The organism is Mesorhizobium sp. P2_H9, assembly GCF_056403215.1.
The window spans coordinates 339,322-395,429 of the sequence record NZ_JBFUFX010000002.1; the positions used below are offsets into that span (position 1 = coordinate 339,322).

Genomic DNA, 56,108 nt, shown 5'->3' on the forward strand with positions numbered 1-56,108 from the left:
CGCAGACCTACTCCTGCCAGGGCGAGGCGGATCAGTGGCGCTGCGCGGCGAGCGCTAAGATGAGCAACTTTTCCTGCGACATCACGCAGAAGGAGATCTTCCTCAAGCGCGGCGCCAACGGCACGATGATGCTGGCCAACCCCAACAGCAGCCTGGCCATTGTCGATCTGTGTTCGAAGGCGGCTGAGGGCAAGACCGTATCCGACGACAAGGTCTATCGGCTGGAGCCGATGCCGCAGTCGGCTTGTTCTCCATGAGGTCCGACGCTTCGTCATCCTATGGCGGAGCAAGGAGCGAAGCGACGCGGCGCAGACCATAGGATGACGAAGTTGAGAGGCCTCGGCCAATCTCCAACGCCGTGCCAACCGCCTCACGCGAACGGCACGGCCGTCGTGCCCTTGGGCAGCTTTGCCTCTTCCTCCGGCTCGACATGGATGATAACGCGCACCGACGGGATTTCGACCTTGAGCGCGTCCTCGATGCGGTCGCAGATGACGTGACTTTCGCCAACCGTCATATCGGCATCGACGACCATGTGGAATTCGATGAAGGTGGCGCGGCCGGCGATGCGGGTCTTCAGGTCATGGACCTCCAGCGCACCCTTCGAATTGGCCGAGATGATGTCGCGGATGTGCATGTGCTCCTGGGTATCGACGGCACGGTCCATCAAGCCATTGAGCGAATCGCCGGTAAGCTTCCAGCCCTGGTAGAGGATGTTGAGTGCAACCAACCCTGCAAGTAGCGGATCGAGCACATGCCAGCCCGTCACGACAGCGGCGACAAGACCGACGATCACACCGACCGAAGTGACGACGTCGGTCATAATGTGATGGCCGTCGGCCTCCAGTGCCGGCGATCTCTCGGCGCGGCCGTTGCGGATCAGGATCCATGCCCATATCGCGTTGATGGCGGCTGCACCGCCGTTGATCGCCAAGCCCTGCCACGGCTGCTCAAGCGCTGTCGGATGGGGCAATGATTGCCACACCTTGGCAATGATCAGCAGCGCTGCCACCACGATCAGCACGCCCTCGAGCACGGCCGAAAAATATTCGGCCTTGTGATGACCGAAGGGATGATCCTGGTCGGCCGGCTTGTGGGAGATCTGGATCGCCCATAGCGCGGCGGCAGCGCTGATGACGTTGACGATCGACTCCAGCGCGTCGGAATAGAGCGCGACGGAACCCGTGACGTACCAGGCGGCGAGCTTGAGGCCGAGCACGACAAAGGCGACGACGATCGACCAGAAGGCGAGGCTGGCGACCTTGCGCTTGGCGGCGGCTTTGGCCGCGATCGCCGTCATGTTCTCCGTTTCGGCCATCTCGCCCTAGGCTGCCTTTTCCTTAGCCTTGCGCGGCAGATGCGCAACGATGTTCTCGATGATGCGCATGCCGGCATTGTGGCCGAGCGTCATGATCGACTCGGGGTGGAACTGCACGGCGGCGATCGGCTCCTTGCGATGCTCGAAGGCCATGATGACACCGTCCTCGGTCTCGGCGGTGACGATGAAATCGTCGGGCAGCCGCACCGGATCGGCGAAGATCGAGTGGTAGCGGCCGACGGTTACTTCCTTGGGCAGGCCGGAGAAGATGATGCCGGGCTTCGATACGCGGATGCGCGAAGGCTTGCCGTGCATCGGCACGTGCAGCTGCCTGAGTTCGCCACCATAGGCCTCGGCCAGCGCCTGCAGCCCGAGGCAGACGCCGAAGATCGGCAGGTCGCGGGCACGCGCCTTCTTGATGGTGGCGGCGCAGTCGAAGTCCTTCGGCGTGCCAGGCCCGGGCGATAGCACGACAAGGTCCGGTTTCAGCCTGTCGAACACCTCCTCCGGCACTGGCGTGCGCACGGTCGAGACATTGGCGCCGGTCTGGCGGAAATAGTTGGCCAGCGTGTGGACAAAGGAGTCCTCGTGGTCGACCAGCAGGATGTTGACGCCGTCGCCAACGCGCGCGGTGGTGCGTTCGGTACCGGCTGCATTGCCCGACTTGGCGTCGCGGATGGCGGAGAGCATGGCGGATGCCTTCAATTCGGTTTCGGCTTCTTCTTCCTCGGGAATGCTGTCGAAGAGCAGCGTGGCGCCGGCGCGCACCTCGGCGATGCCGTCTTTGATGCGGATGGTGCGCAAGGTCAGGCCGGTGTTCATGTCACCATTGAAGTTGACCATGCCGATTGCCCCGCCATACCAGGCGCGCGGGCTCTTCTCGTTCTGTTCGATGAAACGCATGGCCCATAATTTCGGCGCGCCCGTGACGGTGACCGCCCAGGCGTGCGACAGGAAGGCATCGAAAGCGTCCATGCCTTCGCGCAGCCGTCCCTCGATATGGTCGACTGTGTGGATCAGGCGCGAATACATCTCGATCTGGCGGCGGCCGATGACGCGCACCGAGCCCGGCTCGCAGACCCGCGACTTGTCGTTGCGGTCGACGTCCGAGCACATGGTAAGTTCGGATTCGTCCTTCTTCGAATTGAGCAGTTTCAGGATCTGCTCGCTATCGGAAATGGCGTCGTCGCCGCGCTTGATGGTGCCTGAAATGGGGCAGGTCTCGACACGGCGCCCATTGACGCGCACGAACATTTCCGGCGAGGCGCCGATCAGGTACTCGCCTTCGCCGAGATTGATGAAGAAGGAATAGGGCGAGGGGTTGATGGTCTTGAGCTTGCGCGAAATTTCCGACGGCTGCGTCTCGCAACGCTCGTAGAACATCTGGCCGGGCACCACCTCGAACAGGTCGCCGCGCTTGAAACTGTCCATCGCCTTGCGCACCAGATTGGCATATTCGCCGGGCTCGTGGTCGCCGCGCGGCGGGATGCGGTCGGGGGTTTTGAACGGCTCGACGATCTCGTCGCGCGGCAGGTTTTCGGTCGAAAATCCGTCGCCGGAATAGTCGTAGCGGTCGGTCCAGGCCTTGGTCGAATAATGGTCGACGACCAGGATCTCGTCGGGCAGGAACAGCACGAGGTCGCGCTGGCTCTGCTTGCGCTCGAGCTTGTAGTCGACCGGATCGAACTGGAAGGCGAGGTCGTAGCCGAAGGCGCCGTAGAGGCCGAGATTGGCGTCTTCCGCCGTCTTGAACAGAGCGGTGATGGCGCGCAGGACCGTAAACACCGAAGGGACGCGGCTGCGCTCTTCCTCGGTGAAGACACGGCCGGGCTTGGCGACGTCGAGGCGGATCAGTTTTTTCGACGTCTCGGCGATCGTCACCTCGGCCAAGCCGGCCAGCGCCTTGCCGATCACCGGCAACAGCACCTCGCCGCGGCTGTTCAGCGCCTCGATGCGCATGGCGCGGCCGCGCGCCGAGATCACCAGCGGCGGATCGATGATGGCGGTGTCCCAGCGCGTGTAGCGGCCGGGATATTCGTAATTCGAGGAAAACACCGCACCCCGGCGCGAATTCAACCCGTCGACATAGGTGTCGATTGCGCCCTCATAGGGCCGGTCGTGGCGCTCGCGGGTGATGGTGACGCCACCCGCGGTGACGAAGCTTTCCGCCCCGTTTTCCAGAACTTTCATCGTCATTGCCGTCTCCATCAGCGTCTTTGGGGCAACGGACCCGGGAATGGCTTGAAAAAACAAATGGCCGCCCGGACATTCCGTTGCGGCCACCCTCTATTTTCACGCACACGCGTTCGAACAGGCCGCTGTCAGCGAGCCCACCACCAAATGGTCTTGATCGAGCGCATGTTCATGGCGAAATCCATAGCCGCGAAAGGCCCGATGCGCAACAGGTTTGAAAAGTCTGTTGGTGGCTGCCGCTTCGACGCCTCATGGCACATCGCCAAGGCCGGCAGTCCCACCTACTCTGGAGATCCAACAGCAGGAAGATGTGAGAGACACCAATGACCGAGCAAATCGACCGCGCGCGGGCGTTCCACGCCCTTCACGTCAAGGGAAACCCAGTCGTTCTCTACAACGCATGGGATCCGGGCAGTGCCAAGATCGTCGAGAAAGCAGGGGCCAAGGCCATTGCTACGGGAAGTTGGCCGGTCGCGGCCGCCTTCGGATTTGCCGACGGCGAGAAAATCCCGCTGGAGCTGGCGCTCGAAAACATCAAGCGCGTCGTTGCGGCCGTCGACCTGCCGGTGACTATGGATCTCGAGGGCGGCTATGGCGTCGCTCCGGAAACCGTCGCTCGCACCGTGACGCTCGCCTTGCAGGCCGGCGCCATCGGTTTCAATTTCGAGGATCAGATCGTCGGCGGCAGCGGCCTGCACGACATCGCGGTGCAGGTGAAACGCATCGAGGCGGCAGCAGCGGCTGTAAAAGCCTCCGGCATACCGGCATTCATCAACGCACGAACCGACCTCTTCCTCAAAGCGAAGCCGGACACGCATGACAAGGCTTTGGTCGACCAGGCCATCGAGCGGGCGCAGGCTTATGAGAAGGCTGGAGCGCACGGTTTCTTCGCAGCGGGTCTTGGTGACGAGGGTCTGATCGAGACGCTCTGCGCGTCGATCAGTCTGCCGGTCAACATCATTGCGCTGGCGCATGTACCGCCACGGCAGCGCCTGGCGGAACTGGGCGTTGCCCGCGTCAGCCACGGCCCTGTGCCTTACCGGCAGATGGCCGAATGGCTGGAGGCGAAGGCGCGACAGGCTATTTCTGGTTAGTACTACTGCATTGGACAGCCAGTTGGGAAAGGGCATAAGCCCCCGACTTCGTCATCCCTGGGCGAAGCAGGAGCGAAGCTCCGTCGCGGAGCCCCTGGGATCCATGCCGCGACCTTCGCCTTGGAGTGCAGCGGAGCACAATTCTCGATCGCTGCGCCGCTCAGATGTAACGGCATGGATTCTAGGGTCTGCGCTGCGTCGCTTCGCTCCTTGCTCCGCCCTAGAATGACGAAGCTATCGGCGCTTCGGCAACTACCAAGCAAATGCTTCCTTAATCCTCCAGCGTGCCCGACCTTGCGTCGGCGCTCTTCTTGTCCCCGACCAGCTTCAGCAGGTCTTCGCCGGCGCGGATGATGCGTCGCGAGCGCCGGGTCAGGATGATGCCGGCTTGCGGGGCGAAAACCTCGGTGCGGCCGCCGGCTTCGCCTGGCGTATGGACGATGGTGGCGAGGCGCGCACCCTTGGCGACGCGATCGCCGGGCTTCACGTCGTAGAGGATGGCGCCGCCGCGCGGCGCAGGCATCATGTCGATGTTTTCGAGCGGTGCCGCGACGCCGGTGAACGGATCGGGCGCGGGCAGGGCCGGGTCGGTGATCACGCCGCGCGCCACCAGCAGGCGATAGAGCCCTTCGGCATCGGCGCCGGCCAGGGCGCCATCGACATCGAGCATGCCGCGATATTCGACCGTGGTGGTGACGCGCCGGTCGAAGCGCGCCACATCGGCGGGGACGTTCTGATAGGGCATGATCGAGGCACCCTCAAAAGTGCCGTCGGTGTCTTCGTGCCACAGCATGACCGCATCGACGCCCATGGCGGCGGCACAATCGGCCATCGCCGGCCATAGGCTGGTGTGGACGTAGAGATAGGCCAGGCCCTCGTCGTCGCAATGCAGGTCGAGCACGATGTCGTGGCCGAGCGAAAGCTGCAGCAGCCGCGTCTTCAGCTGCTGGTCTGCCGTGCCATGTGTGGTGTCCGGCAAGAGCGAGGTGTCGGGCGCGGCCAGCAGCGGAAAGCCGCGGTTGAAGTTGGTTCGGGTGCCGAGGTGAAAACGGCCCTGGTGCTCGCCGAAATGGTATTGCGCGCGGCCGATCGGGTTGGCCCACGGCACGATGGTGATCGAACCCTTGATGCGGCCTTCAGCCTCGGCCTTGGCCAGCATCGGCATCAGCGCATCGATGGCAACCACGCCCGGCAGTTCGCCGGCATGAAGTGCTGCCTGCAGATAGGCTGAAGGGGCAGCCTTATCCGCGCCCGCGAAGCGGAACACCGGAAATTCGTAGGAAACGCCTTCAGTGTCCCCGGTGATGCGCTCGATCGATTTCTGCATGGGATGTCTCCGAAAATGAGCCGAAGACATGCATCTTTGTCGTTACGCTGTCGATTGGTCCAGCGACCGGCGCGATGGGCGCAAGCTACTCGGCCGGGGCCTGAAGGGCCGCAACGGGTGCTGACCGGTCGAGCGCCTGCGACAGCACGGCGATTGCGACCGCCAACAAAGCGAGTGCCGAGCCGACAAAGGGCAGATTGGCGTAGGACACGCCCCAGGACAGCGCGATGCCGCCGATCCAGGCGCCGCTGGCATTGCCGACATTGAAGGCGCCCTGGTTCAGCGTGGCGGCAAGGTTCGGCGCCTCGGCTGCGGCTTCGACGACGCGGATCTGCAGCGGCGGCACGACGACGAAGACGAGCAGGCCCCACAGGAAGACAATTGCGATGGCGACCACGGCAATTGTGCCGAATTGGGCGAAGCCGAGCAACAGCAGCGCCAGCATCAAGAGCGTGCCGATCACCGTCGGCATCAGCTTCCAGTCGGCCAGCCTCCCGCCGATGATGTTGCCGATGGTCATGCCGCCGCCGAACAGCAGCAGCACCCAGGTTACGGCAGATGTCGAAAGGCCGGATACGTCGATGAGATAGGGCTTTATGTAGGTGAAGACGGCGAACAGGCTGGCCGATGCCGTTGCCGAGATCAGCATGGCGAGCCAGACCTGCAGCTTGCCCAGCACCCTGACTTCACCGAGCAGGCCGCCACTGCTTGGTTCAGTGACATCGGATGGCACCAGCCAGGCGATTGCCGCGACCGAAATGAGGCCGATGCCGACCACGGCGAGGAAAGTGGCACGCCAGCCGAAGGCTTCGCCAAGCGCGGTGCCGGCCGGCACGCCCAGAATGTTGGAAAGCGTCAGTCCGGCAAACATCAGCGCCATGGCGCTGGCTCGTTTGTTGCGCGGCACCAGGCTGGCGGCGACAACCGAACCGATGCCGAAGAAGGCGCCATGGCCGAGGGCGGTGAAGACGCGCGCCGCCATCAGCGTCCAGTAGCCGGGTGCGATGGCGCAGAACAGATTGCCGATCATGAACATCGTCGTCAGACCGATCAGCACCGGCTTGCGCCGCAGGCGCGCGGTGGCCACCGCGACGATAGGGGCGCCGAAGACGACGCCGAGCGCATAACCGGTGACCAAAAGGCCGGCCGAGGGGATCGAAACGCCGAGATCGGCGGCGACCTCGGGCAGAAGCCCCATGATGACGAATTCGGTGGTGCCGATGCAGAAGGACGCAATGGCAAGCGCTAGGATCGGCAAGGGCATGGAGCGTCCGGAATGAATCGGTTCAAAGCCGAGACTGTCTGGATATGTGTGCCGCGCGCAATCGCCATTGTTGCAATGCAGCATTGCAGAAAGCGGAGGGCTCGCGGAAAGCGCCGCATCAACGGCAGGGAGCTTCGAAGGCGGTTCTATGCGAGCGGCTTCAAGTCCTGGGCGATGGTGGGCAGAAGCTCCGAAACATTGGGGTGGATGTGGGTTGCCCGCGCCAGCGTGTCGATCGGCGCCTTAGCGTACATCAGGTCGAGCACGCAGTGCACCGCCTCGTCGCCGCCGGGGCCAAGCACCGAGCAGCCGAGGATTTCCCTGGTGTCGGCATCGACCAGGATCTTCATGAAGCCTTGCGTCTCGCCCTTTTCGACAGCACGGCCGACCCGGGTCATCGGCCGCTGGCCGACCAAGGCGCGGCGGCCGGATTTTTTCACCCCTGCCTCGGTCATGCCGCAGCGACCGAGCGGTGGGTCGATGTAGAGCGCATAGGCCTCGATGCGGTCACTTACCTTGCGCGGGTCGTTGTCGAGCAGGTTGGCGGCGACGATCTCGTAGTCATTGTAGGAGGTGTGGGTGAAGGCGCCTTTGCCGTTGCAATCGCCCATCGCCCAGATGCCGGGCACCGTGGTGCGCAACTGGTCGTCGACGGTGACGAAGCCGCGCCGGTCGACCTCGACACCAGCCTTGTCCAGGCCGAGATCATCGGTGTTGGGCGTGCGGCCCAGCGCCAGCAGCACATGCGAGCCGACCGCCGGTGGCTTGCCGGCGGAGAAAGTCACGGCGATATCGTCGCCCTGCTTGGCAAAGCCGATGTCGTCGGCGCCGAGATGGACCGCAATGCCTTCGTTTTCGAGGATCGACAGGATGGCGGCGGAGACATCCTCGTCCTCGCGGCCGGTGAGCCGCGGGCTCTTTTCGATGACGGTCACATCGGAGCCGAAGCGGCGGAACATCTGCGCGAATTCGAGCGCGATGTAGCTGCCGCCGACGACGACGAGATGGCGTGGCAGTACATCGAGATCCATCATCGACGAATTGGTCAGATAGGAAATGTCATTGATGCCGGGCAGGTCGGGCACCGAGGCGCGGCCTCCGGTGTTGAGGAACATGCGCTCGGCGGTCAGCAGATCCTCGCCGACCCGCACGGTGTTGGCGGATTCGAAACGCGCATGGCCGCGATAGAGCGTGCATTTGTCCATGCCGGCGATCCAGGTCTCCAGCCCGATGCGTGCATCGTTCGACACCTTGTCCTTGCGCGCCTTGATCGCCTTGAAATTGACGCCGACCGGGCCGCCGAGCGTCACGCCAAAATCGGCGGCGCGCCGCGCCAGATGCGCGGCATAGGCGCTGGCCACCATGGTCTTGGTCGGCATGCAGCCGGTGTTGACGCAGGTGCCGCCGACCAGCTTGCGCTCGATCAGCGCCACGCTCATGCCGGCCGCGTTCAGCCGGGCGGCAAGCGATGGGCCGGCCTGTCCGGCGCCGATGATGATGGCATCGTATGTCTTGGCGTCTGAGGCTTGGGCCGTCATACCACCGCCGCCACGATCAGCAGACCGCCGACGATTGCCACCGCGTCTTCGATGAGCGCGGCAGGCAGGTCCTTGCCGAAGCTTGCTGCCAGCCGGCCGCGCACCTCGGCGCCGCCATACGTGCCGATCACCGCGCCGATGACACCGGCGATCAGGCCGCCGATGGTGGCGCCGCCGGTCGCGCCGATCACCGCACCGGTGAAGGCGCCCATGATGATGCGGGTGCCAAACTGCTGCGGCACTTTTCTGCTCGGCGTCGACGGCAGCTGGTCGGTGATAAGCTCGACGATGGCCAGGATGGTGAAGATGCCGACAGCGGCCCAGTGGCCCATGAAGCTGGCCCAGGTACCGGCGAGCGGCAGCCAGCCGAGATAAGCGCCCCAGGCCACAGCGGCGGGTGCGGTCATGGCGCGCAGGCCGGCGATGACGCCGATCAGAAGTGCAAGAAGGTACAGCATATCGATCCCTTCGATGGCAGGCGCGGGACAGGTCCGCGAAGGCAAGCTAGCATAGGTCCGGCGTTTGACCACAGCAGGTGCTGGCGCTTCTTGCACCAGGGCGCGTTGTACTTTGGTAAAACAGTCAAGCACGAGGAAAGAGACGGGAGGCGCTGTCATGGCTGAAAGCGAACGCACAAAGATGGCGGCGGGCGGATGGTACACATGCCTCGATGCCGAGCTGGAGGCGCTCCGCGTCAGCGCGCGCGATGCGGTGTTCGAGCACAATTCGCTGCCGCCTCGCCAACGTGGCAACATCGGACCGGCGCTGAAATCGCTGCTTGGCGCTGCGGGTGAGGGCGCCCGGATCGAAGCGCCGTTTCACTGCGCCTACGGTTTCAACATTTTTCTCGGCGAGGCCACCTTTCTCAATGCCGGCTGCACCATCCTCGACACGGCGACGGTCCGCATCGGCAAGGGAACGCTGCTCGGCCCCAATGTGCAGATCTATTGTGCCGAGCATCACAAGGAGGCCGCCGGGCGGCAGGCGGGCCTGGAGATCGCAAGAGCGGTCGAGATCGGCGACAACGCCTGGATCGGCGGCAGCGCCATCATTCTCGGCGGCGTCAGCATCGGCGAGGGCGCCATCGTCGGAGCGGGCGCGGTGGTGACGCGCGACGTGCCGGCAAACACCACGGTCGTCGGCAATCCGGCGCGGCCGGTCAAGCGGAGCTGACCATCCAGTGGGATCAGCGCGAAGTGATGTGCTCGTCCTGATCGACACGCTTTGAGAATTCGCGCCGGTACTGCGCCGGCGAGGTCCTCAGCCGCGCCGAAAAATGCTGGCGCAGCGAGGTGGCACTGCCGAAGCCGGCCTCGAAGGCGATGGTGTCCATCGATTTTTCCGTGGCTTCCAGCAGGCGCTGCGCCAGTGCGACGCGCTGGTCGGTCAGCCAGTCGCCGAAACTGGTGCCGATCGTTTTCTGAAAGCGGCGCGTGAACGTCCGGCGGGTGAGGCCGGCGGCATCGGCCACCTTGTCCAGGCTGTGCGTATCACCGAGCGTTCCGCGCACGGCGTCGAGGGCCTGTGTGAAGCGGTCTGCGTTTTCGGCTTTGGCAATGGGACGCTCGATGAACTGCGCCTGTCCGCCCTGCCGATGCGGAGACAGGACGATCTGCCGCGCGAGGCGTAGTGCCGCCTCCACGCCGTAGCGGGCGCGCACGAGGTGGAGGCAACAGTCGAGCCCGGCGGCGACACCGGCGGAGGTCATGACATCGCCCTCGTCGATGTAGAGCACGTCAGCGTTGACGACGATGTCGGGATAGAGCGCCTGCAATTGTTCGGTATAGGCCCAGTGCGTGGCGGCGCGCCGCCCTGAAAGTAGGCCGGTCGCGGCGATGGCGAAGGTGCCGAGGCACAGCCCGACAAGCAACGCGCCGTTTTGGTGCGCCCGACGCAGCGCCTCGGTCAGAAATGCGGGCGGCGGATCGTCCAGATCCCGCCAGCTTGGCACGATCACAATGTCCGCGCCGTCGAGGCTGCCCAATCCATGCGGCGCGGTCACGGTCAACCCGGCTTCGGTCCTCACCGGCCCTGCTTCGAGCGCGCAGATGCGGAAGTCGAAGCGCGGCAGACCGAGCGCCGTGCGGTCCTCGCCGAAGACCAGACATGGCACGGAGAGGTGGAACGGGCTGATGCCATCGAAGGCGATGGCGGCAACAATCGGATCGGCCATGGGAACACCATTGAGGGTCAAACCGAAATGTCCCAATTCTTTCGAACAATGTCAATTGGGACACTTTCGACTGTTTGGTGACGCATCTATTTTCGGCCCATCGCATTCAAGCCGGAAGGAAAACACCATGTCTGACCCAGTCAAAACCGCGCCGCGCCGCGCTCTCATCGTCGTCGACGTCCAGAACGACTATGATGGCGGCAATCTCGCCATCAAGCATCCGCCGTTCCGCGACAGCGTCGTCAACGTAGCACGTGCCATGGACGCGGCGGCAGCGGCCGACGTGAAGGTGGTGGTCATCAAGCAGCTGGCGCCCGAGACATCGCTGGTTTTCGCCAAGGGCAGCCATGGCGCCGAACTGCATCCCGAAATCGCCAGACGCAGTCGAGACCACTATGTCGAAAAGACCTTGCCGAGCGCCTTCACCGGCACCGACCTTGAAGACTGGCTTCGCGCCAACGCCATCGATACGATCACAGTCGTCGGCTACATGACGCACAACTGCGATCTGTCGACCATCATCCACGCCGTGCATATGGGCTTTGCCGTCGAGTTCCTGTCCGACGCCACCGGCTCGCTGCCCTATGCCAACAGCGCCGGCTATGCCTCGGCCGAAGAGATCCACCGCGTGGTGACCATCATCCTGCAGTCGCGCTTCGCGGCAGTGCTCAAGACCGCCGAATGGATCGAATGCCTGAAGACCGGCGCGCTGCCCGAACGTGACACGATCTATGCCTCCAACCAGCGCGCGCTGGCGCGCAACGCCGCGTAGGCAAATAGCCTCGAATTGAGAGGGGCGCCGCAAGCTGCGGCGCCCCTTGGCGTTTCCTGGTCACGAATACCTTGGGCGGGGCCGTGGCCCGTTTGGAAGTCTTTTTCGCTGGGCTCATTCGCTTTCGGGATGATGGACGGCCAAACGCAAGAATTCGGATCGTGCTCTATTTCAGAACCTGGCGAGAACTGAAGAACGGAGTGAAGTCTTTCACAGACGAGAGCCTCTCTCTGCGGAACGGTCATGCTTGATCAGGGAGTGTGGTCGGTGGACTTTCCCGGGAGAAACAAGTGAAAGCGCGAGTTGCAAGAACTGCAGTCGTTCTCGCCTTGGCCGGTGCTTCGGCACTCCTGCCGTGGCCCGCTTTCGCCCAGGTCCCTCCGCACCGGCCGGGGACGATTTGCATCACTCCATCGTTCTGGTGCTGGGCGCAGCCGCCTGGCCCGCCCGGATATCCGTGCGGGTGCCCGTCGCAATACGGCTATGTGCCGGGCTATCTAGGGTAGTCGTCAGGCGGGGGATTTCACGATGACGATGACACCGGCCGACCCTCTCGTTTCGGGACTCATAGCGGACGCCAAGCTGGTCGCCAGCTACGGCCGCTACGGCGTGTTCAAGGACAGTTCCCTGTTTGCGGCTATCGGCAATGCCGAAAAGCTCAACGATGCGACGGCCAGCCAGCCTGAGGTCGTCAATCTTCAGACGGTGTTCAACGATTGTTCCGGCACGGTGCCATTTGCCACCCTGGCGGCCCTGAGATCGGGCTGGTCGCCCGGGGACATGTCGCGCAGGACTGCGCTTGCGACATACTTTCTCGTGGCTCTTTCTGTGCTTTTCATGGTTGTAACCGGAAGATTGACGTACATTTACAACAAGGGAATCGCGATAAACTCCGAACTCATAGAAATCGACAACAATGATTTCAGCGCACGGTTCGGACAGGCGATACGCCAGGTTTGGGCGACGAAGAAACAACTGAGCTCGGCATCGTCCGAGCAGGCTTCGATCACGGACCTGACGCTCCTGAAGGACGCCTACTACAACTCGGAAGATAACCTTCACGCTCTCGACCAGCGCTTTTCCTCCCTGGTGAGAAGAGCGCAAGGGTTCATGACTGAGGACGCGCAATTCCCGATCTGGGGAATGCAATGGATGTACTGCGAGCTCTATTCGACATCCACGGCCGATAGCGAAGCGGCGGGCCAGGCACAATTCTCCCAGCAGGGTGCGATTAACCAGTTCTGTGACCAGGCGCTGGGGGTGAGTAAAGCCACGCGTCCAGACAAGATCAAGGAGCTCCCCAACCAGCCGGATACCTATTGCGCGCAGATAAACACCGACAAGAAAAACCCGAACAATACTGAAGGCGCGTCTTCTGAAAAAGTGACGGACGTGAATGCCGATTTCGACGAGGCAACGCGCAGCCTGCAGTGCGACGGCGTGATCACGATCGCGCCGAACTCGATCTACACGCTGACCGCGCAGATAAAGACGCTGGGCGAGGTTCTCAGCCCATATGCCTTGTGGATACTCCCGGCCTTCTACGGCGCGCTCGGAGCCATCATGTTTCACATGCGGATGATCCTCAATCCGCTGCTGCCCAATCCGCCGCTGTCGCGGTTGATCCACAGGATCGCGCTGGGAGCGCTGGCCGGCATGGTGCTTGCCTGGTTCGTGACGCCGGGCAGCAAGCTTGGAGACGAGGTTTCGGGGATTGGCTTTAGCCTGTTCACCTTCGCCTTCCTGTTCGGTTTCAGCCTCGACATCTTCTTCACCATCCTCGACCAGTTCGTCAGCATGTCGGTCGCCGGGATCAAGAAGGTCGGGTCCTCAACAGTGGCGTGAGAAGCCCGGCAAGCAAAAAGGGCGCCGCGGCAGTACGGCGCCCTTTTTCATTGCAGTCCGGATGCGCTCTTAGAACAACCCCTCGATCTGGCCGATCTCGTTCAAGAAGATCTTTTCCGAGGACGGCACCTTGGGCAGGCCGGGCATGGTCATGAYCTCRCCGCAGATGATGACGACGAAGCCGGCACCTGCCGAAAGCCTGACCTCGCGCACCGGTACGGTGTGGCCGGTCGGCGCGCCGCGCAGGTTCGGATCGGTCGAGAAGGAATATTGCGTCTTGGCCATGCACACCGGCAGGTGGCCGTAGCCGGCCTGCTCCCAGGCGTGCAACTGGTCACGCACCGACTTGTCGGCGATCGCTTCCGAGCCGCGATAGATGCGCTGGACGATGGTGTTGATCTTCTCGAACAGCGGCATGGCATCGGGATAGAGCGGCGCGAACTGCGACGCCCCGGATTCCGCCAGTGCCACCACCTTGTTGGCGAGTTCCTCGATGCCGGCCGAGCCCTTGGCCCAGTGCTTGCACAGAATGGCCTCTTCACCCATCGAGGCGACGTAGTCCTTCATCGTCTGGATCTCGGCGTCGGTGTCGGAATAGAAGTGGTTGATGGCAACCACCGCCGGCACGCCGAACTGGCGGATGTTCTCGATGTGGCGGCCGAGGTTGGCACAGCCCTTCTTCACCGCCTCGATGTTTTCCTTGCCAAGGTCTTCCTTCTTGACGCCGCCATTCATCTTCATGGCGCGCACGGTGGCGACGATGACCGCCGCCGCCGGCTTGAGGCCAGCCTTGCGGCACTTGATGTCGAAGAATTTTTCGGCACCGAGATCGGCGCCGAAGCCGGCTTCGGTGACGACGTAATCAGCGAGCTTCAGCGCCGTCGTGGTGGCGACGACCGAGTTGCAGCCATGCGCGATGTTGGCGAACGGGCCGCCATGCACGAAGGCCGGGTTGTTTTCCAGCGTCTGCACCAAATTGGGCTGCATTGCGTCCTTCAGCAAAACGGCCATGGCGCCGTCGGCCTTGAGGTCGCGGGCATAGACCGCCGACTTGTCGCGGCGATAGGCGACGATGATGTCGCCGAGGCGCTTTTCCAGGTCCTTGAGGTCGGTGGCCAGGCACAGGATGGCCATGACTTCCGAGGCGACGGTGATGTCGAAGCCGCCTTCGCGCGGAAAGCCGTTGGCGACGCCGCCGAGCGAGCAGATCATCTCGCGCAGCGCGCGGTCGTTCATGTCCATGACGCGGCGCCAGACGACGCGGCGGGTGTCGATGCCGAGCTCGTTGCCCCAGTAGATGTGGTTGTCGATCAGCGCCGAAAGCAGATTATGCGCGGTGGTGATGGCGTGGAAATCGCCGGTGAAGTGGAGGTTCATGTCCTCCATCGGAACGACCTGCGCGTAGCCGCCGCCGGCGGCACCGCCCTTGACGCCGAAATTCGGACCGAGCGAGGCCTCGCGGATGCAGACGATCGCCTTCTTGCCGATGCGGTTGAGACCGTCGCCGAGGCCGACCGTGGTGGTTGTCTTGCCTTCGCCGGCCGGCGTCGGGTTGATGGCGGTGACCAGGATCAGCCTGCCGTCCTTGTTGCCCTTCACAGACTTGATGAACTCGGCTGATATTTTCGCCTTGTCGTGGCCGTAGGGCAGAAGGTGCTCGGTTGGGATGCCGATCTTGGCGCCGATCTCCTGAATCTGCTTTTTCTTGGCGCCGCGGGCGATCTCGATGTCGGACTTCACTTCGGCCATGACGGCTTTCCTCTGGATTGGACGATGGAGGGGACGGGTTTGGTGGCTATGGTCGTCGCAGGCAATTCGAAACGGCCGTTAGGCGCGCGGGCATGTTCTAACCCTGTCGCTGCCGTGGCGTCAACTTGCATGCAACTATGTTTCCTATGAAGAAAAATGCTCCAGCTGCCGGCAGGACCTGTCATGGATCCTTTTTGCGCCGGTTGCCGCGCCGTATAGAAGCCAGAGCGGGCGCTGTTCCGCCGTCTCAAAACAGCCGCACAATGCACGGATTGCGACAGAGGCGCGGCGCAAATTCGCCATCGCCGTGCCTAAAGCGAAATGCGCTTTAGGATTTATTCTTATGCATGTCGTTATCCCAAAACCGGGACCACTTTTGGCGACATGCATCGAGCGGATAGCGCTACTGGGTCAGTACGTTGCTGATCTCGACCATATTGGAGCGGACCCTAAGCACGTAGAAGCCCATCGTCGTCAGATGCGTCGGCATGATCCAGCCGTCCTCGCGGCCATTGGCGATGATAAAGGGCTGGATGCGCAGCGCCGAGACGAACTGCGAGTCCATGGTGTCCCACAGATTGCCGAGATGCTTTTCCTTGATCACGTCCTCGAAGTCGGCCTGGGCGCCCTTCATCAGCCCGTAATAGGCATAGAGTTGGCCATAGGCGAACCAGAAGCGGTCGTCGGCACGGAAGTCGAACCAGCCATTGTTGTGATTTTCGGCGCGTTCCTTGAGGATCGCCGAGGTTGAGCCGATATCGGATGAGATGCGGTCGATATACTGTTTCAGATTGTCGGCGCGGGCGTCGAATGTCGCCTGGCAGCTGGCCAGCCGGGCGTTGAAAGAGCGCAGCTTGTTCACCGCATCGCGGTAGTAGCTCGGCGTCGGGGTCTTCGGGCCGAAAGGGTTCAGGCCGAAATACCAGGTTTCCTCGTCGAACTGCAGATTGCCGCGCGCGTCCTGCAGATCGGCGTCGATCTGCGAGGTGGTGCGGACGCGGCCAAGATTGTCGGCCAGTTCGGTTGCCGTGCGCCGCACCGCCTGGTTGACGCCGCGCTGGAACGAAGCCTTGTTGTCCATCCAAGGCGTGTGATCCCAGTCGACGCCGAACAGGCCGAGCTTGTAGAGGATCATCGACGAGATCCAGGCGTTCTGGTTCACGTTGAAGTCGGTGAGGTCGGCCGCCACCTGGGCGATGCCCGAGTTTCCGCAGGTCTTGGCGGTGGCAGTGCCGGCGCCTGCTGCAACCTGCTCGCCAGCGGAAATATTACGGTTCTCGAAGGTGTATTTGTCGACGTAGTTGGGGTCGAACTTGTTCCACCACTGGGTGGCGTAGAAGAAATTGGCATAGAGACCGATCAGCACCAGAAGCGCCACGCCGACCACCGCCTTCAGAATCCAGCCGCGCTGCGTGTACCACTGCCCGGCCCATAGGAACGGCCACAGGATCGCACCGATCAGCAGGCCGATGCCACGACCAATCCACTGGAAAATGCGGGTGAAGAAATTCACGATCGGATCAAGCATGGCTCTCGTTCACCCCTCAGTCAGTCAGGCCATAAAGGCGCGTGCGAAACGCCACCTTGTCTTTCAAATATGTGGTTTTCAGAACGTCCACAACATGCGATCGCCAGGCGTCGCTGTAGCCGTCATAGTCCCTGTAGAAGCCCGGCTTGTTGAACACGTAGCGCGAGACGAAGTCCTGCGGCACGAAATCCGAGATCAGCTGGTTGGTCAGCCAGGCATCGGGATGGTCGGGCTTGGCCCGGATCACCAGGAAGCGCTGCTGCGGAAACACGTCGTCGATCTTGAGATGGCCAAGCTGGGAAATCTCGCGCTTGGCGGCGTTGAGGAAGGGGAAATTGCCGTCCCTGGTGATCAAGTCGGCATGGCCGTGGATCCAGGTCTGCAGCCAGACCTTGTCGACGTCGGTCAGATTGCGGTCGGGCTCGGAGTCGCGGATCAGGGCGCGCACCACCATTTCGGCGCGGTGCTCGAGATAGCCGGAGGTTTCGATCCACGAGGCGCGCGGCAGCTCGATGCGGCCGGTCGAGGCGAGGAACTTGAACACCTTGTCGGCATCGCTGATCGAGATGTAACTCACCTGCCATGGCCGTGAGCGGCGGAAGCCGGGTGCGGCCGGATCGCTGATCACGGTCGTCATATCAGGGTCGACGAAGACGTAGAGGCCGCCGAAGTGGCTGGTCCAGTAAGCGTTGTGGCGAAAGATCACCTGATCGGGGACCAGCGCGTTCTCGCGGATGTCGCCGCAGATCTTGGCCAACTCCACCATGCGGGTGAGCATGGTGCTGTCGCGCCAGGCGTCGGGTTCCTGCTTCAGCCTGTCGACCAGCTTGCCGAGCTCGGCGGCCTTGCCCAGCACGTCCTCCGCCGACAGCACCTTGAACTCGACCTGGCTGATCGACAACAGGTCCTCGATGTCGTTGACCTTGGGGACAGAATCCTCGATCTCGCCGTATATGACGTCCTTGATGGTCAGCGCATCGATGGCGCGCTGGTTCTTCGACATGAACTCGAACATCAGCTGCGAGGTGTTCGAAAAGGCGGTGTGGACCACCGGCAGGTCGATCTGCGACGGCGTCAGGATGATGAAGCGGCGGTTGACCTCGTCGGGATCGAGATAGTCGTAATCGCCGCATTCCTCGGCCACCTCAGGCGAAAAGCCGGTGCGATCGATCTGGAAGCTCTTCAGCCTGGTGGCTTTGAGCCCGAAGGCCACCATCGCCTTGTTGTAGCGCTGGATCAGATGCGGTTCGTCTACCGTCAGCAGCCGGCCGTAGATCAGCTCATTGTCGCGCAGCAGGTCGGGTTTCTTGGCAGGGTGGGTCATCTACCCTTCTCCCCGTTCACGGGGAGAAGGTGCCCGAAGGGCGGATGAGGGGCGCGGACTTCCCTTCTCCCCTTGTGGGAGAAGGTGGATCGGCGCGTAGCGCCGAGACGGTTGAGGGGTGTTGGAAGGATCGCCATCCTTGCCAAGCTGGAACACCCCTCATCCGTCGCCTTCGGCGACACCTTCTCCCACAAGGGGAGAAGGGGACGGCGGCGCATTTCACGCATTCCACAAACCCTTCTTCTTCATCTCCTCGATCTCGCGCACCGCGCGGTCGCGCAGGCGGGTGTCGCGGATCATCTTGGTCACCGCGGCATCGTCGGACTTGTCGGAATAGCGGAACTCCGAGTCGGCGTAGCGGTTGACCTCCTGCATGACCATGTCCATCGAGAACGGCCCGCGCAGTTCCTCGATCATCGCCTTCTTGTCGTCGTAGCCCTTGTGCATGAAGGCTTCCGGCTTCTCGAACCACTCATCCGGCAGTTCGATGTCCATGGCGCGCATCTTGATGGCGTCGGTGACGTTCTTGATGGCGCGGCCAGTGAAGCGCGGCTCGGCATCCTTGATCATGTGCAGATAGGTGCCGATATCGGCCATCGATTTCGGCGCGCCACTTTCCTTCATGTAGCGCTCATAGACCTTGATCAGCCCGTCTTCCTGCGGCTTTTCATGCTCCTCATAGGCTTCCGTCACCGCGCGCTGGATTTCCTGCGCGGCATAGAGCTTGTGGTCGCCAAGCGGGATCCTGTGGTTCTTTCCCGCCAGCAGGACAAAGATATCGATGTAGTCGTCGCGACTCTGCGGCCCGTCGACCAGCCAGCGGGCGCCAGCGCGCTGGCGCAGCGCATCGTCGACATTTTCGGGGTAGTTGGAAAACATGCCGAACGCGCAGTTGCCGCGCACCACGGTGCCGGCGCCGGCAAAGGCGTCCATCAAGACGCCGGTGATTTCCTGCTGGCCGGCCGAGGCGCGGTCGTCGGAGCGTCTGGCCGCCACCTGGTCGATGTCGTCGATGGTGCCGAAGCCGATGACGCGCGGGTTCAAGACATTGTTGATGAACTGGCGGCAGTTCTGGCCGGACTTGCCCTGATAGGAGGAGATCTGGTCGACGCCGAAATTTTCGTAGGCGAAGGGATAGCCGGCAACCTGGCAGTAATTGTTGACGAGGCCGGCGATCATCTGGATCAGCGTCGTCTTGCCGGTACCGGGCGCGCCGTCGCCGATGAAGGTGAACAGGAAGCCGCCGAGCTCGACGAACGGGTTCAGCTCGCGCTCGAAATCATAGGCCATCAGCATCTTGGCGAGCTTCACCGACTGGTATTTGGCGATGTGGTTGCCGACGACCTCTTCCGGGGTCTTGAAGGTCATCACCAGCGGTTTCGAGCGCTTGCCCGGCGCGACGTCAAAACCGTCGAGGGTGAAATCGTCGGCGTCGATGCGGATATGCGCGTTCTCGAACGGACCGATGCCGTCGAAGCGACCCTTGCGCGCCAAGAGCCCGTCGATGGCGACACGGGCAAAGGCGCGCGCCCGGGTCATCAGATCGGCATCGTCCTTCGAGCCAGCAATCGCCTTGTCGAGACCAGCCACGATCGACTTCACCGCGTCCTGCGGCGTGTCGAACAGGAAGTCCGGCTCGGGGATGTCGTTCGGCGCCTCGCCGTCGCTGTCGACCAGCTGGAACAGATAGGAGGCCAGGCTGAAGGCGGAAATGTAAGCCGAGGCTGACAGAAGCTTCTTGAAGGTGGTGGCTTCGTCGCCTTCGAGCGGGGCGCGGGTGTTCTTGGCCTGCAGGCTTTCGAGGTCCGAGCCTTCGGCGAAGACATCGGCAATGGCCAGCGCAATCGCCAGACCACGCCGAGCACGAAACAACAGCGTGTGCTGCGGGATGGTCATCAATTGATCGTCGGGATGAACGGCGGCGACTGTCTTCGACAGTTCGACCTCGCGCGTGCGCCGTACCGAACCGACCGAGACAGTCGAGACGAAGCGGCGATTTGTGCCGGCAAGTGCGGTGCCGGATTCGCGGGACGGGTCTTCGAGAACGACCACACGGGTGATGAAGCTCTGCGCCGTGGCGCGGTGCTTTTCGATTGCGGCTTCCGAAATCGTGGTCAGGCCGGTGTCCATGAAGGATGCTCCGCGGTTTGACGGTCAGACGTCGCTGATGACCTGTCCGTTGGACAGGATGTGGACCTTGTAGCCAGAAAAGATCTTTTGTGCCTCGCCGGCGGCGTAGAGCGCCTGATAGGCTTCATGAGGGATCAGCGCATGGTTCTCATAGCTCGACACGCCCTGGCGCGCGGCCTCCAGATCGTCGGTGTTGATGAAGAATTCCTGCGTCGTCTTTTCGCTTGAGAACAGGCCCTTGCGGCCAGGCTTTTCGCCTTTCGAATAGACTTCCTGGATGGTCCAGGTCAGCAGCCAGGCGTTTTCCGGTTTGCGCACCTTGGCCAGCACTTCCGTGACCGTCGAGTTGTTGTCGGTAATGCCCGAGGAATAGAAGGGACCGAGCACGACGCGGCGCAACTGCTTGGGGTGCAGCGGCTCGAAATCCTTGTCGAGATTGACCGCGATGGTCGCCGGCGACAGCGTGTAGGCGGAGTTCTTCTCGGTGAAATCGTCGAAACGGTGGGCAAGCTCGGGATTGAGCAAGCCGTCGACGGGCAGCGGAATGTCGACCTTCTCGTTGAGCTTGCCGCTGCTGTCGACAAGCTGGCGGATCATGTCTTCGGAAGAATCCTCCACCGTCACCATGTAAACCAGCGGCAGGTTGGCGCTGCCGTCGAAAGTGGCCCAGTGGACGAGATAATAGGGCCGTCCCGTCTTCGGATTGACCGAAACCTTTGCCGTTTGCGCCAGCGAGAACGGGCCGAAGGTCTGCTCGCTCTTGACGTCCTCGAGATAGAGCCGCTCGGCCATCGACTTCTGCAGCGCTTCGGGGAATTCCTTGTGGCGCAGGATGAAGTCGGCCATCTCCTCGCGTAACTCGCCGGCCAGCGGGATGTTGGCGAGGCGGCTGTCGGCCTGGCGGCGGTCATTTTCCAGTTCGAGCAGGTTCTGAAAGACCGGAAAACCGCTTTCGGCGCGCGAAATGCGGAACGTGTCCATGAAGCCCAGCCGGTTGCGCCAGCAGGTAAAGGACTTGTCCAGCCGGGCAATATATTCGGCGACGATCTTGGCGACGATGCCGTGCCGGTAGAGCGGCGAGCGGTCGTCGCGCATGAACACTTCAAGGCCGCTGAGTGCAGCCGTGATCGCCGAAAAATAGCGGGCCGCCGCTTCGTTTTCGGGGGTCATGCTTGTGCTCTTGGGATGGCCATGGACGCGAGCGGTGGCTGCACCCTTACGACTGCACGTAGTTTGCCGAATTGTGCTTCTTCATTACCTCGTCGAAGCGGCGGGCGAAGGCATCGTCGGCGAGCTTCTTGCGGCGCTGGATGTCGGCGCTGCCGACCATGTTCTTCTCGTGCATTTCCAGGAGATCGCCGATGTGCTTCTGCGAGGCGGCACCAATGCCGGCCATGGTCTCTTCGGCGGCGTTGTCGACCTGGCTGCCCAGCGTGTTGATCTTGTGGGCGACATCCTGCTGGGCCGCGGTCTTCAGTGAATCTTCCAGCGCCTTGTAGAGCACGATGCGCTGCTCGGTATCGATGGTCAGCTTGTTGATTAGCGTCGACTGCGCGGCGATCTGGTTGTTGAGCGAATCGACGAAGGTCTGGAACATCGAGGTGTAGCGTTCCAGCGTCTGGCTCTCGGCCAGCAGTTCCTGCTCCTTGGCCTGCTTTTCATTGTATTCGGTGGCCAGTTTCGAGCGCTCGCCCTCAAGCTGCGTGCGCTCCTTCTGGCTGGTCGACGCCGCGATCTTATTCTCGATGTCGAGCAGCAGCGGATTGACCTCTTCGATGCGTTTCTGCACGGCTTCGAGGTTGGCCATGGTCACCTTGCGGCGCTCGATCACCTGCGACAAGCTGGCCTCGGAGGTCTTGTAGCGCTGGTCGAGGATCTCCTTTTGCGCCTTGAGGATGCCGACGATGGTGTCGGACTTGACCAGAAGTTCCTGCAGATTGCCGGCCAGCGACATGTTGCGCACGCGATCGGTGCGCATGCGCTGCTTGCTCTGGTCGGAGAAGATGCCGACGAGATTTTCCCAGCCGGTGTAATTCTTCATGCTCTCGAATTCGGCGCCGAAGACGTTGGTGGCGTCCTCCAGCCCGATAATCAGGTCGGCGATGTTGCCTTCCATGACCTTCTGCTGCTTCAGCACATCCTCGATGCGGGCGTTTTCGATGTCGAAATTGGCGTCGCCGATCTTCTTGTCGGCGGTCGCCAGCGTATCAAGCACGGTGCCGGACTGCTCGATCTTGGTGCGCATGTCCTGCACGACCTGCTTGGTCTTGGCAATTTCGGCATCGAAATTCTGCAATGTCGCCATTGGGGCCTCCCGCTTCGGCATCAGTTTCGTGTCGGCGCGAATATATGTGGGGCATCCGGGGAATGAAAGACGCAAGACAAGAGAGGGCACGAAAACAAAAGAATTCGCTCCACTCTTGAAACACAATGGAACCGTGATCATGCCATGACTGGCGGATCGACGCGCTGCCATTGGCCTGTGGGTGGATCTGGCGGCCCCGACGGATTTCTTGCTCGTGCTCTGCGCCTGCATTGCCGACTTCAAGCCGGCCGCGTTTTCGGGCGTCAGGCCGACGGGCGCGAGAAAAGCCGCCGCCACCACCGGCGGGAACGCTTTTGCGCCGCGCGGACCTCGCCGTGTTTCTCAAAGGGAATGCCATATTTGCCGCAGTGCAAACAGCTGAAGTCATGGCCGCAGAGGTCTTCCCAGCATTGAACGTCCCTGGTCAGCGCGAGGCCGATGCGCTCCAGATGAAGGTTGCGCGAGCTCTTGATCAGGATCAGCTCATCGGGGCGTTGCGTGGCCTTGATATGATCGGCGGCTTTGCGCACCGAGTGCATTTCGTGGAATCGGCCGCTGTTGCGGTCCTCATCGGAGGGCGCCGCGCGATGTGCATGCTCACCGACAAAAATGGTCTCCTGGGCGACGGCTTGTGCGTCCCGGTATGCCTTGCGGTAGGCTTTGCTGGCCTTGCCGGCATAGTCGGCGATATGACCGAGCACCACGCGCTTGTGGGGCATCTGGGCGCGATCCAGGGCGGCGAAGGCCAATCCGAGGGAATGGAGCGGCGCCTTTGCCGTGTCGATCAGGAAGGTCGGCCCGTGCGGGACCTCGAGCACGCCGCAGCGGTTGAACAGGGGCTCGAAACGCGCAACCCCTTCGCTGATGCGCTCTGGATCGAGGCCCAGTTCGATGGCACTCGCTACGGCCGCCGCTACCGGCAGCCAGAAGTGCTCGGCGATGAAGCGCGTATGCAGGTAAAGGGAGCCGCCGGGCCAAATCAGACGCATTGTCAGCCGCTGCGGGAAGGCGGCGTGGATGTCGGTGGCGCGGTAATGGGCCTCGTCCCCGCGCCCGAAGGTTACGACGCGCGCCGCGCTTGCTGCTGCCATCGCCATGACACGCGCGTCATCGGCATTGAGCATGGCCAGGCCCTCGGGCGGAAGCGACTGGACCAGCGCCTGCTTTTCGGTAGCAACGGCATCGGCGCCCCGAAAGATGGATCTGTGTTCGTCGGCAACCAAGGTGACGACCGCGACGTGCGGCTTGAGCAGCGATGCCATCGCTCCCACACGGCTTTTGCCGCCAGCGGCCACCTCCACCACTGCGTAGTCGGCGTCACGTGGCAGACGTCGGAGCCCTTTGACAAGGGGTTTGAACGTGTTGCCATGGGTCTGCTTATGGACGCGTCCTTGCGAGTCGAGGATAAAAGCAAGAAGTTCCGCCGTCGTCGTCTTGGCCGAACTCCCTGTAATGCCGATCACCATGGCCTTGCTACGCCGTCGCCGCCAGCGAGCGAGTTCGACATGAGAGAACTTCCTGATGGAGCGAACGGCCGTTCGCGTCCTTCCTGCCCGGTCCAGGCCGAGCATCAGCGCCGCCCGCTCGGCAAAAATGTGCATGAAATGATGCCCTCCGGTTCGACACCGTGGGCACTCTGTGCGTCGGCGGCGGCGCATGCAACCCCTTGCATGTCCCGTGCGAGGCGCTGCCGCCGCTATGGTTCAGGGCTTCGGGTCGGCCTTTAGATAGGCGATGACATTGGCGATGTCGTCATCGTTGCTCAGGCCGCCAAACGCCATCCTGTTGCCGGGCACCTTGAGCTTGGGAGCCCTTAGATATTCGATGAGATTGGCCTCGTCCCAGACAAGGCCGGCGGCACCGGCGCTTTTCATCGCTTCCGAGTAGTGGCCGAGGAAGCTTTCGGCGGTGCCTGCGGTGCGGCCAACAACACCCAGAAGATGCGGGCCGACCTTGTCGCGGTCGGTCGCCGCTTCGTGGCAGGCCATGCACCTGACGAAGACCTTCTTGCCGAGCGCGGCGTCGCCATCCGCATGCGCGGCAAGGACGCCGCCAAGAAGAAATGCTGCGGCAGACGAAACGGCTCGAAACATGGCTGACCCCGACGAGTTCTGGCTGGAGCGCAAAATAGGACCGAGGCCTTAACAAACGCTGCATCTGGCCGGTGCGCCAGCATTTCCGCCTGCTGCCGGATCGCCATTTCGATCGCCGCCATCAGGCCTTGATGAAGCCGATGAAATCGTCGGGCGCGGCGCGGCCCATTTCTTCTTCCCAATGGCGGCGGCAGAGCGAGATATAGACGTCCTTGCCGATCGCCACCTGCTCGCCTTGTCTGGCCACCTTGCCGTCAGGGCCGAGACGCACGACCATCGTCGCCTTGCGGCCGCAGCGGCAGATGGTGCGCACTTCGCGCAGGTCGTCGGCGATGGCCAGCAGCGCGCGCGAACCGGAAAACAGCTTGCCCTGGAAATCGGTGCGCAGGCCGTAGCACATGACCGGGATGTTCAGCCGGTCGGCAATGCGGGCGAGCTGCCACACCTGCTCCTCTTCGAGGAACTGCGCCTCGTCGACGAAGACGCAATGAACTGTCGTGTGATCGTGATGCTCGGCGACGCGGGCGAACAGGTCGTCGCCATCGCGAAACATCTCGGCTTCGGTCTCGAGGCCGATGCGCGACGAGATCAGCCCGTTATCGCCCTTTCTGTAATGGCCGGCGACGAACAGCATCGTCGTCATGCCGCGCTCGCGGTAATTGTAGGACGCCTGCAGCAGCATCGTCGTCTTGCCGGCGTTCATCGTCGCGTAGTGGAAGTAAAGCTTGGCCATGCCATCCTTCAAGGTCTGTTTGGATTCAGGTGATGCCGGCCTGCAAATGGCTGATACCTGCGCTTCCGGTGCACGTACTTCAAGTGCGCTCCGCTCCGGCTCTCGGTATCAGCCATTTTCGGCTCGGCCTGACCTGAATCTAAACAGACCTTAAGCCGAGTTGTCGCCGCGTGGGGAGGGGACGCCAGTGCCATTCCCCCGAAAAAGCCCCCTTGCGCGACAAAAGCGTCAGCCGTGTCGCTGATTGGCCAGTCTGCGCCGTTGATCGTGATTGCCATGGCGCTTGAAACCACACCAGAATGGTGTTTGGCTGACGAAACAAGGCGGGCAGAGAAACCGTAACTACGCTTCGCCAAAGAATCACAATGGGAGACTACCAATGTCGCGTATGAACACCTTCGTCGCCGGCCTCGGTCTGGCGACTTTCCTGTCCACAAGCGCTGCCCTTGCCGGCGATCCGGAGAGCTGCAAGGCGGTGCGCCTTTCCGATGTCGGCTGGACCGATATCCAGGCGACGACCGGCATCGCTTCGGTGCTGCTCACCGCGCTCGGCTACGAGCCGCAGACGATCCAGCTTTCGGTGCCGGTGACCATGGCGTCGCTGAAGAACAAGGATCTCGACGTCTTCCTCGGCAACTGGATGCCGTCGATGACCAACGACATCAAGGACTACACCGCCGACGGTTCGGTCGAGACGATCAGCACAAACCTGACGGGCGCCGGTTACGGCATCGTCGTGCCGACCTATGTCGCTGACGCCGGCGTCAAGACGCTGACCGATATCGGCAAGTTCAAGGACAAGTTCAACGGCAAGATCTACGGCATCGAGGCCGGCAATGACGGCAACCGCATTATCCTCGACATGATCAAGAACCCGAAGGACAATCTCGAAGGCTTCGAACTGGTCGAGTCCTCGGAAGCCGGCATGCTGACGCAGGCCGAGCAGTCGATGAAGAACAATGAGTGGATCGCCTTCCTCGGCTGGACGCCGCATCCGGTGATGGGCGCCATGAAGATCACCTATCTCGACGGCATGGGCGACAGTGGCTTCGGCGCGGCCACCGTCTATACCAATGTGCGCAAGGGCTACACCACCGAGTGCCCGAATGCCGGCAAGTTCATCGCCAACCTGAAGTTCAATCTCGACATGGAAGGCGAGATGATGGACGCGATCCTGAAAGGCGGCGACGCCAACACGGTCGCAGCCGACTGGCTGAAGAAGCACGCGGACGCGGTCGCTCCGTGGATCGCCGGCGTGACCACCTTCGACGGTGGCGACGCGGCAGCGGCGGTCAAGACGGCGCTCGGGAGCTGAGCCGACTGAATTCGGCAAGGCCGAACCAGGAAGGGCAGTCACTGTAGAAAGGGCTGCCCTTTTTCATATCCTGTGACAAGATGACCGTCCGGCAAGGACGGCGACTGCCAAAGAGGGGTAAGATGGATCCGATTTCGAAATTCCTGGTCAGCTACAAGATCCCCATAGGCGCCTGGGGCAAGGCCTTCTTTGGCTTCCTCACCGACAATTTCGACACCATCTTCAGGGCCTTCTCCAACGGCCTCAATTTCCTGCTCGACGGCATTGTCGACGGACTTCTGCTGGTGCCGCCCGTCATCCTCATCGCGCTGATTGCGGTGCTCGCCTATTTCCTGCAGCGCTCCAGGGGCCTGGCCGTTGCCGTCTTCATCGGACTGCTGTTCATCCTCAACCAGAACCTGTGGAAGCAGACGGTGGAGACGCTGGTTCTGGTGGTTGCCGCCGCCGCCGCCTCGATGGCGATCGGCGTGCCGCTCGGCATCTGGGCCGCGCACAAGCCGAAGGTCTACCGCATCATGCTGCCGGTGCTCGACCTGATGCAGACGCTGCCGACCTTCGTCTACCTGATCCCGGTGCTGACCTTGTTCGGGCTCGGCAACGCGCCCGGCCTCATCGTCACCATCATCTTCGTCATCCCGACCTCGGTTCGCCTCACCCATCTTGGCGTCACCTCGGTGCCGAAATCGATCGTCGAGGCCGGCCAGGCGTTCGGCGCCACCAAGCAGCAATTGCTGTGGAAGGTCGAGTTGCCGTCAGCATTGCCGACCATCATGGCAGGCCTCACCCAGTCGATCATGCTATCGCTGTCGATGGTGGTGTTCGCGGCGCTGATCGGCGCCGGCGGCCTTGGCACCGAGATCAACCGGGCGCTCGGTTCGCGCAGGATCGACCTCGGGCTTGAGGCCGGCCTCGCCATCGTCGTACTCGCCATCGTACTCGACCGAATGACGCGTATTGGCGTTGGAGGCAAGAAATGACCGTCGCCGTTGACTTCAGAAATGTCGATATCGTCTTCGGCTCGGATCAAGCCGGTTCGCTGGCGCTGATCGACGGTGGTGCCACCCGCGCCGAAATCCTCGAAAAGACCGGCAATGTGCTGGGCTGCGCCGGCGCCAGCCTGACCGTGCATGAGGGCGAGATTTCCGTCCTGATGGGCCTGTCCGGTTCGGGCAAGTCGACGCTGCTCAGGGCCGTCAACCGGCTCAACGTCGTTTCGCGCGGCCAGGTTCTGGTCAAGGACGGCGACGGCACGGTCGACGTCGTCACCTGCGATGAGGTGACGCTGAGACGGCTGCGGCAGAAGCAGGTCGCCATGGTGTTCCAGCAGTTCGGTCTGTTGCCGTGGCGCACGGTCGAGGAAAACGTCGGCCTCGGCCTCGAGCTCGCCGGCATGCCGGAAGCCGAGCGCAAGCAGCGCGTCAAAAAGCAGCTGGAGCTGGTCCACCTCGACCAGTGGGCGAAGAAATATGCCCACGAGCTTTCCGGCGGCATGCAGCAGCGCGTCGGTCTGGCGCGCGCCTTTGCTACCGAGGCGCCGATCCTGTTGATGGACGAGCCGTTCTCGGCGCTCGATCCGCTGATCCGGACCAAACTGCAGGACGAGCTCTTGCAGCTGCAGGCGGAGCTGAAGAAGACCATCATCTTCGTCAGCCACGATCTTGAGGAAGCGCTGAAGATCGGCACCCACATCACCATCATGGAGGGTGGACGCATCGTGCAGACCGGCGCGCCGGAAGACATCGTGCTGCGCCCGGCCAACGATTACGTCCGCGACTTCATCGCCAATGTTAACCCATTGTCGGTGCTGACGGCCTGGAACGTGATGCGCGACCGCCGCGACCTCGAAGAGGGCAAGGATGGCTGGGTGTGGCTCGACCGGCGCAAGACGACGCGCTTCAAGATCGACGAGCACGGGCTGGTGGCGGCGGCCGAGCGCGACGGCAAGCCAGCGGTGTGGGTGTCCTGCGCCGATGTCGAGGCGCAGCCGGAGGAGACGGCGCAGGTGTTCTGGGCCAATCCGGGGACGTCGCTTAAGACCGTGATGCTGGCCATGCACCGTTCGCAGACAGCACCGGTGGCGCTGTTCGACGACCAGTCGCGTTTCGTCGGCGCAATCGGGATCAGGGACGTGCTGAGCGCGGTGTTGCGGCGGTAGCTTGCCGCCAACGCTTGCCAAAAATCGATTCCGATTTTTCGGGCCGATGCGCTAGGATAGCGTCGCAGCCGCGTGGGCGGTTGCGCCTGCCATGGGCATGAGAATGCAGCGGGGCGTGTGGCAAGAATGATCTTCCGTCAGCTCTTCGATTCCGTTTCGGGCACCTATTCCTACCTGCTCGCCAGCCGCCTGGGTGGCGAAGCGCTGATCATCGATCCGGTGCTGGAGAAGGTCGACCGCTACCTCCAGCTGGTGCGCGAACTCGACCTCAAGCTGGTCAAGGCGGTGGATACGCATCTGCACGCCGATCACATTACCGGCCTCGGCGCGTTGCGCGACAAGACCCAGTGCGTGACAGTGATGGGCGAGCAGACCAAGGCGGACGTGGTCTCGATGCGGTTGTCCGACGGCGACAAACTCGGCATTGAGGGGCTGTCGCTCGACGTCATCTATACGCCTGGCCACACCGATGATTCCTACAGTTTCATCTTGCCGGATCGGGTGTTCACCGGCGACACGCTGCTGATCCGTGGCACCGGCCGCACCGATTTCCAGAATGGCGATCCGCGCCAGCAATATGAATCGATCTTCGGCCGCCTGCTCAAGCTTCCCAACGAGACGCTGATCTATCCGGCACATGACTACAAGGGCGAGACCGTCTCGACCATCGGCGAGGAAAAGGCCTTCAACCCGCGCCTGCAGGTGAAGTCGATGGACGAGTACGTCGAGATCATGAACAACCTGAAGCTGGCGAATCCGAAGATGATGGATGTCGCGGTGCCGGCCAACATGAAGGTCGGGCTGCATCAGGAAGAGATTGCGCGGCGCGGCTGGGCGGTCAGCGCCGAGCAGGCATTCGCGCTGGTGGGAAAGCCTGATATCGCGCTGATCGATCTGCGCGAGCATTCCGAACGCGAGCGGCACGGCGTCATCCCGGGGGCGATACATCTGCCCTATACCAGGTTGCAGGAGAACATTGCGGCGGGCGGTATGCTGCATGAACTCGCGAGATCAACCAGCAAGCAGCTGCTGTTTTATTGCGCCTTCGGCGAACGCTCGGCCATGGCGGTTCAGGCCGCGCAGGACGCCGGGATTGCCGGCGCCCGCCACATCCATGGCGGCATTGCCGCCTGGACAAAAGCAAGCGGCCCGCTGGTGCATTAGCGACACCGCCTCTTTGGCTGATCAGTTCAATCCGATACGTTTGGCGGCCAGCTTGAACAGGGCTGTGGCATCGGGCTCGAAGCGGAAAGTGCCGATGAAGTCGTCGGCACGATAGTCCGGAAGCGTCTTGCGGATGGTGGCGGCGAAGGTGCGCGCCTCGTCGAGCCGTCCCGCCAGCGCCAGGCAATGGGCGGCGATCGCCAGGATGATGGCATGGGCATTGGGCCGGGCCGCCGCTTTCAACGCCCAGTCAGCCGCCTCCTCGAACTGGCCGAGGCGGACATGGGCCATGGCGCGCGCGCCCAGCATGCCGAACAGCAGCGGGTCGAAGGGGCTGAGATGCCGCGAATGGTCGGATGAGCCGATCGCGGCCTTCGGGTCGCCCGACTGGGAATGCACGAAGGATAGCGCGTAGTGGCCGAGCGCGAAGTTGGGGCTCAAATCCACGGCTCTTTCCAGCTCGATCAAAGAGCCGTCATGCTCGCCGCGCAGCCACAGGGCGCGGCCCATGGCCCAGTGGGCGGCCGGATTGTGATCGTCGACCAGAAGACTTTGCCCGGCGCTCTCGAAAGCCATGGCGCTTTCCTGATCGCGGTCGCCCCAGCGCTGAAAGGCATTTTGCCAATGGGTGAAGGACAGGCCAGCATAGGCGCGGGCGAAGGTCGGGTCCAGCTTCAAGGCGATATCGAAGAAATGCCGGGCCTGTTCGTTTTCCGTGCGGGTGAAACGGTACATATGCCAGAGACCGCGATGATAGGCTTCCCAGGCATTCAGCGAGTTGGGCGCTTTCAGCATGGCGCGGTTGCGCTCGACCGTCTCGACCTCGGCCGAGATCGACGAGACGATGCTGTTGCCGATATCGTCGAGGACGGCAAAAATATCGTCCGGCTTGCGCTCGAACGTCTCGGCCCAGACGATCCTGGCCGTACGCACCTCGACGAGTTCGACCGTAACGACAATGCGGTCTGCCTGGCTGCGCACGGTGCCAGTGGCAACATAGTCGACGTTTAGCCTGCGCCCGGCCTCTTCCGGCGCGATGTTGTCCTCGGCCAACGCAAAGACCGATCCGCGGGCGATAACGAAGAAATCCCTGAGCTTTGCCAGGCGGGTGATGATGTCATGGGTCAGGCCGTCGGCCAGTCCGCCGCGAACGTCAGCAATGCCGGCATCTTCGACAAACGGCATCACGGCGAGCGAAGCCTTTCGCGATGCGGCGGCGTCCGGATCCGCAAGCAGGATCGGTGGCTGATGGGCGGACGCCGGATCGGCCGGATGCGCTGCCAGCGCGGTGCCCGGCTGCCTGTCGCGGATGGTTCGCCATGCCTCGCGCACAGGCGCGAAATCCAGCTCTTCTGAACGGAACAGCTGGGCCGCTGATACAAGATGGTCTTCGCAAGCGCCAAACTGGCCGTGCCGCGCAAGCCTGGTCAGAAGTGCGATATGGGCGCGGCCGTCGAACGGCGCGAGTTCCAGCCATTTTTCGATATGGGCAGAGACGTCGTCGCCGTCCCCCGGGAGATTGTTGACGAGGTGTTCCAGAATGGCGGCGTGGCAGGAGCTGAAGCGGCGACGCTGCGCGGTCAGCCAGTTGTTGAAAAGCGGGCTGCGGTCAATCTCCAGCCCGTCGAGAAAATCGCCTGCGAACAATCCGGACAGGGCTTGCAGCCGCTCCAGATCGAGCTTTTCAATGCCTTCGGCGGTTGCCGAGGCGATCTCGGCGGCATCGACGAAAACGTCGCTCAGATCAAGCGCGATCGTGTCGCCCGCGGTTTCGATCCTTCGGCGGTCCGGTTGGTCGAGAGCGGCCCGCAGCTTGCTGAGGCACCAGCGAAGCTCGCCTCTGGGGTCATTTGGAACGTCCCACAGCAATTCGCATAGCTTGCCACGTCCGACCGGGTGGGGCGCCAGCGCCAGATAGGCTAGCAGCGCGCGCAGCTTGCGCGATGCCGGCAAAGCCACCGGGATGCCGTCGCGCGCAATCGCCAGCGGCCCAAACAGGCGCACGCCAAGGCCTCGACGACTGCTGGCCAGGTTCGATTCCACGCCCGTTTCCACGCCTGCTCCCACGTTGACCCGCCGGCCCTTGCTTTATCACCGAACGACGAAGTGCACTCGGCCTGCAATCTTGCGCGCCGGATGTGGAGTTTACCACATTATGGCACGGCGAGAACCTGTACTGCGGCAAGGTGTCGAAACCTCGCCGCCCAACCCGCCGGTTTGTAACCGGCTCGTGATCACAACGATAACAGACGAGGAGTTCTTCCATGTTGCACCAGCAGAAAATCAGAACCACGGCCGGCCGCGGCCGCCTGTTCGACAGCATTCTCGACACGGTCGGCGATACGCCGGTGATCCGGGTCAACAATCTCGGCCCCGACCATGCGACGATCTATGTGAAGGCCGAGTTCTTCAATCCGGCAGCATCGGTCAAGGACCGGCTGGCGCTCAACATCATCGAGGAGGGCGAGCGCAGCGGCACGCTGAAGCCGGGCCAGACCATCGTCGAGGCGACCAGCGGCAACACCGGCATCGGCCTTGCCATGGTCTGCGCGCAAAAGGGCTATCCGTTGGTGGTGACGATGGCTGACAGCTTTTCCATCGAACGCCGCAAGCTGATGCGCATGCTGGGCGCCAAGGTGGTGCTGACGCCGCGGGCGCAGAAGGGTTTTGGCATGTACAAGAAGGCGGTCGAGCTGGCCGAGGCCAATGGCTGGTTCCTGGCCCGCCAGTTCGAAACCAAGGCCAATGCCGCCATCCATGAAGCGACGACGGCGCGCGAGATCATGAACGATTTCGCCGGATCGCGGCTCGACTGCTTCGTCACCGGCTATGGAACCGGCGGCACCGTCGTCGGCGTGGCGCGCGTGCTGCGCCGCGAGCGGCCGGAGACCCGCATCGTGCTGACCGAACCGGCCAACGCCCAGCTTGTCGGCAGCGGCAAGGCGCAGGAGCGCGGCGTTGGTGGCGCGCCGAGCGCCAGCCACCCGGCCTTCGAGCCGCACCCGATCCAGGGCTGGACACCGGATTTCATCCCCAACGTGCTGCAGGAGGCGATCGACGCCAGCCTCTATGATGAGGTGATGCCGATCGCCGGGCCCGAGGGCATGAAATGGGCGAAGGCGCTGGCGCAGAAAGAGGGCATTTTCACCGGCATTTCCGGCGGCTCCACCTTTGCCGTGGCGCGCCAGATCGCCGAAAAATCGCCGGACGGTTCGGTCATCCTGTGCATGCTCCCCGACACCGGCGAGCGCTACATGACGACGCCGCTGTTCGATGGCATTGAGGCTGAGATGGACGCCGACGAGATTGCGCTTTCGCAGTCGACGCCCGGCTGCCAGTTCCCGGCGTGACGGCGGCATATCGGGAGCGACCGGCATGGATACGACGTCTGGATTCTCCGCCACGACCGGCGAGGAAACGCTTGACCCCCGCGACTGGGCCGATGTGCAGGTCCTGTCGCATCGGATCGTTGACGATGCTGTCGCTTACCTGCGCGACGTCAGAGAGCGGCCGGTGTGGCGGGAGATGCCTGGAGATGTGACGGACTTCTTCACAGCACCCTTGCCGCAATCGCCAACGCCGCTCGCGGACGTCTATGGCGATGTGGTGGACAAGGTGATGCCCTATCCGATGGGCAACATCCATCCGAGGTTCTGGTCCTGGTATATGGGGTCGAGCAATTTCACCGGGGCGCTTGGCGATTTCCTGGCGGCGATCCAGGGCTCCAATCTCGGCGGCGGCAACCATGCCGCCGCGCTAATGGACAGCCAGGTGGTCGACTGGTGCAAGCAGATGCTGGGCTTGCCGGCTTCGGCCAGCGGTACGCTGGTCAGCGGCGGCTCGATGGCCAACATTATCGGGCTGACCGTGGCGCGCAACACCAAGGCCGGCATCGACGTGCGCGAGCACGGCGTTGCCGCCATCGAGAAGCCGCTGCGCTACTATGGCTCCGACCAGCTGCATTCCTGCCACCGCAAGGCGATGGAGGCGCTTGGCCTCGGCAATCGGGCGCTGCGCCGTATCCCGACGGATGCCGGGCTGCGGATCGATATCGCCGCCTTGCGGGCGGCGATATCGGAAGATCGTGCGGCCGGGTTCAAGCCGGCCTGCATCATCGGCAATGCCGGCACGGTGAACACCGGCGCGATTGACGATCTGCAGGCGCTTGCCAAGCTGGCACATGAGGAAGACGCCTGGTTTCATGTCGACGGCTGCATCGGTGCGTTGATCGCCATCGCGCCGGAAAATGCTCACCGCGTCGCGGGTATCGAATGGGCCGATTCGGTCGCGCTCGATCCGCACAAATGGCTGCACGCGCCGTTCGAGGCCGGCTGCGCCCTGGTCAGGGACGCCTCGGCGCATCGCAAGACCTTTGCGGTGACGCCGGAATATCTGGAATCGACGCCGCGCGGCCTCGCATCGGGGCAATGGCTGCATGATTACGGTCTGCAGACCACGCGCGGGTTCCGTGCGCTCAAAGTGTGGATGGCGCTGCGGGAGCATGGCGTCGAAAAATTCGGCCGGCTGATCGACCAGAATATTGCGCAGGGGCACTATCTCGCCGGGTTGATCGAGGCCGAACCGCTGCTGGAACTGACGGCGCCGACCAGCATCAACATCGTCTGTTTTCGCTACCGACCCGATGGCATGACCGAAGAGGCATTGAAGGCGCTGAACACCGAGATCATGCTGCGGCTGCAGGAAGAGGGGACCGCCGCGATTTCCGACACGACGGTGCAAGGCCAGCATTGTCTCAGGGTGGCGATCAACAACCACCGCACCCGGCTTGAGGATCTGGAGCTTTTGGTGCGCGAAACGGTCCGCCTTGGCAAGGAGCTCATGGCGGGGGTGGACTGACCCTTTGCCGCAGCGGGCGGCTCCTCAGCCGCCGGCCGCCGATGCTTTGACGGGCGCTTCGTTGTCGTCCGGCGCCTCTGCTGCGAGAAGCGACGCACCCGGAAGGTAAAGCAGGATAGGGCGGATTTCGTAGACGGCGGTGGGATTGGCGCGCCTGAGATCACGCGCGACTTCTAGCGCCGCCTCGCGCGTGGCGCAGTCGATGACGTAGAGGCCCAGCAATTGCTCCTTGGTCTCGGCAAACGGGCCGTCGATGACGATGCCCTCTCCCGGGCCGCGCAGCGTGAAGGCGTCGGCCGTGGCGCCGAGCCTGGCGGCCGGCCCGAGGATACCGTCGCGGGTCAACCGGTCATTGACCTTGAGCAGGTCGGTCATCAGCGCCGCATCCTCCTGCGGCGTCCAGGACTGGACGGTCTGTTCGACGTGATAGGCCAGGATTGCATAGAACATGCGGCGGTCTCCTCCTGCATTGCCGACGGCACTATCGTAAGGAAGGATCGGCCGATCCAGCCCCGAGGCCCTTTTGGGCCGAGGTCTGCTGACTCAAGCTGCCAATGGCAAGCGCAATTCCGTCTGCAGGCCACCGCCGGGATGGTTGGACAGGTTGACCTCGCCGCCGGCGCCGCGGGCAATGTTGCGGGCGATGGTCAAGCCAAGGCCAAGGCCGCCGGTCTGGCGGTTGCGCGACTGTTCGATCCGCACGAAGGAGCCGAATACCGCGTCGAGCTGGGCTTGCGGTATGCCCGGCCCCTCGTCGCGAATGGTCAGCGTGATGATCTTCTCCGACTGCCGCAGGCTGAGATGCGCCTTCTTGCCGTAGGTCACGGCATTCTGGACAAGATTGGTGACGCAGCGCCTGAGCGCGACCGGCCGCGCGATGCAGATCAGGTCCCGCGACCTCGTCTCGTCATTGTCGAACGAGGCGTCGTCGAAACCGTCGGCGACCGACTCCACCAGCGACCAGAAGTCGATGCGTTCGGTCTTCTCCTCGGTCACCTCGAATTTGGCGAAATCGATGACGGAGCTGGCAATGCTCTCGATGTCAGCGAGGTCGTGCGCCAGCGCCTCGCGCGCCGTCGATTTCCTGAGCAGTTCGAGGCGCAGCCGCATCCGGGTCAGCGGCGTGCGCAAATCGTGCGCGAGCGCCGCCGCGAGGTGTTCTCGATCCTCGACATAGTCGCGCAGCCGGACCTGCATGCCATTGATGGCCTTGGCCGCGGCACGGATTTCGCGGCTGCCGGTTTCGGCGATCGGCGGGCTCTTCAGATCGTTGCCGATCCGCTTCACCGCGGTTTCCATCATCCGGTAGGGCGCGGTCAGCCGGCGCAGCGACCAGATCGACATGATCACCACCAGCCCGGCGATCAGGGAGTAGAGCGGCAGGCTGTCGAAGCTCAGTATCGGCCCGACCGGGGTGTTCGGCTCGGTGAAGTTCAACCATTGGCCGTCGGCGAAACGGACCGATGCCGTCAGCTTGTCGCTCTGGGCGAAATCGGCCGCCAGCACCAGCAGATCGCGCTCGACCTGGCCGATGTCGGGACCCGCAACCGTCCGTCCTGGGACGTCGGCTTCGTGGGTAGCCGGATCGCGCCGGACCCGTGCATCGGTGATGCCGAATTTCGACAGCCGTCCAACCAGTATGTCTTCCAGTTCGGCCAGTTCGTCATCGCCGGCTATCGACGAGGTGACCGCGGGCGTGTCCGAAACGGTGAGCGCGTAGGTGGCGTTGAACAGACCGGACGCCGTGATCTTGCGCTGCTCGGGCGTCGCGGTATGCATCAATTGCACCAGCGAGAAGGCGCGATCGTTGAGCCGGTAGAGATCGACCTCGTCATTGGCGGCGGCACGGTCGCGCGAGACGATGTAGAGGGTCGCGACCTGGCTGATCAGCAGGCCGGCGATGACGATGAGCAGCACCCAGACGGGCAGGGTTTGCGGCAGGAAGCGTCTCATTCGGACGTCGTCTCGGGCAGGAACTGATAGCCGCCGCTGCGCACGGTGAGGATCAGTTTCGGCGTCTTTGGATCGTCTTCCATCTTGCGCCTGAGACGGCTGACCAGAATGTCGATGCTGCGGTCGAAGGAATAGTCGCTGTCGCCGCCGGAGAGCTCGATCAGCTGGTCGCGGGTCAGCACGCGCTGCGCGCTCTTGACGAAGGTCTGCAGCAGGTTGAACTCCGCCATCGTCAGTTCGACCCGGACATCGCCGGGCGCGATCAGCCGGCGGCGCGAGCAGTCCATCGTCCAGCCGGCGAAATGATAGATCTGCCTGGTGCTGGACCGCCGCGGCTCGGCGGCGCCGTTGCGCCTCAGCACGGCGCGGATGCGGGCCAGCAGCTCGCGCGGGTCGAAGGGCTTCGGCACGTAGTCGTCGGCGCCCATCTCCAGGCCAACCACGCGGTCGGTCGTCTCGGTGACCGCAGTCAGCATGATGATTGGGGTCGAATACTGGGCGCGAAGGTCGCGGCACAATTCCAGACCGCTCTTGCCGGGCAGCATGACGTCGAGGACGATGAGGTCGACCTGTGTCCGCCGCAGGATGGCCTCCATCTCGACGCCATCGGCGGCGACCGTCGTACGCAGTCCCCGCTTCTGGAAGAATTCCTGCAGCAGGTCGCGGATACCCTTATCGTCGTCGACGATCAGTATGTGTGCGTCGGATTTCACGGGGATCCTGTCATCGTTGGTGGCCAAGCCTGCGTTGCGGCTTCACCCTCACGATAGAATTCTGGCCACATGTTGGCCAGCGGCCATCATGGGCTCCAGAGCCGATTTCGCAGAAACAATCCAGAAACAAAATTCTACAGTCTGGAAAAACTCGCGAAAAAAAACAAGGGCATAAGTGGTGTCGTGGCGGTCAGGTCATCGGCTGCGACGCTAGCTCCGGGGTTTACGGATAATCCAATGCAAAGGTTCTCGATCAGCTTGATGGGTGCGTTGCTCGGCATTTCGCTCGTCACGGCCGCGGTCGAACAATCGGACGCAAAGGTTGCAATCACCCGAAGCGAGCGTTGCAGCAGTCTCAGCCACCAATTTGATGAAGCCCTCGAAACCCATGCCACGGCAACGCAGGTCACCGCGGCAAAGGCACTTCAGAGAAAGGGCAACCGGTTCTGCGCCAACAAGAAACAGGCACAGGGTATCCGGATGCTCGCCAACGCTTTGAAGCTGCTTGGAGTGACACCGATCGACCCGGTTCAGTGACACTCAAAAACCGACCCGCACAAAAAAGGAAACGAAGCCATGAACAAGTCCCTCCTCTCCGCTCTCGGTCTCGCCGTCGCTCTCGCCTTCTCAATGCCGGCTCTCGGCAACGCCGCCGCCACCACGACCGCTGCTCCGGCTGCTGCCACGACGACTGCTCCGGCCACCGCTGCGCCTGCCAAGGTTGCTCCGAAGAAGGTCACTGCCAAGAAGCCCGTCAAGGTCTGCAAGGTGACCGAGAAGCACAAGTGCCCGGTCAAGAAGGCCCCCAAGAAGGTTGCTCCGAAGAAGATCTGATCCAGGTCTGCGTAGCAAACTCGAGATGTAACAAGGTCGCTTCAGTCGAGATTCGGCTGGAGCGGCCTTGCCGTATCGGACAAGCGATTTTCACGTTTTTTCGATCTGTTGGTTGCCCGTAACTTTAACCCGATCGCAATGCCGGCCCGGTAAAGACAATCCGCATGAAGACGCGGCTTTCGTCCATTCTGCGTTCAATGGTCATCGGCGGCCTTGTGGTCTGCGGGGTGGCCAAGGTTTTGATCCTGCTCACCGCGAGCCCTGTGCCGGATCCGGCAAGCGGGCGAACCGAGCCATCGCTGTTTGCGCCGGCAATATCCAGCGACTGGGACTACATCACACCGTGGCAGACCTGGGTGCTCATCGTCCTGACGGGCGCGGTGTTGATCTGCTTTGTCGCCTGGCCATTCGTCGCATGGATGGAGCGCCGGATGGATGCGTCCGCAACGCCACCGCGACAAATCCCGCCGCGCCGCATGTTCGGCCGCCATGGCCGTTGAACGGCTGGCGACAATTCCCACATAGACCTATGGATTGCGAATAGCCGCCCGGAGACCGGTAGGCGACCGGATCAAAATGGACGATCGCTTTGGCTCATGTCAAAATGAGAGCCACAACTCGCTGAAATTGCCGGTTCCCATGCCTGAAATCACCACAAAACCCAGTGTCCAGGTCAAGCCGCAAACTGAGCGGCCGAAGCTCTACAAGGTCATCCTCGTCAATGACGATTTCACGCCGCGCGAATTCGTGGTGACGGTGCTGAAGGGCGAATTCAAGCTCAGCGAAGACCAGGCGCATCGGGTGATGATCACCGCGCACCGGCGCGGCGTCTGTGTCGTCGCGGTCTTCACCAGGGACGTCGCTGAAACCAAGGCGACGCGCGCGACCGACGCCGGCAAGGCCAAGGGCTATCCCTTGATGTTCACGACGGAGCCGGAGGAGTAGAGCAGGGGCTGCGTCTTCTCCCCGTCACTATACGGGGAGAAATGTCCGGCAGGACAATGAGGGCGCCGCCGGAGGGTGACAATAGTTCGGATGGGTATGCGTAGAGCATTGCTAATCACGTCAATTCAGCGCTGCCCCTCATCCGCCTGCCGGCACCTTCTCTCCGTATAGTGACGGGGAGAAGGGAGCTACCTTCCCTCGCGGTACCACATCGAGCCCATCGCCAGAAGCAGCAGGCCGAGGCCGAGGAAGCCGCCGAACAGCGGCACGCGCGAGACGGCCTTCAGCACGCTGTCGTCGGTGGTGCGCAGCCCGATCCAGTCGCTGCCGGTGGCAGCACCCGAGGAGCGAACCGGCACGATCGAGGGCAACGCCACATCGTTGGCAAAGCCGCCAAGAGCGGAGGATTGAGCCAGCCGGCGTACACTGCCACCGGTGGCCTCGGCCGGCGCTTTCAGCCGGCCTTCCGTAGAGATGACGTCGGAGAATTCCGGCGCGTTGACCGGACCGACATGGGCAAGCGCGGTCAGGTCGCCATTGCCGATCTGGTAGAGGCCGATCTCGCTGGTCTGGATGCTGCCCAGGAAAACGCCGGGTTCGGATTTTTCGAGCCTGACGATCAGCGCTTTGCCCGATGGCGTGATGACCTGCGCCGGGCCGGGGTCGTCGCTCATTGTCTGGCGGCGGACTTCCAACACCATGCCGCGGCCTTCGGCGGTCAACCGCTCTTCCTCGAGCTCGGGCTCCTTCATCAGCCAGTGGGCGATGCGCCGGTAGAGCTGGACGTGCGGGCCGCCACCCTCGAAACCGCGCGCCCACAGCCAACCCTGGTCGGACAACAGCATGCCGACACGGCCTTCGCCCTTGTGGTCGAGCAGCAGCAGCGGCCGATTGTCGGCGCCCTTCATCACCACCTCGCCCTCGGGATTCTGCACGCCGATGGTGCGGAACCAACGGCTCCAGTGCGGCGGTTCGGTCGCCGAGCCGTCGAGCCCGCGCGTCACCGGATGGCGCTGGCCGAGATCGGTGAGGCGCGGGTAGAAGGCCTTGTCGATGACTTCACCGGTCGGCATCGCCGGCAGCGCCGACATCAGCGGCGTGCGGGCGATCGAGCTTTCGCCGGCATATTCGGGGCCTGCCGCTATCAGCAGTGCGCCGCCCTTTTCGACATATTCGGAGATGTAGTCGTAGTAGAGGATCGGCAGCACATCGCGGTGCTGATAGCGGTCGAAGATGATCAGGTCGAAATCCTTGATCTTCTCGACGAACAGTTCGCGCGTCGGGAAGGCGATCAGCGACAATTCGTTGATCGGCGTGCCGTCCTGCTTTTCCGGCGGCCGCAAAATGGTGAAATGGACAAGATCGACCGAGGCGTCGGATTTCAGCAGGTTGCGCCAGGTGCGCTCGCCGGCATGCGGTTCGCCGGAGACCAGCAGCACGCGCAAATTCTCGCGGATGCCGTCGATCAGCGCGATGGCGCGGTTGTTGGCATCGGTCAGTTCACCTGGCTCGCGGTCGATGGAGAGCTCGACGATGTTGCGGCCGGCGCCCGGAATGGTCACCTGCAACGGCATCGCCTGGCCGATGGTCGCCTCTTCGACCGCGACCTGCTCGCCATTGACCGAGACGCGGACATCGACCGGGCCGGTTTCGTTGTCGGTGGCAATGACGCGGTAGGTCATATCGAGCGGCTTGCCGACCAGGCCGAAGCGCGGCGCGTTCTCGAAACGTATGCGGCGATCCTTTTCGTGGTCGTTGCCGGTGATCAGCGCGTGCAGCGGGGCATTGAAATCGGGGGCTCCGGCCGGAGCGTCATGCACCTCGCCATCGGTGATCATGATGGCGCCGCCGATGCGCGATGGCGGCACGTCGCGGAAAGCATTTTCGAGGGCGCCGAAAAGCCGAGTGTCGGTGCGCTCCTCGGCGGCTTCGGACTTGCCGGCCTCGACGACGCGGACGTCGAACTGCTTGAAGCGGCCAAGACGCTGCACAAGTCCGGCAAGGGCATCGTCGGTCTGCTTGGTGCGCTCGCCAATGTCCTGGCTCTGGCTGCGGTCGACGATGACTGCGACAACGCTCTTCAGCGCCTCGCGCTCCTCACTGAGGAACACCGGGTTGAGCAGAGCGGCGCCCAATGCCAGCAGGGCGGCGAAGCGGAAGATCGCACCGCGCTGGCGAAACCACAGGCCGACCAGCGCCAGCAATATCAACGGCACCAGCACGATGGCGAGCAGCGGCCAGGAGATGAGCGGTTCGAAGGAGAGGGACCAGTTCATGGCCTACTGCCCCAGCCGTTCGAGCAGAACCGGGACGTGCACCTGGTCGGATTTGTAGTTGCCGGTCAGCATGTACATCATGATGTTGACGCCGGCGCGCAGCGCGTAGATGCGCTGCATCGGATCCGACGGCACGGTCGGCAGCAGCGGGTCGCCATTCTCGTCGACCGCCCAGGCGCCGGCGAAATCATTGGCGGTGATCATGATCGGCGAGACGCCGTCGCCGACGCGCACCGGCCGGTTTTCGGTGTTGCTGGCTTCGAGCGACGCCTCGACCCAGAGCGGGCTGCCGCTGAAGCGCCCGGGAAATTCCGGCAGGATGAAGAAGGATTTGGTCAGCACGTGGTCGGACGGCACCGGCTCCAGTGGTGGCACGTTGAGATTGCCAAGGATGTCGCGCAGCCGCTCCGTCGCCGGGCTGGTCGAATCGGCGCCGATGCCATTGGCGAACTGGTCGCGTGTATCGAACAGAACCGTGCCGCCTTGCTGCATATAGGCGTCGATGCGGGCGATGGCCGCTTCGGTAGGCATCGGGGCGGTGGGGTCTATCGGCCAGTAGATCAGCGGGTAGAAGGACAGTTCGTCCTTGGCGATATCGACCCCGGCGGGCGCTCCCGGTTCGAGCGCGGTCTTCTCGATGAGGAAGCGGGTCAGGCCTTCGAGGCCGGCGCGGCTGATCGAATCGACACCGGGCTCACCGGTCAGCACATAGGCGATACGGGTCTTGGAAATGTCCTCGATCGCTGCGGCGTCGCCGGGCTTGGCATCGTCGGCGCGGGCGATGTCGGCATGGCCGAACAGTGCGCCGAGCGCAATCAGAAGGGCGGCCGCGGTCGCAGCCGCGCGGGCGCGGCGGGGCCGGCGCCACAACAGGCCGCCCATCCAGAACACTGCCAGAGTGTCGAGCACCATCAGCACCAGGGCCGCGGTGACCAGCGGGCCCTTCAGATTGCGCGACTCGTCGAAGGCGTACGGGATGGTGGTGACCGGCACCGTGAATTGCGGGCGCACCAGCGGCGCAAAAGTGCTGCCGGCATCGAGCAGATTGTGGGCGAAGACGCCGGCCTCGGAGCCGTAGAGGCCGGGCGGGTTCTCGAAGGTTACCGGCAGCGGGCTGGCACCGGGCACCAGCGGCCTCGCATCAGGCGTCGGCGGCACCAAAGTGCCGTCGGCCGATATCATGCGGTAGGGCGCCAGCGAGGTGGCGGCGGCTTCGGCGTTGGCGACTGCAGCACCCTGGTTGCGTGACAGCTGCACGATGCGGCGCAGCATCTCGACGAAACTGCCTGAGATCGGCAGGTTCGACCACGTCGCTTCGGGCGTGACATGGAACAGCACCAGCGTGCCCTTGCCCTTCTTCAGCCCGGTCACCAACGGCGTGCCATCGGCAAGCGTGGCCCAGGTGCGCTCGACGATATCGGGCGTCGGCTCGGCCAGTACCTGCCTTGTGACGGTGACTTCGGCGGGCGGAGCGAGGTCGGCAAAGGGGCCGTTCTTGGGAAATTCGGTGACCGGCTGCGGCGTCGTCCATGACAGCGCGCCGCCGAGCGAGCGCTCGCCGGTGCGCAGGCGGACCGGCAGCAGATCGTCGTCATTGCCGGCGGCAGCCAGCCGCGACCCGGCGAAACGCACAAGAGTGCCGCCCTTGTCGACCCAGTCGACCAGCCTTTGCCGGACCTGTTCGGGAATGGTGCCGACATCGGCCATGACGATCATTGCCGGCTTCTGGTCGAGCAGTTGCGGAATGGCGTCGGCGAGGTCAGCGCTCGACGGTTCAACCAGATCGGCGAAGGGCTGCAGCGCGCGTCTGATGTAGTAGAGCGGCGACAGCAGCGGCTGCGCCTGGTCGGCCTCGGACTGCGACAACAGCCCGACCCGGCGGCGCTTGGAGCTCTCGTCGAGGACACGCACGGCACCTGCCTGCCGCTCGCCATCGAGGGCGATAGAGGCGAAGTCGTTGCGCAGTTCGAACGGCACCGCCATCGTGCCTGTGGCGGTGGCTTCGCCTGGGGCGAAGGTCAGCGTCGCGTCGGCGATGCGGCGGCCCTTGTCATCGAAGGCGCCGGCGGTGACTTGCGCCGGGGCCGGATCGCCCGGCGCGCGGATGGCGGTCAGCGCGAAGCCGTCGACCTGGTTGTCGGCGCTGGTCAGGCCGGTCAGCGAAAGCTGGTCGGAGACGGCCCAGACGACGCGAGCGGCGTTCTTCGACAGCAACGTGTTGAAGGCAGCTTCGTCGCCCTGTGCGGCCAGCCCGTCGGCAAGCACGGCGACGCTGGCGCCGGGCAGGGCGTCCAAGGCTGCCGCGACGCGGGCGTAAACGGCGGGGCGGTCGGTCGGGATCGGCCGCGGCTTGGCGGCGCGCAGCCGGTCCAGGGCTGCCGCCGCATCGAAAGGACCGATCTCGGCATTGGGTTTTTCAGCGGTGAAGGCGATGATGACGGGCACGCCGTTCGAGCCGGCATCGGCGATCAGCCGCTGGGCGGTGGCGACGCGCTTGCCCCAGTCGGCGGCACTTGCCCAGTCATTGTCGACGACCAGCGCCAGCGCTGCGCCTTCGGCCGGCAGCTTTTCGCGCGGGTTGAAGACAGGTTCGGCCAAAGCGGCGACGATGAGGGCTGCCATCAACAGCCTGAGCAGGGTCAGCCACCATGGGCTCTGCTGCGGCGTCTCCTCGCGCTTCAGAACGCGGGCGAGGATCTTCAGCGGCGGAAACACCTCGCTCTGCGGCTTGGGCGGGGTCAACCGCAAGAGCCACCAGATCACCGGAAGCGCCAGCAGGCCCCAAAGCACCATGGGCGCACCGAAGGAAAGCGGCAGCCAGCTCATGCGCTGACCTTTCCGGCACGATCGCTAGCGGTCGGCCCGGGCTGACCGCTACCGGCGGCCATGTCGGCACGACCGCTACCCGCGGTCAGCCCGGCATATCCGCCATCGGCGGTCATCGCCATGTGCAGGCGCACCAGCGCCTCGGAGGCGAGGCGGTCGGTGTGATTGACGGTAAAGCTCCAGCCGAGCCGCTTGCACCAGCCGGCCAATTCCTCGCGGCGGGCAGTATAGAGCAGGCGATAGTCGTCGCCCAGCATTTCGGCGCGGCCGGCGGTCAGCTTGTCGCCGGTCTCGGGATCGGTGAATTCGGTGCGGCCGGCATAGGGGAAGCTTTCCTCGGCCGGATCGGCGACCTCGATCAGATGCGCGCGCACGCCGTGGCGGGCGAGCACATCGAGCCAGGCCATGGTGTCTTCGACCGGGTCGAGAAAATCGCTGACGATGACGATGTCACAGAAGCGGCGGATGGCGGTCAGGTCGGGCTTGGCCGGCAGATCGCCGGCGTGGGTGAGTTGGGCCGCGATGCGCTCGGCGCCGTTGCGGGCGGTGAACGGATCGGTCAGGCCTGGCCAGGCGATGCGCTCGCCGCTGCGTGACAGAAGCTCGGCCATGGCCAGCGCCAGTACCAGGGCACGCGATTCCTTCGAAACCGTGGCGCCGGTCGATTTGTAGAGCATGGAAGGCGAGGGGTCGGCCCACAGCCACACCGTATGGGCGGCCTCCCACTCGCGGTCACGGACATAGGTGTGGTCGTCGCGGGCCGAGCGGCGCCAGTCGATGCGCGAGGAATCGCCTTCGACATAGGGCCGGAACTGCCAGAAATTCTCGCCGATGCCGCGCTTGCGGCGGCCATGCCAGCCGGCGATCACAGTGTTGACGAGGCGGCGTGCCTCGACCAGCAGGTCCGGCACCAGCGAGGCCCGCAACCGGCCACGGGCGAGCGCATCGCGCGTCGCTGCCGGTGTCTGGACTTCGCCGATACGAGCCATCAGATGCCTTTTGCCAGTTTCGCCACCACGTCACGCACGCTCGTGCCCTCGGCGCGGGCGGCGAAGGTCAGCGCCATGCGATGCTGCAGCACCGGCTCGGCCAGCGCACGGATGTCGTCGACAGACGGCGCCAGCCGTCCGTCATAAAGCGCACGGGCGCGGGCGCAGAGCGTCAGCGCCTGGCTGGCGCGCGGGCCCGGTCCCCAAGCGACGTGCTTGTCGGTTTCGGCATTGCCCTGGCCGGGGCGCGCCGAGCGCACCAGCTTGAGGATCGCCTCGACGACGCTTTCCGGCACCGGCATGCGGCGGATCAGGGTCTGGATCTCCTTCAGCCGCGCCGGCTGCAGTATGTTTTCGGCCTTGGCGTCCTCGATGCCGGTGGTTTCCAAAAGGATGCGGCGCTCCGCCTCGATTTCCGGGTAGAGGATGTCGACCTGCATCAGGAAGCGGTCGAGCTGCGCCTCGGGCAGCGGATAGGTGCCTTCCTGCTCCAGCGGGTTCTGCGTGGCCAGCACATGGAAGGGCGCCGGCAGGTCGTGGCGGGCGCCGGCAATTGTGACGTGATACTCCTGCATCGCCTGCAGCAGTGCCGACTGGGTACGCGGCGAGGCGCGGTTGATCTCGTCGGCCATCAGCAATTGCGCAAAGATAGGCCCCGAGATGAAGCGGAAGGAGCGCTTGCCGAATTCGTCCTGTTCCATCACCTCGGAACCGAGAATGTCGGATGGCATCAGGTCGGGGGTGAACTGGATGCGGCGGGAATCGAGGCCGAGAACGATGCCCAGCGTCTCGACCAGCTTGGTCTTGGCCAAGCCCGGCACACCGACCAGCAGCGCATGGCCGCCGGCCAGCAGCGCCACCAGCGTGCGCTCGACGACGCTTTCCTGACCGAAAATGACACGGCCGACGCCGTCGCGGACCCTGGAAATATCGGCCAGCGCCTTCTCGGCCTGGGCGATCATGTCCTTTTCGCTGATCGGGCTTTCCTTGATCATCACGCTCATGTCGTATCGATCCTTGTGGTTGGAAATACCGGCTTGCACCCTCAGTGCCGCAGAATGCCGCGATTCGGCCTCGCCTGGCGCCTGCATTTGAACTTAAATCACAGACTTAGGCTGACAAGCGGAACAACAGTGACTATTTCGTGACCATGACGGAACGCTCCGAACATCGCGAACAAAGCCTTACGAGCGCCACCGAAGCGCGGGGTCTCGAGGCGCTGATCTCGCGGGCGACGCGCGCCGGCAAGGGCGCGGCGCCGGTAGAGCGCTGGAATCCCGACTTTTGCGGCGATCTCGACATGGAGATCAAACAGGACGGTACCTGGTTTTATCTGGGCACGCCGATCGGCCGCATGCCGCTGGTGCAGCTGTTTTCGACCGTGCTGCGCAAGGACGCCGATGGCAAGACCTATCTGGTGACGCCGGTGGAAAAGGTAGGCATCCGAATCGTCGATGCGCCGTTCATCGCCGTCGAGATGGATGTTTCCGGCAGCGGCGATGATCAGGTCATCACTTTCCGCACCAATGTCGGCGATGTGGTCGAGGCCGGGCCGGGCAATCCGCTGCGCTTCGTCGACGAGGACGAGACCGGCGGCTTGAAACCCTATGTGCTGGTGCGCGGGCGGCTGGAAGCGCTGGTGGCGCGGCCGGTGATGTATGAACTGGTCGCGCATGGCGAGGAGATCGACGTCGGCGGCAGAAAGATGTTTGCCGTGCGCTCGAAGGGCGAGGTCTATCCGATCATGCCGGCCGAAAAACTGCAGCGGCTGAGCGCGTGATGGATCAAGTGACGCCGCCGTTTTCCGCCGAGGATTTTCGCACACGTGTCGCGGCCCAGCCGGATGCGCATGAGGGCGACGATTTTGGCGACCATCGCTTCAACCCCGGCCATCCGCGCCTGACGCAAGCCAAGCCGCTGCGCGACGCTGCGGTGCTGATTCCGGTCGTCGATCACGGGCGCGAAGCGACGGTTCTCTTGACCAAGCGGGCGGAAAAGCTGCGCAGCCATTCGGGGCAGGTGGCCTTCCCGGGTGGCACGATCGACCCGACCGATCCGAGCCCGGAGGCCGCGGCGCTGCGCGAAACCTTCGAGGAGATCGGGCTCGGGCAGGATCACATCGAGATCATCGGCCGCATGCCCGATTATGTCGCCGGCAGCGGCTATCGCATTGCGCCGGTGCTCGCAATCGTTCAGCCGGGTTTTTCCTTGACGTTGAACTCCGAGGAGGTCGATGCCGCCTTCGAAGTGCCTTTGCGTTTCCTGATGGACCCGGCCAACCACACCAGGGACAGCCGGATGTGGAACGACCTCGAATGGTTCTTCTACGATATGCCCTATGGCGATCGGCGCATCTGGGGTGTTACCGCCGGCATCATCCGCACGCTCTATGAAAGGCTCTATACGTGAGCGTATCGATCGCGGGCAAAGCCGACTGGCTCGGCGAAAAGCACCTGCAGCGCCTGCTCGCCGTGCTGACGGATGGCGGCGAGGCGGCGTGTGTCGCCGGCGGCGCGGTGCGCAATGCGCTGATCGGCCAGCCGGTTGCCGACATCGACATCGCCACCACTTGTTTGCCTGAGGAAACGATCCGCCGTGCCGAGGCGGCGGGCTTCAAGGCGGTGCCGACCGGCATCGAGCACGGCACAATCACCGTCGTCGCCGGCGGCAAACCTTATGAAATCACCACTTTGCGCGCCGACATCGAGACCGACGGGCGTCGCGCCAAGGTTTCGTTCGGCCGCGACTGGAAGGCCGACGCGGAACGGCGCGACTTCACCATCAACGCGCTTTATGCCGAAGCCGACGGAACGGTCATCGACCTGGTCGGCGGTGTCGCCGACATCGAAGCGCGCCGGCTGCGTTTCATCGGCGACCCGGAAGCGCGAATCCGCGAGGACTTTCTGCGCATCCTGCGCTTCTTCCGTTTCTTCGCCTGGTATGGCGACGGCCGACCCGACGCCGAAGGGCTGAAGGCCTGCGCCCGGCTGAAGGAGGGGCTTGGCCAACTCTCGGCCGAGCGCGTCTGGTCCGAACTGAAGAAGCTTTTGTCGGCGCCCGATCCGTCGCGCGCCCTGTTGTGGATGCGCCAGGCCGGCGTGCTGACCAGCGTTTTGCCGGAAAGTGAGAAATGGGGCATCGATGCCATTCACGGCTTGGTCAAAACCGGAAAGGATCTGGGCTGGACGCCGGATCCGCTGCTCCGGCTGGAAGCCATCGTGCCGCCTGATGTGGCGCGCGTGAAGGTGCTGGCCGAGCGGCTGAAGTTTTCCACCAGTGAAGCCGATCGGCTGCGTCACTGGGCGCTGACCGCTGCCGTCGAGCCGAAGACGTCCGAAGGCGAACTGGCGAAAAAGCTTTATCTTGGCGATCAGGAAGGCTTTGTCGACCGGCTGCGGCTTTCGCTGGCTTCAGCGCGGGCACGGGCCGTCGAGGACAATGATGCACTGCTCGAAGCCGGCGGTTTTTCGCGCCTGCTTGCCTTTGCCGCAAAATGGGAAAAGCCGCTCTTTCCGCTCAAGGGCGCCGATTTGACCAGGCTTGGCGCGTCGCCGGGACCGAAACTCGGCGCTATCCTGAAAAACCTAGAACGAGAGTGGATCGAGGCCGGTTTTGCGCCCGATCGCGGCATGCTGCTTGAGCGCGCCGCGAAGGCACTTGAAGCCTAGAACCCTGGCCTCGTGGCCGCATTGTCCAGTCTGATGCCGCTCACTTGATCGCCAAGGGAGCCAGCGCGCGTGAAAGGCTTGCCTCGCCCTTGCCATAGACGGAGGCGCTATAGTTGACCAGCGTGTCGGTACGGGCCGTGTTGAGCAACTGGTTGGTGATCTGGGTCGGCGTTGCGTTGGTGAACTTGCTGCCCACGATCGCGGCGTAGCCGGAAATGATCGGCGCGGCGAAAGAGGTGCCGTAAAGGCCCGTCTTGTTCCCGGCGACACCCACGACGAGGAAATGGCTCTGCACAACCGGGTTGGAACCGGCAGTGTTGGAATACCAGGCCATTTTGGTCTTGGCTGACGTCGTGCCATTCCCGTCGAGCGCGCCGACGAAGATCGCTGACGCCTTTCCAACCAGAGCGAGGTCGAGATAGTCCTGCTGGCCGCCGACGACACCGCCGACCGCAACCGCGTCGTTGCCCGCTGCCTTCGAAACGACGGCTGTTCCCTTGGTGGCGTAGGAGATGATGGAGGCTTCCTCGGCGCTCCATCCGATCTGGTTCGGGCTATAGCCCGCCTTGGCGTACATGCCATAGCTCAGATTGAGCACGTTCAGGCCCGGCGCCAGCGTGACCGCCGAACTCGTGGAGAAGTCCTTCGATCTGATGGTCGCCAGGGGTGCAATCATGCTGGCTTCCAAGCGCGTCCATTCGCCATGCCGCTGGTTCTGCACTCCGGTGCCAAAATTGCCACTGAACCGCGATGTGCTGGAGAAGTCGTCGACGATGGTAATCGTGACGCCCTTTCCCTTGTAGCCTGCAGCCCATGCTGCACCGACATCGGGGCTCATCCAGCTTTGCACGGCCTGCGTCGTGGCGGTCGGCAGCGTTGCGCTCAGGCATATGGAAGCGTTTGATTGATCGCTGACGCAAAGCGCCCCCAGCGGATCCGGACCAAGACTATCCTGCGCCGCCGCCATCGATGCCGGCAGGAGGGCGAGCGCTGTGGCGAGAGCGAACTTCCAACGATTGCGTGACATGTTCTTACCCCGGATCAAACAAGAGCTACGACGGCCGATCGCGAAGTTCTGGCGGCTACGTGACATGTCTCGTACGCCCCCTCGCGATCAGAAAGTAACACGGTAATTCAGCCAGATATGCTGGCTCTCCGGTTTAGCGTTAACCAGATATTTCAAGGTTTCCTCAGGCGCCATCTCGCCGGCCGCGAGCCGACAATTGACGCTGTAGGTGCCCAAGTCGCCATAATCGGCTTCGCAGGACTTTTCTGAGAGGCTCCCGCCGAAGGTCGTTGTGAAGGACAAGGAAAGGATGCTGTTCGCGCTCGGATGAACCTGAGTGAGGAAGCCAAGCTTGAAGCTGGGCTCGATCCGATACTTCTCGCCCTGTTCCCCGGTCCCAAACCCCCAAAGGATTCCGGTATCGTCCGTGATTTGCGTGAGCAGGTCGACGTGCATGTCAACCCAGTTCGGGTGGTACCAACGGGTGAACGATACCCAGTTTCCATTCTGCAGCTCATAGCCGCCGTCGCCCAGGTTTCTGGCGCGGTCGCTGAGCGGCGAGCCCTGATGGATGTCGACCAGCGATGTCGTAAATTCCTGGGTCGGGATTTCCTGGGCAATCGCCGGAGACGCCCCAAGGAGCGCGGACACCAGGAGCGCCGTCGTGCGGAATTTGGCTCTATTGCCGGATTTTTCGCGCATGCGCGAAACACCTCGCCCCACCGATTCCGGACCAGTGCCTGGTAGCGACGGGCTTCTCGATCAGCCCCCTGTAGCCGGATTATCCGCGCGACAGTCGCACGGGCTCGGTTACCGCAGGGTTTATTTCAGCTGCAGCGAATATGATTTTTTTCGACCGGGAACGCCGGGATGAAATTCACGGGCCGCAATGTTCCAAGGCCATTCGACGCCGGTGTGGCCGCATTTGTCAAAATCGCCCGCCAAGGCGTCAGGAATGCCAATGGCGGGCGCTATCGGTCGAGGGCTTTTCTGCTACGCACCTACGCTGCGTCACGGACTTTCTCGATGCGCGAGCGGATCGCCTCGATCATTGTCTCGCGGATGACCGTCTCGCCATGCGTCTCGCGCATGTGTTCGGCGGCGCGGCGCATGACTTCGGCTTCTTCCTCGGCGCGCGTATGCCAGTCACAGCCGGGAACCAGCGAGCCGCAGTGAAATTGCTTCATTGGAGTTTCTCCTTTCCTCCTTGGAGCGCCGCGCCCGTCGGGCAGGCAACGGATACTCCGGCATGTTTGTTCCGCGCATGATCGTTTTTCGAAAACCGTATCCGGGTTTTCGGGTCATATGCGGGGTGACAAGCATAACACGGATGCAAGATTTTGGTTGCCGCAGAATGCCGGTCAGGACCAAAAAGGCGGAGCATCGCTGCTCCGCCCTCTTACGCTACCTTGGGGCAAGACCAATAGGTCTCGTCCCGGCTGGTCCATCACTTCACGATCTTGACTGCCTCGGCAACTTTGTTCTTGCCGCTCATGTCCCAGGAAACGCGGACCTTTTCGCCGGCCTTCAGGCCAGGATCCTTGAAGGTCTTAGGCAGCGTAAAAGATGATCCATCATCGAGAACCAGGCTCATGGCCGTTGCGTCAAAGGCCTTGATCGTCCCGGTGGTGTGCTTGACGGCGGCGAAGGCAACCGAGCCAGAGGCGAGAAGGGCGGCGGCTGCGGCCGACACAATGATTTTGCGCATTGCAAAGTACTCCTGGGAAAAGCGGGCATCCTTGTTGGGAGAATGATCCGCATTGTCTGGGCCGTCCGGTTGCGTCGAGTCGCGGTTTCGCGGACGAACCGCCGGCGCTTCCCGACCCGGAACGACAAATAACCCAGTTTTTTCAAATGGATATTAGACGAAAAAGAAATCTCTGGCGCCACATTCCCTGCCAGAATTCGGCGAATGGGACATCATTGCGGCTCACATCCCGCTCACCGTTTTTTTACGGCCATCTTACCTCGGGCGGCAGGCTGGATAGGATCGAGGCGACATTGCCGCCAGTCTTCAGTCCGAAGATGGTGCCGCGATCGTGAAGAAGATTGAATTCGACGTAGCGGCCGCGGCGAATGAGCTGTTCGTCACGGTCGCCGTCGGTCCAGTTTTCGTTGAAGTTGGTCCGCACCAGATGGGCGTAGACGACGAGAAAAGCGCGGCCGACGTCCTGGACGAAGTTGAAATCGGCATTCCAGCCACCGCTCTCCTCACCCGAATGCAGCCAGTCGAAAAAGATGCCGCCGGTGCCGCGCGGTTCGTTGCGGTGCGGCAGATAGAAATACTCGTCGCACCAGGCCTTGAATTTCGGGTAATCGGCAACCGCCACATTCTTCTCGCAGGCGAACTGCATGGCGCGGTGAAAGGCAATTGTGTCGGGGTCGTCCTGGACGCGGCGGCGGTCGAGCACCGGTGTCAGGTCGGCGCCACCGCCGAACCACTGGCGCGAGGTGACGACCATGCGCGTGTTCATGTGCACGGCCGGCACGTTGGGGTTCCAGGGGTGGGCGATCAGCGAAATGCCGCTCGCCCAGAAGCTCGGGTCCTCCTCGGCACCAGGCATCTGCTTCCTGAATTCCGGCGAGAACTCGCCAAAGACGGTCGAGGTGTGGACGCCAACCTTCTCGAAGACACGGCCATGCATCATCGACATGGTGCCGCCGCCGCCGCGGCCCTCGTCGCGTTCCCACGGCGTCTTTTCGAAGCGGCCAGGCGACCACGAGGCCAGCGGCCCCTGCAGGTCCTGCTCGATCTGCTCGAAGCTGGCGCAGATGCGCTCGCGCAACGTCTCGAACCAAAGCCTGGCCTTCATCTTCTTCTGTTCGATGTCGGCCGGCAGCCCCGCCGGTATTTCGGGTCTTTCCAAATCTGTCTCCGGTTTCGGGCTGACCCGACAAATGACTCGTCTTTTCCGGGCGCGATCCCTAATCTCTTGCGTGCAAGGGTCAAGTGAATAAGGGTTCTTTCGTGCGCACCCCGGCAAGACCATCGCTGGATGGGCTGAAGAAAAGGCTCGACCGCTCGCGCGCCGAGCGCGAGCGCATGCCGCGCGACGGTTTCCTGCGCGAGACCTTCGTGCTGCCACGCTCCGATGCGCGGCTGAAGGCCAAGGAGTGGTTCGAGCGCTTTCCCAAGCAGGCCTACTGGACCGAGATCGAAAGCTGGTTCGAGCGTCCGGGCGATGTCATCGAGTTTACGATACGACGGTTGCCGGCGGCGGATTAGGATTTCCTCGCCCCGTTTACGGGGAGAGGATGCCGGCAGGCAGGTGAGGGGCGGCGCAAACCTTCGGATGCTGGCGCTGCCACTCATCCGCCTTCACTTCGTTCAGGCACCTTCTCCCCGTAAACGTGGAGAAGGAAGCGTCACCAACCTTCTCGCCCCAGTCCCTCGCTTCGCCAGCCTGTCGCCCTTGTTCCTCAGCGGGCATTTGTCGATGGACATGCAGCCGCAGCCGATGCAGTCGGTCAGCCCGTCGCGCAGCTTCTTCAACTGGTCGATCTTCTGGTCGAGACTGTCGCGCCAGGCGGTCGACAGCAGGTTCCAGTCCTCGCGCGTCGGCGTGCGGCCTTCAGGCAGTGATTCAAGGGCCGCAGCAATCTCGGCCAGCGAGATGCCGACCTCTTGCGCGACCCGGATGATCGCCACCCGCCGCAGCACATCGCGGCCGTAGCGGCGCTGGTTGCCTGAGGTGCGGTGGCTGCGGATCAGTCCGCGTGCCTCGTAAAAATGCAGTGCCGACACCGCCACACCGCTGCGCATGGCCACCTGGCCAACCGTCAATTCCGTTACCGGAGCCATTTCAGATTTTCCGCTTGACCTCAACTTAACTTGAGCTTGTAGCGATGAAACCCTGGACATGCAAACCGCAGGAGAAGGCAATGTGCGCCTGGGTGAGAATGACGGGTGAGGGCGCCATCGTCGGCGGGAACGAAGCGCCGGCGGCTGCCGATCGGCTGCAAATGCTACCGCAACTGCCGGATCGCCTCGCCCGCTACCATGGCGACGGAAAGCGCGACATTGATGCTGCGCGTGCCCGGCTGCATCGGGATGGTCAGTCGCGCGTCGGCGGCTTCGTGGACTGGATCCGGCACGCCTGCCGACTCACGGCCGAACAGAAGAATATCACCGTTGCTGAACGCGAAGTCGGTGTAGGCGGTCGCGGCTTTGGTCGACAACAGCACCAGCCGCCGCGCGCTTCCTCTGCGACAATCCTCGAAGGCGTGCCAGTCGACATGCCGGGTCAGGTCAGCCATTTCGAGGTAGTCCATGCCGGCCCGTTTCAGCGTCCGGTCGGAGAGCGGGAAGCCGGCCGGTTCGATGATGTCGACACCGAGACCAAGGCAAGCAGCGAAGCGCAGGATTGTTCCGGTGTTGCCGGCGATATCCGGCTGGTAGAGCGCGATGCGGAGACGATCGTTCATTTCCGCGTCCTTCTAATAAGTGGCAGATCGGCCACAGGCATCGCCAGGTTTTGGAAATTCCTGGACCTGCGGATGGTCATTTTCTGCGAAATCGAATATACGCCCAGCATTGTCAACCCGAACCGATGGAGGGGAAACTCATGATGACCATGCACGTCCAGCGCCCCTCTCGTGGGCTTACCTGCCTGCCGGCGGTTTCGGTACGACAATTCTCCTGAACTTTTAGGCTTAGTCGCACCGATTCCCAGCCGAAACCTTTTTCGGTCTTCGAAGGAATCCTGCGATGTTTTTCAAACTGTCGAAGGGGCTGAACGCCCCACCTGAACACGCCTCGACCGATGTTCCCTCTGCCGCCGGCGCCATGCCCGCGGCCGGGTTTGATTCACCCTTTCATCTGCATTTTTATACGGAGGACGGACCGATGTTCGATCCCTACAAGATACCGGGTTCAAGAAGCCTGCACGAGCGCAAGATGGCGACCTGGGCGCTGCTGATCGGCGAAACCTATTCGTCGGTGGTCCACGCCGAGATCCGCCGGCGTCCGCATCGCGGCATGCTGCCGGATGTCGATTTCTCGCACGCCGTTCCCGACTACAGCCGGCCGTCACTGGTGCGTCGGATCATCCGGCTGATCCGGCCGGGTGCGAAAATCCGCGTCGTTCACACAGCGGCGTCAGGATCGTCAAACGAGCCTGTCGGCGAAATGCGTTCGACACCCTATATTGCGCGAAACGAAGCCAGCGACTCGGGTGATTCCGAGCCGTTTGGCGTCGAAGTCGTGCGATCCCGCGCCGCGTGAGCGCACACAAGCGAGTACCAAGCGAGTACCAAGACGATGTTTGCCTGGTTTGAAAAAAGGCTCGACCCGTTCCCAGCCGAGGAACCGGTCGAGCCGCCCAAGACGCTGATTGCGTTCTGCGTACATTATACGCGCGGCGCCTGGCCCTATATCCTGCTCGATGCGGTGCTGGTGACGGCCATCGCGCTGGCGGAAGTGTGGATGTTCGGCTTCCTCGGCCGGATCGTCGACTGGCTGTCGGGGCAGAACCGCGAGACCTTCCTGCAGACCGAGGGCCTGAAGCTCGCCGGCATGGCCTTCGTCGTGCTGTTCGCGCTGCCGGGAACGGTCTGGTTCCACTCGCTGCTCAACCAGCAAACGCTGATGGGCAACTACCCCATGCGCATCCGCTGGCAGGTGCATCGCTACCTGCTCAAGCAGTCGATGGCCTTCTACCAGGACGAATTCGCCGGCCGCATCGCCACCAAGCTGATGCAGACGGCGCTCGCCGTGCGCGAATGCGTCATCAAGCTCATCGACGTGCTCAACTATGTCGTCGTCTATTTCCTCGGTATGCTGTTCATTGTCGGCTCGGCCGACTGGCGGCTGGCGGCACCGCTTGCCGTCTGGCTGCTCGGCTATATCGGGCTGTTGCGCTACTTCATTCCGCGGCTGGGCAAGGTCGGCGAAGAACAGGCCAATGCGCGCTCGACCATGACCGGACGCGTCGTCGACAGCTACACCAACATCCAGACGGTCAAGCTGTTTTCCCACGCGCGCCGCGAGGCATCCTTTGCCAAAGAGGGCATGGCCGGCTT

General features: G+C 63.1%; 52 protein-coding genes (2 of these 52 only partly in view). 21 read left to right on the forward strand and 31 right to left on the reverse strand.

Annotation, left to right across the window (positions count from 1 at the left end; all coding sequences use genetic code 11):
- Positions 1-257: the final stretch of a hypothetical protein gene (locus tag AC1DXN_RS04670; protein WP_477272887.1), read on the forward strand. 841 nt of this gene lie to the left of the window's left edge; the window shows 257 of its 1,098 coding nt (coding positions 842-1,098); its start codon lies beyond the left edge, outside the window; the stop codon is at positions 255-257.
- Positions 258-370: 113 nt separating this feature from the next.
- On the opposite strand, the gene AC1DXN_RS04675 is transcribed toward AC1DXN_RS04670, so the two are convergent.
- The gene (locus tag AC1DXN_RS04675) at positions 371-1,318 is read right to left on the reverse strand and encodes a cation diffusion facilitator family transporter (protein WP_477272885.1); all 948 of its coding nucleotides are present in this window, start codon (positions 1,316-1,318) and stop codon (positions 371-373) included.
- 6 nt (positions 1,319-1,324) lie between these two features.
- Positions 1,325-3,514, reverse strand: a complete 2,190-nt coding sequence (locus AC1DXN_RS04680) for an anthranilate synthase (RefSeq protein WP_477272883.1) — start codon at positions 3,512-3,514, stop codon at positions 1,325-1,327.
- Positions 3,515-3,834: 320 nt separating this feature from the next.
- On the opposite strand from AC1DXN_RS04680, the gene AC1DXN_RS04685 reads away from it, so the two are divergent.
- The gene (locus AC1DXN_RS04685) at positions 3,835-4,605 is read left to right on the forward strand and encodes an isocitrate lyase/PEP mutase family protein (RefSeq protein WP_477272882.1); all 771 of its coding nucleotides are present in this window, start codon (positions 3,835-3,837) and stop codon (positions 4,603-4,605) included.
- Positions 4,606-4,876: 271 nt separating this feature from the next.
- Here AC1DXN_RS04685 and AC1DXN_RS04690 read toward each other — a convergent pair whose 3' ends face one another.
- The 4 genes from AC1DXN_RS04690 to AC1DXN_RS04705 form a co-directional block, all read right to left on the reverse strand.
- Positions 4,877-5,932 (reverse strand): M14 family metallopeptidase, encoded by a 1,056-nt coding sequence (locus tag AC1DXN_RS04690; protein WP_477272880.1) that lies wholly within the window; start codon positions 5,930-5,932, stop codon positions 4,877-4,879.
- An 85-nt stretch (positions 5,933-6,017) separates the two neighbouring features.
- Complete coding sequence (locus AC1DXN_RS04695; RefSeq protein WP_477272878.1) at positions 6,018-7,196, reverse strand: MFS transporter; 1,179 nt, start codon at positions 7,194-7,196, stop codon at positions 6,018-6,020.
- 146 nt (positions 7,197-7,342) lie between these two features.
- A complete protein-coding gene (locus tag AC1DXN_RS04700) occupies positions 7,343-8,734 on the reverse strand; it encodes an FAD-containing oxidoreductase (RefSeq protein WP_477272876.1) in 1,392 nt (463 codons plus the stop codon).
- A complete protein-coding gene (locus tag AC1DXN_RS04705; RefSeq protein WP_477272874.1) occupies positions 8,731-9,192 on the reverse strand; it encodes a DUF4126 domain-containing protein in 462 nt (153 codons plus the stop codon). Before AC1DXN_RS04705 ends, AC1DXN_RS04700 begins: the two co-directional genes overlap by 4 nt.
- A gap of 157 nt (positions 9,193-9,349) precedes the next feature.
- Here AC1DXN_RS04705 and AC1DXN_RS04710 point away from each other — a divergent pair, with 157 nt between their 5' ends.
- Entirely contained in the window at positions 9,350-9,907 is a 558-nt protein-coding gene (locus AC1DXN_RS04710; protein WP_477272872.1) for a sugar O-acetyltransferase, read from the forward strand.
- 13 nt (positions 9,908-9,920) lie between these two features.
- On the opposite strand, the gene AC1DXN_RS04715 is transcribed toward AC1DXN_RS04710, so the two are convergent.
- Positions 9,921-10,907 carry a helix-turn-helix domain-containing protein gene (locus AC1DXN_RS04715; RefSeq protein ID WP_477272870.1) on the reverse strand — a complete coding sequence of 329 codons (987 nt, stop codon included), beginning with the start codon at positions 10,905-10,907 and terminating at the stop codon, positions 9,921-9,923.
- Positions 10,908-11,034: 127 nt separating this feature from the next.
- Between AC1DXN_RS04715 and AC1DXN_RS04720 the strand changes: the two genes are divergently transcribed.
- Entirely contained in the window at positions 11,035-11,679 is a 645-nt protein-coding gene (locus AC1DXN_RS04720) for a cysteine hydrolase family protein (RefSeq protein ID WP_477272868.1), read from the forward strand.
- Positions 11,680-12,207: 528 nt separating this feature from the next.
- A complete protein-coding gene (locus tag AC1DXN_RS04725; protein WP_477272866.1) occupies positions 12,208-13,524 on the forward strand; it encodes a hypothetical protein in 1,317 nt (438 codons plus the stop codon).
- 69 nt (positions 13,525-13,593) lie between these two features.
- On the opposite strand, the gene AC1DXN_RS04730 is transcribed toward AC1DXN_RS04725, so the two are convergent.
- The 9 genes from AC1DXN_RS04730 to AC1DXN_RS04770 all read right to left on the reverse strand — a co-directional run bounded on the left by AC1DXN_RS04730 (position 13,594) and on the right by AC1DXN_RS04770 (position 25,386).
- Positions 13,594-15,273 (reverse strand): formate--tetrahydrofolate ligase, encoded by a 1,680-nt coding sequence (locus AC1DXN_RS04730; protein WP_477421474.1) that lies wholly within the window; start codon positions 15,271-15,273, stop codon positions 13,594-13,596.
- Between the two features lie 403 nt (positions 15,274-15,676).
- Positions 15,677-16,801, reverse strand: a complete 1,125-nt coding sequence (locus tag AC1DXN_RS04735; RefSeq protein WP_477272862.1) for a DUF2333 family protein — start codon at positions 16,799-16,801, stop codon at positions 15,677-15,679.
- Between the two features lie 16 nt (positions 16,802-16,817).
- A complete protein-coding gene (locus AC1DXN_RS04740) occupies positions 16,818-18,125 on the reverse strand; it encodes a DUF6638 family protein (RefSeq protein WP_477272860.1) in 1,308 nt (435 codons plus the stop codon).
- 219 nt (positions 18,126-18,344) lie between these two features.
- On the reverse strand, positions 18,345-20,255 hold the full coding sequence (locus AC1DXN_RS04745) for an AAA family ATPase (protein ID WP_477421476.1): 1,911 nt from the start codon (positions 20,253-20,255) through the stop codon (positions 18,345-18,347).
- A gap of 24 nt (positions 20,256-20,279) precedes the next feature.
- Positions 20,280-21,425, reverse strand: a complete 1,146-nt coding sequence (locus AC1DXN_RS04750) for a hypothetical protein (protein ID WP_477272856.1) — start codon at positions 21,423-21,425, stop codon at positions 20,280-20,282.
- A gap of 46 nt (positions 21,426-21,471) precedes the next feature.
- Positions 21,472-22,560 carry a hypothetical protein gene (locus AC1DXN_RS04755; RefSeq protein WP_477272854.1) on the reverse strand — a complete coding sequence of 363 codons (1,089 nt, stop codon included), beginning with the start codon at positions 22,558-22,560 and terminating at the stop codon, positions 21,472-21,474.
- 263 nt (positions 22,561-22,823) lie between these two features.
- Positions 22,824-24,161 (reverse strand): Mur ligase family protein, encoded by a 1,338-nt coding sequence (locus tag AC1DXN_RS04760; RefSeq protein WP_477272852.1) that lies wholly within the window; start codon positions 24,159-24,161, stop codon positions 22,824-22,826.
- Between the two features lie 102 nt (positions 24,162-24,263).
- Positions 24,264-24,653 carry a c-type cytochrome gene (locus AC1DXN_RS04765; RefSeq protein ID WP_477272850.1) on the reverse strand — a complete coding sequence of 130 codons (390 nt, stop codon included), beginning with the start codon at positions 24,651-24,653 and terminating at the stop codon, positions 24,264-24,266.
- Positions 24,654-24,774: 121 nt separating this feature from the next.
- Positions 24,775-25,386, reverse strand: a complete 612-nt coding sequence (locus AC1DXN_RS04770; protein WP_477272848.1) for a thymidine kinase — start codon at positions 25,384-25,386, stop codon at positions 24,775-24,777.
- A gap of 379 nt (positions 25,387-25,765) precedes the next feature.
- On the opposite strand from AC1DXN_RS04770, the gene choX reads away from it, so the two are divergent.
- The 4 genes from choX (at position 25,766) to AC1DXN_RS04790 (ending at position 30,020) form a co-directional block, all read left to right on the forward strand.
- Positions 25,766-26,701 (forward strand): choline ABC transporter substrate-binding protein, encoded by a 936-nt coding sequence (gene choX, locus AC1DXN_RS04775; protein WP_477245553.1) that lies wholly within the window; start codon positions 25,766-25,768, stop codon positions 26,699-26,701.
- Between the two features lie 122 nt (positions 26,702-26,823).
- Complete coding sequence (choW, locus tag AC1DXN_RS04780) at positions 26,824-27,678, forward strand: choline ABC transporter permease subunit (protein WP_477245551.1); 855 nt, start codon at positions 26,824-26,826, stop codon at positions 27,676-27,678.
- The gene (gene choV, locus AC1DXN_RS04785) at positions 27,675-28,856 is read left to right on the forward strand and encodes a choline ABC transporter ATP-binding protein (RefSeq protein WP_477245549.1); all 1,182 of its coding nucleotides are present in this window, start codon (positions 27,675-27,677) and stop codon (positions 28,854-28,856) included. Before choW ends, choV begins: the two co-directional genes overlap by 4 nt.
- 126 nt (positions 28,857-28,982) lie before the next feature.
- Positions 28,983-30,020 carry an MBL fold metallo-hydrolase gene (locus tag AC1DXN_RS04790; RefSeq protein ID WP_477272846.1) on the forward strand — a complete coding sequence of 346 codons (1,038 nt, stop codon included), beginning with the start codon at positions 28,983-28,985 and terminating at the stop codon, positions 30,018-30,020.
- Between the two features lie 21 nt (positions 30,021-30,041).
- Here the strand turns inward: AC1DXN_RS04790 and AC1DXN_RS04795 are convergent, their stop codons facing one another.
- A complete protein-coding gene (locus tag AC1DXN_RS04795) occupies positions 30,042-32,063 on the reverse strand; it encodes a transcriptional regulator (protein WP_477272844.1) in 2,022 nt (673 codons plus the stop codon).
- Positions 32,064-32,284: 221 nt separating this feature from the next.
- Here AC1DXN_RS04795 and AC1DXN_RS04800 point away from each other — a divergent pair, with 221 nt between their 5' ends.
- Positions 32,285-33,370: a PLP-dependent cysteine synthase family protein gene (locus AC1DXN_RS04800; RefSeq protein WP_477272842.1), complete on the forward strand. Its 1,086-nt coding sequence runs from the start codon at positions 32,285-32,287 to the stop codon at positions 33,368-33,370.
- A gap of 25 nt (positions 33,371-33,395) precedes the next feature.
- A complete protein-coding gene (locus AC1DXN_RS04805; RefSeq protein WP_477245544.1) occupies positions 33,396-34,877 on the forward strand; it encodes a pyridoxal phosphate-dependent decarboxylase family protein in 1,482 nt (493 codons plus the stop codon).
- A 24-nt stretch (positions 34,878-34,901) separates the two neighbouring features.
- Here AC1DXN_RS04805 and AC1DXN_RS04810 read toward each other — a convergent pair whose 3' ends face one another.
- From AC1DXN_RS04810 to AC1DXN_RS04820, 3 genes are all read right to left on the reverse strand, one after another.
- Complete coding sequence (locus tag AC1DXN_RS04810; protein ID WP_477245542.1) at positions 34,902-35,327, reverse strand: YciI family protein; 426 nt, start codon at positions 35,325-35,327, stop codon at positions 34,902-34,904.
- 93 nt (positions 35,328-35,420) lie between these two features.
- The gene (locus AC1DXN_RS04815) at positions 35,421-36,830 is read right to left on the reverse strand and encodes an ATP-binding protein (protein WP_477272840.1); all 1,410 of its coding nucleotides are present in this window, start codon (positions 36,828-36,830) and stop codon (positions 35,421-35,423) included.
- Positions 36,827-37,543: a response regulator gene (locus tag AC1DXN_RS04820; RefSeq protein ID WP_477245540.1), complete on the reverse strand. Its 717-nt coding sequence runs from the start codon at positions 37,541-37,543 to the stop codon at positions 36,827-36,829. Before AC1DXN_RS04820 ends, AC1DXN_RS04815 begins: the two co-directional genes overlap by 4 nt.
- 237 nt (positions 37,544-37,780) lie before the next feature.
- Here AC1DXN_RS04820 and AC1DXN_RS04825 point away from each other — a divergent pair, with 237 nt between their 5' ends.
- From AC1DXN_RS04825 to clpS, 4 genes are all read left to right on the forward strand, one after another.
- Entirely contained in the window at positions 37,781-38,080 is a 300-nt protein-coding gene (locus AC1DXN_RS04825; protein WP_477245907.1) for a hypothetical protein, read from the forward strand.
- A 39-nt stretch (positions 38,081-38,119) separates the two neighbouring features.
- Positions 38,120-38,377 carry a hypothetical protein gene (locus AC1DXN_RS04830; protein WP_477272838.1) on the forward strand — a complete coding sequence of 86 codons (258 nt, stop codon included), beginning with the start codon at positions 38,120-38,122 and terminating at the stop codon, positions 38,375-38,377.
- Between the two features lie 164 nt (positions 38,378-38,541).
- Positions 38,542-38,877 (forward strand): hypothetical protein, encoded by a 336-nt coding sequence (locus tag AC1DXN_RS04835; protein WP_477272836.1) that lies wholly within the window; start codon positions 38,542-38,544, stop codon positions 38,875-38,877.
- A 139-nt stretch (positions 38,878-39,016) separates the two neighbouring features.
- Positions 39,017-39,322 carry an ATP-dependent Clp protease adapter ClpS gene (gene clpS / locus AC1DXN_RS04840; RefSeq protein ID WP_477245534.1) on the forward strand — a complete coding sequence of 102 codons (306 nt, stop codon included), beginning with the start codon at positions 39,017-39,019 and terminating at the stop codon, positions 39,320-39,322.
- 188 nt (positions 39,323-39,510) lie between these two features.
- Here the strand turns inward: clpS and AC1DXN_RS04845 are convergent, their stop codons facing one another.
- The 4 genes from AC1DXN_RS04845 to AC1DXN_RS04860 are packed head-to-tail and all read right to left on the reverse strand — an operon-like array spanning position 39,511 to position 46,417.
- Complete coding sequence (locus AC1DXN_RS04845; protein WP_477272834.1) at positions 39,511-41,598, reverse strand: hypothetical protein; 2,088 nt, start codon at positions 41,596-41,598, stop codon at positions 39,511-39,513.
- A gap of 3 nt (positions 41,599-41,601) precedes the next feature.
- Entirely contained in the window at positions 41,602-44,424 is a 2,823-nt protein-coding gene (locus AC1DXN_RS04850; RefSeq protein WP_477272833.1) for a DUF4159 domain-containing protein, read from the reverse strand.
- Positions 44,421-45,413 (reverse strand): DUF58 domain-containing protein, encoded by a 993-nt coding sequence (locus AC1DXN_RS04855; RefSeq protein ID WP_477272831.1) that lies wholly within the window; start codon positions 45,411-45,413, stop codon positions 44,421-44,423. Before AC1DXN_RS04855 ends, AC1DXN_RS04850 begins: the two co-directional genes overlap by 4 nt.
- Entirely contained in the window at positions 45,413-46,417 is a 1,005-nt protein-coding gene (locus AC1DXN_RS04860; protein ID WP_477245527.1) for an AAA family ATPase, read from the reverse strand. The genes AC1DXN_RS04855 and AC1DXN_RS04860 overlap by 1 nt, the downstream gene beginning before the upstream one ends.
- Positions 46,418-46,563: 146 nt before the next feature.
- On the opposite strand from AC1DXN_RS04860, the gene AC1DXN_RS04865 reads away from it, so the two are divergent.
- From AC1DXN_RS04865 to AC1DXN_RS04875, 3 genes are read left to right on the forward strand one after another with little or no spacing between them, the layout of a single operon-like run.
- Positions 46,564-47,193 carry a DUF1285 domain-containing protein gene (locus tag AC1DXN_RS04865; protein WP_477273394.1) on the forward strand — a complete coding sequence of 210 codons (630 nt, stop codon included), beginning with the start codon at positions 46,564-46,566 and terminating at the stop codon, positions 47,191-47,193.
- Positions 47,193-47,822 carry a CoA pyrophosphatase gene (locus AC1DXN_RS04870; protein ID WP_477245525.1) on the forward strand — a complete coding sequence of 210 codons (630 nt, stop codon included), beginning with the start codon at positions 47,193-47,195 and terminating at the stop codon, positions 47,820-47,822. The genes AC1DXN_RS04865 and AC1DXN_RS04870 overlap by 1 nt, the downstream gene beginning before the upstream one ends.
- Positions 47,819-49,081 (forward strand): CCA tRNA nucleotidyltransferase, encoded by a 1,263-nt coding sequence (locus AC1DXN_RS04875; protein ID WP_477245523.1) that lies wholly within the window; start codon positions 47,819-47,821, stop codon positions 49,079-49,081. The genes AC1DXN_RS04870 and AC1DXN_RS04875 overlap by 4 nt, the downstream gene beginning before the upstream one ends.
- A 40-nt stretch (positions 49,082-49,121) precedes the next feature.
- Here AC1DXN_RS04875 and AC1DXN_RS04880 read toward each other — a convergent pair whose 3' ends face one another.
- From AC1DXN_RS04880 to hemF, 5 genes are all read right to left on the reverse strand, one after another.
- Positions 49,122-50,108 (reverse strand): S8 family serine peptidase, encoded by a 987-nt coding sequence (locus tag AC1DXN_RS04880; protein WP_477272829.1) that lies wholly within the window; start codon positions 50,106-50,108, stop codon positions 49,122-49,124.
- Positions 50,109-50,195: 87 nt separating this feature from the next.
- Entirely contained in the window at positions 50,196-50,789 is a 594-nt protein-coding gene (locus AC1DXN_RS04885; RefSeq protein WP_477272827.1) for a hypothetical protein, read from the reverse strand.
- Positions 50,790-51,088: 299 nt separating this feature from the next.
- Positions 51,089-51,274 carry a DUF1059 domain-containing protein gene (locus tag AC1DXN_RS04890; RefSeq protein WP_477245519.1) on the reverse strand — a complete coding sequence of 62 codons (186 nt, stop codon included), beginning with the start codon at positions 51,272-51,274 and terminating at the stop codon, positions 51,089-51,091.
- Between the two features lie 260 nt (positions 51,275-51,534).
- A complete protein-coding gene (locus tag AC1DXN_RS04895; RefSeq protein ID WP_477245517.1) occupies positions 51,535-51,795 on the reverse strand; it encodes a DUF1344 domain-containing protein in 261 nt (86 codons plus the stop codon).
- A gap of 244 nt (positions 51,796-52,039) precedes the next feature.
- Complete coding sequence (hemF, locus tag AC1DXN_RS04900) at positions 52,040-52,954, reverse strand: oxygen-dependent coproporphyrinogen oxidase (RefSeq protein ID WP_477272825.1); 915 nt, start codon at positions 52,952-52,954, stop codon at positions 52,040-52,042.
- 101 nt (positions 52,955-53,055) lie between these two features.
- Here hemF and AC1DXN_RS04905 point away from each other — a divergent pair, with 101 nt between their 5' ends.
- On the forward strand, positions 53,056-53,313 hold the full coding sequence (locus AC1DXN_RS04905; RefSeq protein WP_292311022.1) for a hypothetical protein: 258 nt from the start codon (positions 53,056-53,058) through the stop codon (positions 53,311-53,313).
- 102 nt (positions 53,314-53,415) lie between these two features.
- Here the strand turns inward: AC1DXN_RS04905 and soxR are convergent, their stop codons facing one another.
- Together soxR and AC1DXN_RS04915 are read right to left on the reverse strand one after the other, a co-directional pair.
- On the reverse strand, positions 53,416-53,889 hold the full coding sequence (soxR, locus tag AC1DXN_RS04910) for a redox-sensitive transcriptional activator SoxR (protein WP_477272823.1): 474 nt from the start codon (positions 53,887-53,889) through the stop codon (positions 53,416-53,418).
- A gap of 164 nt (positions 53,890-54,053) precedes the next feature.
- Complete coding sequence (locus AC1DXN_RS04915; RefSeq protein WP_477272821.1) at positions 54,054-54,512, reverse strand: tRNA (cytidine(34)-2'-O)-methyltransferase; 459 nt, start codon at positions 54,510-54,512, stop codon at positions 54,054-54,056.
- Positions 54,513-54,795: 283 nt separating this feature from the next.
- Between AC1DXN_RS04915 and AC1DXN_RS04920 the strand changes: the two genes are divergently transcribed.
- Positions 54,796-55,311 (forward strand): hypothetical protein, encoded by a 516-nt coding sequence (locus tag AC1DXN_RS04920; RefSeq protein WP_477272819.1) that lies wholly within the window; start codon positions 54,796-54,798, stop codon positions 55,309-55,311.
- A 36-nt stretch (positions 55,312-55,347) separates the two neighbouring features.
- On the forward strand, positions 55,348-56,108 hold the 5' portion of the coding sequence (locus AC1DXN_RS04925) for an ABC transporter ATP-binding protein (RefSeq protein WP_477272817.1). It continues 1,120 nt past the right edge of the window; only the first 761 of its 1,881 coding nucleotides appear in the window; the start codon lies at positions 55,348-55,350; its stop codon lies off the right edge, out of view.

Excerpts from the sequence above, each read along its gene's own strand:
- soxR (WP_477272823.1), bottom strand. The coding sequence starts at position 53,889 with ATGGCTCCGGTAACGGAATTGACGGTTGGCCAGGTGGCCATGCGCAGC.
- AC1DXN_RS04745 (WP_477421476.1), bottom strand. The coding sequence starts at position 20,255 with ATGGACACCGGCCTGACCACGATTTCGGAAGCCGCAATCGAAAAGCAC.
- AC1DXN_RS04705 (WP_477272874.1), bottom strand. The coding sequence starts at position 9,192 with ATGCTGTACCTTCTTGCACTTCTGATCGGCGTCATCGCCGGCCTGCGC.
- AC1DXN_RS04850 (WP_477272833.1), bottom strand. The coding sequence starts at position 44,424 with ATGAGCTGGCTGCCGCTTTCCTTCGGTGCGCCCATGGTGCTTTGGGGC.
- AC1DXN_RS04890 (WP_477245519.1), bottom strand. The coding sequence starts at position 51,274 with ATGAAGCAATTTCACTGCGGCTCGCTGGTTCCCGGCTGTGACTGGCAT.
- AC1DXN_RS04810 (WP_477245542.1), bottom strand. The coding sequence starts at position 35,327 with ATGTTCTATGCAATCCTGGCCTATCACGTCGAACAGACCGTCCAGTCC.
- AC1DXN_RS04800 (WP_477272842.1), top strand. The coding sequence starts at position 32,285 with ATGTTGCACCAGCAGAAAATCAGAACCACGGCCGGCCGCGGCCGCCTG.
- AC1DXN_RS04675 (WP_477272885.1), bottom strand. The coding sequence starts at position 1,318 with ATGGCCGAAACGGAGAACATGACGGCGATCGCGGCCAAAGCCGCCGCC.
- AC1DXN_RS04845 (WP_477272834.1), bottom strand. The coding sequence starts at position 41,598 with ATGAACTGGTCCCTCTCCTTCGAACCGCTCATCTCCTGGCCGCTGCTC.
- AC1DXN_RS04825 (WP_477245907.1), top strand. The coding sequence starts at position 37,781 with ATGCAAAGGTTCTCGATCAGCTTGATGGGTGCGTTGCTCGGCATTTCG.
- AC1DXN_RS04760 (WP_477272852.1), bottom strand. The coding sequence starts at position 24,161 with ATGCACATTTTTGCCGAGCGGGCGGCGCTGATGCTCGGCCTGGACCGG.
- AC1DXN_RS04695 (WP_477272878.1), bottom strand. The coding sequence starts at position 7,196 with ATGCCCTTGCCGATCCTAGCGCTTGCCATTGCGTCCTTCTGCATCGGC.
- AC1DXN_RS04870 (WP_477245525.1), top strand. The coding sequence starts at position 47,193 with ATGGATCAAGTGACGCCGCCGTTTTCCGCCGAGGATTTTCGCACACGT.
- AC1DXN_RS04735 (WP_477272862.1), bottom strand. The coding sequence starts at position 16,801 with ATGCTTGATCCGATCGTGAATTTCTTCACCCGCATTTTCCAGTGGATT.
- AC1DXN_RS04865 (WP_477273394.1), top strand. The coding sequence starts at position 46,564 with ATGACGGAACGCTCCGAACATCGCGAACAAAGCCTTACGAGCGCCACC.
- choX (WP_477245553.1), top strand. The coding sequence starts at position 25,766 with ATGTCGCGTATGAACACCTTCGTCGCCGGCCTCGGTCTGGCGACTTTC.
- AC1DXN_RS04680 (WP_477272883.1), bottom strand. The coding sequence starts at position 3,514 with ATGACGATGAAAGTTCTGGAAAACGGGGCGGAAAGCTTCGTCACCGCG.
- AC1DXN_RS04765 (WP_477272850.1), bottom strand. The coding sequence starts at position 24,653 with ATGTTTCGAGCCGTTTCGTCTGCCGCAGCATTTCTTCTTGGCGGCGTC.
- AC1DXN_RS04920 (WP_477272819.1), top strand. The coding sequence starts at position 54,796 with ATGTTTTTCAAACTGTCGAAGGGGCTGAACGCCCCACCTGAACACGCC.
- AC1DXN_RS04835 (WP_477272836.1), top strand. The coding sequence starts at position 38,542 with ATGAAGACGCGGCTTTCGTCCATTCTGCGTTCAATGGTCATCGGCGGC.
- clpS (WP_477245534.1), top strand. The coding sequence starts at position 39,017 with ATGCCTGAAATCACCACAAAACCCAGTGTCCAGGTCAAGCCGCAAACT.
- AC1DXN_RS04750 (WP_477272856.1), bottom strand. The coding sequence starts at position 21,425 with ATGACCCCCGAAAACGAAGCGGCGGCCCGCTATTTTTCGGCGATCACG.
- AC1DXN_RS04860 (WP_477245527.1), bottom strand. The coding sequence starts at position 46,417 with ATGAGCGTGATGATCAAGGAAAGCCCGATCAGCGAAAAGGACATGATC.
- AC1DXN_RS04740 (WP_477272860.1), bottom strand. The coding sequence starts at position 18,125 with ATGACCCACCCTGCCAAGAAACCCGACCTGCTGCGCGACAATGAGCTG.
- AC1DXN_RS04915 (WP_477272821.1), bottom strand. The coding sequence starts at position 54,512 with ATGAACGATCGTCTCCGCATCGCGCTCTACCAGCCGGATATCGCCGGC.
- AC1DXN_RS04805 (WP_477245544.1), top strand. The coding sequence starts at position 33,396 with ATGGATACGACGTCTGGATTCTCCGCCACGACCGGCGAGGAAACGCTT.
- AC1DXN_RS04830 (WP_477272838.1), top strand. The coding sequence starts at position 38,120 with ATGAACAAGTCCCTCCTCTCCGCTCTCGGTCTCGCCGTCGCTCTCGCC.
- AC1DXN_RS04720 (WP_477272868.1), top strand. The coding sequence starts at position 11,035 with ATGTCTGACCCAGTCAAAACCGCGCCGCGCCGCGCTCTCATCGTCGTC.
- AC1DXN_RS04755 (WP_477272854.1), bottom strand. The coding sequence starts at position 22,560 with ATGGCGACATTGCAGAATTTCGATGCCGAAATTGCCAAGACCAAGCAG.
- AC1DXN_RS04690 (WP_477272880.1), bottom strand. The coding sequence starts at position 5,932 with ATGCAGAAATCGATCGAGCGCATCACCGGGGACACTGAAGGCGTTTCC.
- AC1DXN_RS04770 (WP_477272848.1), bottom strand. The coding sequence starts at position 25,386 with ATGGCCAAGCTTTACTTCCACTACGCGACGATGAACGCCGGCAAGACG.
- choW (WP_477245551.1), top strand. The coding sequence starts at position 26,824 with ATGGATCCGATTTCGAAATTCCTGGTCAGCTACAAGATCCCCATAGGC.
- AC1DXN_RS04885 (WP_477272827.1), bottom strand. The coding sequence starts at position 50,789 with ATGCGCGAAAAATCCGGCAATAGAGCCAAATTCCGCACGACGGCGCTC.
- choV (WP_477245549.1), top strand. The coding sequence starts at position 27,675 with ATGACCGTCGCCGTTGACTTCAGAAATGTCGATATCGTCTTCGGCTCG.
- AC1DXN_RS04715 (WP_477272870.1), bottom strand. The coding sequence starts at position 10,907 with ATGGCCGATCCGATTGTTGCCGCCATCGCCTTCGATGGCATCAGCCCG.
- AC1DXN_RS04880 (WP_477272829.1), bottom strand. The coding sequence starts at position 50,108 with ATGTCACGCAATCGTTGGAAGTTCGCTCTCGCCACAGCGCTCGCCCTC.
- AC1DXN_RS04815 (WP_477272840.1), bottom strand. The coding sequence starts at position 36,830 with ATGAGACGCTTCCTGCCGCAAACCCTGCCCGTCTGGGTGCTGCTCATC.
- AC1DXN_RS04700 (WP_477272876.1), bottom strand. The coding sequence starts at position 8,734 with ATGACGGCCCAAGCCTCAGACGCCAAGACATACGATGCCATCATCATC.
- AC1DXN_RS04855 (WP_477272831.1), bottom strand. The coding sequence starts at position 45,413 with ATGGCTCGTATCGGCGAAGTCCAGACACCGGCAGCGACGCGCGATGCG.
- AC1DXN_RS04895 (WP_477245517.1), bottom strand. The coding sequence starts at position 51,795 with ATGCGCAAAATCATTGTGTCGGCCGCAGCCGCCGCCCTTCTCGCCTCT.
- AC1DXN_RS04685 (WP_477272882.1), top strand. The coding sequence starts at position 3,835 with ATGACCGAGCAAATCGACCGCGCGCGGGCGTTCCACGCCCTTCACGTC.
- AC1DXN_RS04710 (WP_477272872.1), top strand. The coding sequence starts at position 9,350 with ATGGCTGAAAGCGAACGCACAAAGATGGCGGCGGGCGGATGGTACACA.
- AC1DXN_RS04725 (WP_477272866.1), top strand. The coding sequence starts at position 12,208 with ATGACGATGACACCGGCCGACCCTCTCGTTTCGGGACTCATAGCGGAC.
- AC1DXN_RS04790 (WP_477272846.1), top strand. The coding sequence starts at position 28,983 with ATGATCTTCCGTCAGCTCTTCGATTCCGTTTCGGGCACCTATTCCTAC.